The following is a 56,293-nucleotide window of genomic DNA, read 5'->3' as shown; positions in this document are numbered from 1 at the left end:
TCAGAAGTAAGTCGGCGCGAGATATGGTCTCACCCCCGGCCCGAGACAGCACGAGTCCGGACCACAGGGCGTAAAGGCTGATCGCAAGCTGGCGTGTTGGAAGCTGATAGCTCAGCTCGAAGCGCGTTTTCAGCGTTTCCAGAACCGAGGCTAGGGCGTCATAGCTAGCGTTGCGCGCGTGAGCGCACTGAGCGGCGAAATCGGCGTCACGCTGCGCCTGCAATTGCAGTTCGATCGCCAACAGGGACCATTGTGTTTGCTCCGCGATGGCCGTGAGGTGCTCTGAAAACCCTTCCAGAGCGTGATCAAGCGTATCGCTTGACACCGATTTCACCAGAGACTGCAGCAGGGCCGCTTCGCGTTCGATATGACGTTCGAGAACCGAAAGCAAAAGGTCCTGTTTGCTCGCGAAGTTGGAATAGAAAGCCCCCTGGGAGAACCCGGCCCGCTCGCATACGTTTCGAAGCGAGGACGCATTGACCCCGCCTTCGGCGAACAGCATTTCAGCCGCATCCAGAAGGCACTCGCGTGTGCGCTGTTGCTGTTCCTGTCGCGACAGTCGACGGGGGGCATCTGTCATGGCGAGAGTCTTCTGGCTGTGGCTCTGGGATCAGCGGTCATTCGCTCGAGAAGCCTTTGCGGACGTTGCTGATCCAGCTCCCCAGGGCCTTCAGCGCGGCACCGCCTTTGGCGGCCAGAGTATCGACTTCGGCCTCGAAGGCTTCATCACGCTGGGTCTCGGGTTCAGGCAAGGGAGGCAGGATATGCGCATAATACGTCCGATCCAGCAACCGGTGCAGCAACCTCTCGCCCAGGAACGGCTTGCCGCTATTCAGGGCGCGCGCGCCCCTGAGTAGATTGCGGATGTCATACTGGGTTGGGCTGATGTCGGGCGCCTGCTTGGGAATGTTCAGCAATTTGTAGACGCCGATCCGGGCGGTGCGGATAGAGGCCTCCATTGTGAATATTATGTCGTTGCGGGTTTCGACGAATTGCCCGATCAGGCCCAGATTCGTGCATCCTTCCGGCACGACCCGGGGCCGGTCGCCGGCGGCGCGTTTCATGAATTGCGCCGTGATATAGGGCATCAGCGCGGTACGCACCTTGGTGTTGGCGACCACATCATCGATCTGGTCTTCAATCCCCAGATGATAGCAGAGTTCGCTGAGAATCTCGCGTCCTGTGCACTCCGGCAAGGCCTTGCCGACATGATTGCCCGGCTGGTCCATCAAGAGGCCATAGACCCACAAGACAAGCGTGTCTTCAGGTTGATCGGGAAAATGGGGCTGACGGTTGCACGTCACGTTCAGCAGCCAGTTTGAGTCCGTGAAGGTAATGATACCGCCTGTCACTGTGCGTCCCGAATACGGGTCATTGACCGAAAGCGTCTTGAGCTTGTCGACAAGCGGCGAGGGTTTGCAGGTCAGGGTGGCGGACTCCCAGATCGACTGGTCGGTGTCGCCATAGAATTTTTCGGGATGGCCGAACACATCAGATTTTTCCGCCAGGTTCCGCCAGAGCGTCCAGCCGCTGTCCTGGCCGGGCTCGTGGCGTCCGACCGTCAGTTGGGGCACAGTATCCAGATCGCCATAGGCCGTGTTCTCCGTCATCGAGCCTGTCAGCGCAAAGACAAGATCGGGTTCCCCAACCTCCAGTCGTTGCGGCTGACCTGCGACAGTGCAGACAATGCCTGTCACGGTCTTTTGGGCGCCGGTCTCGCTCAGCTCCAGATCCTGCACGCGCGTGCCGAACTGAAAGCGCACGCCTTTTTCGCGCAGCATGCCCGCCAGCGGTTTGATGAAGGTATCATATTGATTGTACTTGGGAAAAACGAGGGCTGACAAATCCCCGAAACCGTCAACGGAATCTAGGAAGCGGTGCATGTACAGCTTGGTTTCCAGAAGGCTGTGACAGTTCTTGAACGCGAACATGGAGCGGAACAGCGCCCAGAAATTGCTGCTCAGAAAACCTTCGGAGAAGTATTCCTCAATGGTTATATCATCGAGGTCTTCTTTTCTCTTAAGCATCAGACGGATCATTTCCCATTGCTGGGAGTGGGTCAGCCCCATATCAGTGAAATCAACGATTTCACCCTGATTGCGCATCAGACGCGCCTTGGAATAATTGGGGTCGTTGTCATTCAGCAGGCGGTATTCATCCAATACCGAATAGCCTTCAGGGAGCTCTACGGCTGGGACATCCTGGAACATGTCCCACAGCGTGTCATAGTTCCAGTTCATCTCCCTGCCGCCCCGGATAAGGTAGCCGTCTTCGGGGTTGCCGGCGCCGTCCATTGAGCCGCCTTCGATATCCATCTCTTCAAGAACGGTGATATGGGCGGGCGGCATATGGCCGTCCCGGATTAGGTAAAATGCTGCGGCGAGCCCGCCAATTCCGCCACCGATTATCCAGGCTCTCCGGTCTTCCACGCCCGGCGTGGGGAGCGGGCGGTGCCGGGCATAGGGGCCAATGAAGTCGGGGGGCGGCAAGGTGTTTTTGGCCCGATGGCTCCAGTAGCCGGCTGTAGCGTCAGGTTCGTGCTCGAAACCATCCGGAGCGGTGGAAGGGCCGTAAAGGCCGGAGTGTGCGCCATGGGTCATGTGAGGCTCCGCTATCTGTATCTGGCCGTGTCAAACGTGACGACCTTGAAGACAATAGATAGTGTTCGATATTCAAATATCAAGTGATACGTGAAATGGTCGGATTTGGGTGACGGGCCAATCAGATGCGCTTGAGGTTGGCGACGAGATGGTGCGGGCGCTTGAGCTCCTCGTCCAAGCGGCCCGGGCTGCCGTCGGCGGCGATGCTGATGCTCATGGGACAAACCTCTCTTAAGCGGTGATGGCTGGCTGTGATCTCGGGGTTGGAGACTGATGCGACGCTGGCGGCAGCCGCCAAGACGCGCAGCGGGAGCCTGACCGTTCCGGACGTCGCGAATGCCGGACGATGCTTGCGGCCATTATCGCGATGGCTGCGGGTTGCACGGTATCCCGCCCTTCCCTCCATTGAAGATCTCGGCGATGTCGCCCGCGTCGAGCGTGCCTGCCGTCTCGAGAGCGTCTGCAAGCTTCAGAAGTCGGTTACGAGGAGCCTCAACGAAGCATTGCGCCATCTGCGTGGCCGCCTGGAGCCGCGCATCGACAAGGTCGAGGAGATCGCCGTCCCGCAGCGGCGGATGCCCCGCGAGATCGATGTTGCGGTGGACCAGCGGATGGTCGGCACCGAGGCCGAGATTGGTTTCCATGGAAAGCGCGATGCGGGTGGCTTGGGCGAGGTCCCTGCAGGCCGGCTCGCCGCTTGCCGCGATGATGGGATCGAAGACCGCCGCCTCCGCCGCATGGCCGCGGGGGCAGACTGCGATACGCTTCATTAGCCACGCCTCGGTCTGCACCTCAAGCGGCTCCTCGGTCAGGGGCATTCTCACCCGCAGCGAACAGTTGGCTCCCGGCCTTAGTATCAATCAACCCAGACCCGGCGGAGCAAGTCAGGCTGAATGTCCGCTCAGATCGTGAAAACGCGCGGTGCTCGCACCCGCGGCGAAGGTCGGCTCCCCGCCCTCCCCGACAAACAGGCGATGTCCGCCACCCTATCGCGCAACCAGCCTTTCACCATCCTCCTCTCGCAGCATCGCTTCCATTTCGTCCAAGCCATCGACTGCAGAGCGCATCTGCGCCTCATCAGCTACGCTCGCAGCTTCAGAATCCACGACGCCGCTGCCAAAATCCATCTCCATCTGGCGCTGTTCCTCGGCGATGACGGCTTGAACGACAGGCGCGGTCTTCTTTGGAGCGGCGTCGGCTTGACCTGACGGTTGACCATCGCCAGCCTGGCTCGCCCTCTCCACATCGGCTTCTGTTCCCCCTGGCCCATCCGACGGCGGCGTCATCGGCATGGCGCGCACACTCAGCGGCAGCGTGCCTTGCGATCCCCCTCCCCCCGGCTCTGGAAACGGCAATTCACCCGTCTGCGCCGCGTGGATCGCCTTGAACAGCCGGTCGTCAAAATACTGAATCCGCTTTGCACGGACCGGCATCTGCGCATCGATCACCATGACGATCTCATCGAGCGGCAGGCGGCGCGCCTCGTCTTCAGGGAGCAAGGAGCTTTCTTCGGTCCGGGTCGACTGGCTGCGCCCTTCAAAGGGGTTCTTGCCGATAGACTGGGAGCGCGTGATGACGGTCTTCGTGGTCTTGCCGACCGCCTTGCTCAGCTCCTCGACGGTTTTTTCATCGGAGGGCGTCAGGTAGAGCTTCACGCCCGCATTCCCCTGCAAGGCGCGGCGGGTGTTTTCGCCGTAGATTTCATCGAGGGCGGGGATGGTTTGGGTGACAACGGCGAGGTGACCACGATAGGTGCGCAGCGTCTCGATGCTTTCGACCACGATGGGCATTTTGCCGAGACGATTGAACTCGTCGAGCATGATCATCACCGGCCAGGGCTCATCCGGCCCGGGGTCCTTTTCCTGCATGGCCGAGAGAAGGTCAGAGAAGAAGAGCCTGATCAGCGGCGCGAGCGGCTTCACCATCAGCGGCTGGACGACGAGGTAGACGGAGAAGGGCTTCTTGCGGATCGTGCGGAAATCAAAGTCCGACACCGCCGTCGCCTCATCGATGGCCGGATTCTGCCATTGATCGAGCCCCGAGGTCATCAGAAGCGAGACGTAGGAGGTCAGCGTATCGTTGTTGGTCGAAGCGAGCCGCGTGAAGATCAATTTGGCGGCCCTGTTGTCGACCTCGTGACCCCGCGCGAAGTATTCCTTCTGCTTGTTCCCGCCCGAGGCGGCGATGCGGTAGATTTCGCCTAGGGTCGGGCGCTTACGCTGGAAGGCCAAAAGCCCTGCGGCGACGAAGAGATCGATCCCGCCCTTCAGGAGACCCTGAACCCGGTCATTGTCGCTTTGCAGGAAGAGCGTCGCCAGGAGCTGCAATTCCATCTGCTGGCGCGCGGGATCCTTCAATTGATAGATGCGCAGGAGCGGATTGTAGCGATGCGTGCGCTTGCCCTCCCAATCGGTGGGGGCAAAGCGATAGACCTTGTCGCCTTGGGCCGCACGGTGGCGGGCCGTGGCCTCGAAACACTCCCCCTTCACATCGAGCGTCACGGCGGAGCCTTGCCAGGTCAGCAGGTTCGGAATGACGAACCCGGAGGTCTTGCCCCGGCCCGTCGGCGCCACGATCAGCGCATGCGGGAAGACCTTGGAGCAGATGTACTTGGCGCGGGACTTCGGGGAACCGAGCTTGCCGAGGATGAAGCCGGTGCCGGGCGCGCCGAAAAACCCGTTGGCCTTCATCTCGCGCGCACTCTGCCAATGGGTCTGGCCAAAGCGTGTCAGGGCGGACCCCGAGAGGGCGAGGCTCAGCATGAGGCCGGCGGCAGCGAAGCTGCCGATGATCAGGTGAATAAGTTGCGCGTCCTCCGGGCGGCGATCGAGGATCGCAAGATAGTTCTGCGCGATATAGGCAAAGTCGATCTCGGCGCCGAAGCCGAGATCCTGGTAAGTCAGCACCGCCGAGGCGATGGTATAGCCCATGGCCCCGGTCACCAGCGTCACAAGCAGGACGCCCGTGGCGATCCGCGCTTTTCCCATGGCGGCGCTCAATGGACCTGACCCCGCTCGGTCTCGCCATCCACGTCTGTCGCGCGGTGTTTTTCGTATTCGGTGTCGGCAAGATCATCGACCACCTGGCGCAAGGCCTCCGTGTTGGCCGTTGCTGCATCCGATTGCAGGTAGACCTTGGCGACATAAAGCCGGTCGAGGCGGTCCTCGAGAACCTTGTCCAGCGCATCGGCATCGCCGGATGTGAGCCGCTCAAGTTGGCGGTCATCCAGCACCCGCGCGATCTCCTCGCGGAAGGCGTCCCGCTCCGCCTCGGTCTCGAAGGGTGCGGACAGCTCCCCGGCCCGCTCATGGTCCAAAACACGCGCAATCTCGCTTGAGAGGCGGTCGGCACGGTCAGACTGCGGCGCAGTTTCTTCGGGGGTTGCGAGGACGTCGTCGCGCGTTCCAAACCCGAGTTCGTCGCGCATATCGGTTTCGCGGCGGACCTGATTGATGGCCTCTGTGTCGCGTATCTCGACGACGGCGGCATAGGTCGCGCCAAGCCCGCGGGCGAGGTGGGACGGCATGTCCGGATAGCGCGCGCGCAAGTCATCCGTGACAGCATCTGCAACGGGCACGCGGAGGTCGCGCCCCTCCATGATCCGGTCGACATCGCGGGCGATTTCGCCGGCGCGGGCCGCATCGGTGATGGTCTCCCTGTAGGGCTCAGACCGGTCGATCACATCGCCGGGACGTGCGAGCAAGTCCGGGTGTGCCTCGAGATATGCGCGCTGCTCGGTCTCGATCCGGCGCTCCGCCCTTGAGACAACCTCCCAGTCCCGGTCCTCGATCTGCTGCGCTGTCAGGCCCTCTGCGCGCATCTCCTGACGGATTGTCCCTTCCATCGCCCGGACCGCGCCCTCATGATAATGGAACCGCTCGCTGACCGATTCCGCTTCCATGACGCCATCCCGGCGCAGCACGTTCTCGCGCTCCAGAAGCGTGCCGAGCGCGACATGCACATCGTTGAGACTGTCGCGCGCCTGTTCCAGATCGGCGCGGCGCTCAAGGTTGAGATCGCGCGCCTCGGCCACCTTGGAAAGATCATCTGCGATCCATTGATGCTCGAGCGCTGCATTTGAGGCGCCCGTCTCGATCCGGGCCACCACTTCCGATGTGCTGATCCCGGTGCCGTGTAGTGCCGCGTCAATCCGCGATCTCAAGTCGGGCGTAGCCAGACGCGCGAGCTGGCTGGCGTCAATATTGGCCTCGGAATAGATCCCGCCCTCCGAGGGGGTCTCTGACAGCGTGGATGATCGCAAACCGAGAGGCTGCATGTGCTGGACCTGCGTCTGGATCTCGATGAGACGTTTTTCCAGCACGGGACGTTCCGCGTCAGACTTCTCGGCGATCATGCCCTGCACCCGCGCCAGCTTCTCCGCATAGAGGCTTCTCAGATCCTCGAAACTTTGATCCTCGGCCATATACACATCTCCTGTTCGGTCCACCTGCCCGCCATGCGCCAGCACCTCGCCTGCGCGGAAGAGGGCCGCGGCAATATCCTCGCGGGCCTCGCGGGAGGCTTCCGCGGCAAGCGAATGGTAGACAGTTCTGGTGTTGGCGATCTGGGCCAGCGTTCGCGTCAAGTCGGCCCCTACACGTTCCCGCTCGCGGGGCGCGCGACCCTCTTCTTTCGCCGCATAAACCTCGCGGGTAGGGGCCGGGTAATGCACAACCCCGCGCTCCACCCGCCGTGTGGCCTCTAGGCGCACACCATACTTCTCCGCCTCTTCGACCATGGCGAGGCGGAAGTCGTCATAGTTGAAGCGATGGTTGCGCCCCAGAAAGAAGAACTCGCCTTCCTGCGAGCGGCGGTTCAGCACCAGATGCGCATGCGGGTGATCGCGATCCTCATGCACCGCGATGATGTAATCGAAATGACCTTCGTCGGTTTGGAAGACCCGCTCGGCCACATCCGTCGCGATGTCACGCACATCCTCGCCGCGCGTGCCGATAGGGAAGGACATGAGCATATGGGTGGTCTGGCCCAGCTTGGGTTTGAAGCCCGCATCCCACCGCTTGGCGAAGCGCTCAGTCAGATCCTTGATGTCACCCGCCTCGAGCTTCGCCTTGCCATCCAGGAACCCGCTACTGTCCACGATATGCGTGGACTTGGTGGTGAGGTAATCGAGCTGGTTCATCAGCTGCGATTTGGTATGCGTGCCGCCGCCCCGGATCGCCTTGAAGACGGCTGGCCGATGCCCTGCCGCCGCGCGCACAAGCTGGCTCTGCTTGGCGACATGCAGCCCCTGCATCGAGCCCCGGATCCGGCTCCAGCCATCCCGGAAGACCTCGCCCGTGACGGCATGGACGGCATCATTCAGCCGCATGGGCAAACTCCCTCAGCACGGCCGTGGCCTCGAGCTGCATCGCGTCTCGACGGCGGCGCAGAAGCAGATCGATCTCGTCCGCGGAATCGAGAATGAACCGCGCCAGCCCGCGCATCTGCGCAAGGCGCAATTCGGTGAACTCGGCACTCGTGCCCCCCACGGCCCCCTGCCCCATCCGGTTGGCCCGCGTCATCTGCTTGGCGATCTGCCCGACCCCATTGCCGACCTCGTGTAGAGAGGCGCGGTAGCGCGCCATCTCTGCTGCCATCTGCGCGTCTGGAACGAACACCCCGCCCGCCGCCTGAATGAGCCGCCTGAGCCCCTCGGCACGGCTCTCGATCCCCGCCTTCGCCAACACCTCGTCGAGCGCCGCCAGCTCCGCGGCCGTCACTTTCACACTGACCGCTGAGACCGGAATTGCGGCATCCGTCTGGCGCTCGGCATCGGCTTTGAGCGTGTACTGGATCGCCCGCACCGAAACGCCAAACCGTTCCGCCAGCACTGAAGTGGAAACGCCTTCCGCAGCTTCGCGAACGATCTCCATGCGGTCCGCATCTGTGAGACGTTTTGAGCGCGACATGCGAAGAAAGACCCCCTATTTCCTGCCACCTTCCACCAAGGCTGCCCCTACCTTACGATATTATACCAAGCTGTCAATTATATACTTACGTCGCATCCAGGCTCAGGCAGCCTTGGTGTCCGCTTCACGCCGCGGCCCGCAGGGACGCGGCTCTGCCGCCCTCACCACCGGGCGACCCACCTGTCCTAGGGGTCCCGTCCGCCAGCCCCGCCCGAGGCTCTGGCCGAACACGCATGTGTTCGGACGGAAGCGCGGGCGGGCGCAAACCTCACCGACAGGGCGGACAGGCAGGGTCAAGGAGGGCCAGATTTGGCTTGCCAAATCTCTGCCGCAAAAACCGGGAGGCCCTGGCCGATAGGTTTTTGTGGATGGCCCCCTTGAGGCTGACTGGCCGGTCTGTCGCGGCCTGATCATTCCGGGCGGAGTGCGTCCGTTGAACGCGTAGGGACCGGCATCCCTGGAACAGGGATCGGGCCGCCCCAAGATCGTCCTGGGGCGGCCCATCCTCGTCAGAGGATTCAGTCCTGGGGATCCTTCGCGCTCGGCGGGAACATCACCAGCTCCGAGACCGCGACCGGGAAGTCGAGCTTGAGGCTGAAGAACTCCGATCCATCCCCGTTGCGGGTGTTGCGGAACATCGCACCCACGCGCTGAAAACGGGTGCGCTCCTGGCCATCGGTGTCGGTGAACTTGACTGGGACGGTGGCGACGTAGTGGTTGGTCATTTGGGTTACTCCTTGTTGCGATGGGGATCACCCGGCACGGGGGCAAGAGGCCCGGTCGCAAGCGCAAATGCGGAGGGTCCGCGGCCAGCCGTGGAAGCCGTATTTGTGCTTGCCGAAGCGTATGCTGAGGGCACGATTGGGCCGACCCCGTGCGATCCACATCTATAAGCAAAAAGGAGAGACCCGGTTGACCCTTGCCATCACGCAGCCGCCACCATCCGCGTCCGCGTCCCGCCGATCCTGGCCGGGGTGCTGACGGAGCCCGCCCGCGTGGATGCGATGTTCCGAAACACCACCCGAGGGACGCGCAAGTCTTTAGCCTCAAGTGCGACGTTTCGAGCCTTCGTGTCTTGCGATGCTGACGATGTGCGTGAGGTGCGCACCATCCCGAGCCCATACCGATGCGGATGGGCCGCACTCTGACGGACTTGGTAGAGGGATAACGGTGCTGGCTGCCGCAGACTGCCGATCACGCGTGACCGATCGCACGCGCCATGAGACATGACGAAAGGGCCGCGCCAAGCGCGACCCCCTCTCTTCAATCCTGCGCAGTCTTCTTCGCCGGGTCCGCAACCCGCATGACCGTCAGGCCTTTCGCTTCCGCCTTCTGCCCGAGGTTCAGCGCGACCCCGTTGCGGTAATCACACTCCCAACCCGTCGAGGATTAGTTTCGTCTCAGGCATCCGCTTCAGCGAGTTGCCGATGTGCTCGCGCCAGCGTGGGCCAACCTCCAGCGCAGTGGCATAGGCGCGGGCCAGATCATCGGGCCGGTCCTCGACCATCGCCGCGATCAGGAAAGCCGCCTGCTCGCGGTCCTTGGCAGACTTGAGGCTCCCCGCCCCGTCCCGCCGCCGATCCGCGATGATCAGTTTATGGATCGCGTATCTCTCCGGGCGCGGCACTTGCACCAGAACGCCGGAACGATAGATCGCCGCCGCGTGGATCGGTTCGGCAATCAGGAAGTTGAGATAGTTCAATCCTTGGGCATTCACGCCCAATGCTGGCAGATCACGAATGGTCTCATCCCCGAACGCCGGTGTGAGGAACTCGACCAACTGGCCACTGCCACCCTGGGCCCATCGCCAGGTCCGGCCTTGGTCAAGGGCCGGTAGGGGATCAAATTTGAGCGCCGAGAAGGTCTCCGCCAGACCCGGGTCAACCTGATCTTGCAGCGCCACGCTCAGCTTTTCGAACTGGGCGATGTCGATGTCGCCGGTGTTGGCCATACCGCCAATGGGCAGACGGATACCAAGCTCGCCTTCATAGAGGCGAAACGCATTGGTTCCAACGATGGTGCCACCCAAACGGAAAGTCCCGGCTGCCGCCATCGCCGACAGGATGGACCCGGTTGCCCGGTCGGTGGGGGTCATGCCTTCGGCGCGCAAGAGGCGGACAAGCCGAGACCGTTCCGCCTGCCGATCCTTGGCGGTCGAGCGCAGCTCCTCAATCCGGTTGATACGTGCACGCGTCTCGTCACTGTCCTCGCCGATATAGATGAACCGCATCTCGGTTCCGACGCGCCGCGCGGCATACCAATAGGCCTTGTCGCCGCGCTCTTTGAGCGTCGGCTTGCCTTCAACACCGGACAAGGCGTCGTCCTTCAAAAGACGTACCAGATCGGTGTAGGCGCTCATCGCGATGCTGCTGAGTGGGGTCATGCCAATCATTTCCAAGTTTTGCTTGGCACGCATATACCTATCAAAACAGGAAATTGCTAGGCAAAAGGTTCTTGGAGAATTGCCACGCCCATGAGAAACGACGAAAGGGCCGCGCCAAGCGCGACCCCCTCTCTTCAATCCTGCGCAGTCTTCTTCGCAGGGTCCGCAACCCGCATGACCGTCAGGCCTTTTGCTTCCGCCTTCTGCCCGAGGTTCAGCGCGACCCCATTGCCGCCGAAGAGTACAACCCCCGTCGCCGCGAACTTGTCGTCCAGCATCTCATCGTTGCACTTGAACGGTGCCGCCCGCCCATGCGCGGACCAGCGCGGATCGAAGCGCGCCTGTGCTATCCCGCGTGCCCGGGCCCACCGAGCCGCAATCATCTCTGCCCCGTGCTTGCCACCCTTGTGGCAGAGGAAGATCTCCTGGTTGCGGTTCTGCTTGATCCGTTCGCGAACCTTGTCGAGCGTGTTGAAGATCACATCGACATCGGTCCAGTCGGTGGCGCCTGAGACGATCAGGGGCACCCCCTCGACTTTCGACTTCTCGGCAGTCTCACGGTCGTGCTGTTCAAGGAGCTGCCGTGCCTCGAAGACTGCCCCGGTCTCCTGCGCCCGGACGCTTGCGCGCGACCCGGCTGCCGGGATGAAAGCGTGGCCCGTCTCGATCTCGTAGCATTCCGCCGCCGCCTCGCTCATCACCTCGATGGCGCCGACAATCTCGCGCAACTGCAGGAAGCGCGCCTGCGCCTCTTCGAGCGCGGTCTCAGCGATCTCCGATCCGTCGTGGGATTTTGCCAGCGCGCCGATCTTGTCGGCGGTGCGGTCGACCTCCTTGCCAAGCGCCACCTTGCGCCGCTGCAGGATCGTGGCGAGCCCATGGGCCAGCGGTTCGATCTCTGCTTCAAGCCCAGTCCCGCGCAGCTGCCCGAGCAAAGCCTCGAAGCTCTCGCGGATGATGTGGTCGGTCAGGATGTGATCCTCGGGGATCGGGAGTTGTGCATCCTTCTCGGTCAGCCCGAAAAGCTCGATGGTCTCGTAGGTGTTCGCAGTGTCGTAAGCCATGTCTGGTCTCCAGTGTTCGGTTTCTAGGCCACCACGTGAGTGCGGGGGCATGGCCGAATGCTTGGTTTCCGAATCTGCCCGGGTCAGGGACGGCGCAGCCGCCGGCTTGCCGGGCGCAAAAGTTTTCCGTGCACAACACCCGACACATGCGCGGCCTCACGCACAGGACCGCCCCGCACCACTGGCCCCGCCCTCGCCGAAAAGTTTTGCGATCCTTGACGCGGGCTGATTTGGGGGCCATCCGGAGGATATGCTTCCGCACTCATGTGTGTGTGTTTTGACGGTAGGTTTGACCGACCCGAGCAGGCAAACGGCCCGACCGGACGCGGGAGACGGATGGAGTGGCGGGATCGTTTTGCTCTCAAGCAAAACAGACCAAAGCGCAATCCGGCGGAGCGGCCGGGGAGGAACGTGCTCGCGAGGCGGGCAAACCGGGATGCCGGGTACGACGCCGCGGTGAGGCCGCATGGCCGAATGCGCGACGGACCGAAGGGCCGTTCTCCCCTGCGACACGCGAAGCCGAGCAGGGGAGGCCGCAAGGCTCTGGCCACGGTTGATGTGCAGGGACTACGCTGCCGACTATAGGGATTGCTTGTCCAGGCATTCGACGTGATGGGCGGGGAGTAGACGTTCGCTGCGTTCTGAACGAACGGCAGCAATGCGGACTTTGCCGCCGTTTGCTTCGCAGCGAGTGCTCGCGCAGCATTCCCATGCGAACGCAGCACAGGACTTTCAGCGGTGCAGCAATTTGCACCAAACCTGCCATTGGATCGTGTAACGCCGGATGGAATCCAAAACGACATTTCGCTGCGGCTTGCCCCAACAATCAAGGCGGTGGGACTTTGCTCCCGTTGGCTACGGCTGCATGAATGGCTGCTTTAAAGGAAAAGAGGCATGGGATGCCTCTTGTGGCGTCCGGTGAAGATTGGAACCTAGGGAAAAGTTAAGTGATTGATATAGAATCAATTTGTTCAGGTTGTCCTAAATGAATTGGAGCCTATTTCGGGCAAGACTGGAACCCGCCATTTTGTAGTCAAATTCCATCTAAGATTTTATGCCGTTGACCAAGGTCCATATGAATAGCCCCTAGTTTTCTAGACACCTTCTTGGTTCACATTGCGCTGTCTGTTTTCGAAGTCGCACCATCTGCGCTTCTGTAAGCCAATAAAGATTGCTCATCTGTCCCCCAAATCATTGGGGTTCGTGAATCATGACACCAACCCAGCATCAAGTCGATTAATAGGTCCTGAACCTAGGTTCAGGACTCGTTCTTGATCATAACCAGAAGATGACGGTCGCGGCGAGCAGGATTGCAGAGAAGAAGGTCTCGGGGCAACGGTCGTATCGGGTGGCGACGCGTCTCCAATCCTTGAGTCGGCCGAACATGATTTCGATGCGGTTGCGGCTTTTGTAGCGCCGCTTGTCGTATTTGACCGCCTTCTTGCGCGACTTGCGACCCGGGATACAAACCTTTATCCCCTTGTTTTTCAGGGCCTCGCGGAACCAGTCGGCGTCATAACCCCTGTCCGCAAGCATCCAGTCGGCCTTTGGCAGGCTGCTCAGCAGGGCCGCCGCGCCAGTATAGTCACTCACTTGCCCAGCCGACATGAAGAACTGGATCGGGCGTCCTTTCGCGTCGGTGACGGCGTGCAGTTTCGTGTTCATGCCACCTTTCGTTCGCCCGATCTGGCGCCCGCGCCCCCTTTTTTGACCCGCAGGCTCGACGCCGTGCGATGGGCTTTCAGATAGGTCGCATCCATCATGATTGTCTTGTGCTCGGTGCTTTCGGCGGCCAGGCCCATCAGGATCCGGGCAAAGACACCGTTGTCGCTCCAGCGCTTCCAGCGGTTGTAGAGCGTCTTGGCGGGGCCGTAGTCCTTCGGCGCGTCGCACCATCGCAAGCCATTACGATTGATGAAAATTATGCCGCTCAGGACACGTCGGTCATCAACACGGGGCTTGCCATGGCTCTTGGGAAAGAAGGGTTTGAGGCGCGCCATCTGCGCTTCTGTCAGCCAGAAAAGATTGCTCATTCAAAAGGTCTCCTTGCGGAGCCTGAATCACGTCAAACGCCCGAGATCAATGGGTCTGGAGCCTAGAAATCCCTCTTCGGAGGAGCTCGACGGCGCGCATCGCCACTTGCCTGCGTTCGGTCGTTGGGCCAGAGTGAACCGCTCCGCCAATCATACGCAACAGCAACACGATATCAGAGGGGGCAATGTCGGGGTCGACGCTCTTGTCTTGCTTTGCAATGGCCAGCGGTGTCTCAAATATCCCGACCAACTTTTTGTGACGGATCGCCAATTGGTCGCTGTCGATATCTGCCGCATCCCAAATGGCGTGGCTCACTTCATTTTCCACCACTTTGACGGCAGCCTCTGCCAGAAGGTCCCAAAAGTCATCAGAATGAAGGTCGAGTTCATCAAGAGCCTCATCGACAAGGGCTAGAAACAACGCTTGTCGATTTGGGAAGTTTCGATAAAGCGTGGCGCGGCCGACATTCGCGCGTTCGCGGACAAGTTCCAACGGAGCCGTGACACCAAATTCAGAAAATACAAGCTTAGCGGCGGCCAATAGGCGTTCGCGGTTTTTTTGCGCATCAGGGCGTTGTTTCATTGGGCGCGGGTGCTCCTATAATTCTAACGCAGATACGGACAAAAGTGTCCATTTGTCAATTGACAAATGGACACTGTTGTCCGTATTGGGCTGAGAGGAATGAGTACAACGTGATTTCCGTGAAAAAGCACAATGCCCAAGAGCGATGAGCGTTTAGAAAGCCTGAGACATGTCAAATGAGACCTCCCCACCCCCGTCAAACCCCAGCAAACCAGTAGCGCAGGATATGCCCACTGACACTGGGCCAGAAATTGCAGAACCCGAAAGCAAGAAACCGATTTTTCTAGTGCTGGCCATAGTCTTGGTTCTCTTGTCGGGGATCGTGACGTGGACTGTTGCCTCGGATCATTATGCACCGGGCAGTTCGCGGGGGATCGTTTCAGCCAGCGTTGTGCAAGTAGCACCACGCGTTTCCGGGCGGATTATTGCGATTGAAGTACATGACAATGCCATTCTGGACACGGGGGATGCGATGTTTCGCATTGATCCCAGACCGTTTGAATTGGCGGTAGAACGGGCGCAGGCGTCTTTGGCACAGGTGGTGCAGGGGGTTGATGCGTCAAGCGCGCAAATCGAGGCGGCCCAGGCCCAGATTGCCCAAGCGCGCGCCAATGCAGACACGGCCCGAACCAGCGCAGAACGCTCTGCCGCCCTTTTTGAACGGGGCATCGTTTCGGGTGCGGCGCGTGATCAGGCGCAGGCAAACCTTGCCGCCGCTGAGGCAGCACTGCATGCCGCTCAGGCCACTGCCGAAAGCGCGCGGTTACAGCTTGGAGCCGCCGGCGAGGGTAATCCACAAATTCGCGCCGCCGAACTCGCTTTGGAAGTGGCGGAATATGACTTGCTAGGTCATGTTGACAAATGGCGGATCCAGAGACGGATCGACGTGATGTCAATGAAGCCGAGGAAGCTTTCCGCCGTCTTGTCGTAGCGGGTCGCGACACGCCTGGCGTTCTTGAGCTTGTTGAAGCAGCGTTCGACCAGATTACGCAGGCGATACAGCGAGCGATCGACACCAATCCGCTTCTTGCGGGACTTTCGCATCGGGATCACGGGCAGGACGTTGCGCGCTTCCATGCCGTCTCTGATCTTGTCTGCATCGTAGCCGCGATCCGCGAGCAGCACGCTCGGGCGGGGCAGATTATCCGCCATCACCAGATCGAAGCCGAGATAGTCCGACGTCTGGCCTGGCGTGATCTCTGTCCTCATGGGAAGCCCGTGTGCATTGACGAGGAGGTGGATCTTGGTCGTAAAGCCACCTCGAGAACGGCCGAAACCCTGTCGTGGAGTCCCCCTTTAGCGCCCGCTGCCTGATGGTGGGCGCGGATTACGGTGCTGTCGATCATCTGCAGGGCGCTTGGCACAGCTCCGCTCTGGTTCAGTGCCTCCATGATGTCCTCCCAGAGCCCGGCCAACGTCCAGCGCCGGAATTGCCGATAGACGCTCGACCACTTGCCGAACTCCCCGGGAAGATCGCGCCAAGGCGCCCCGGTTCGGGCAATCCAGAAAATCCCATCAAGAACGAGGCGGTGGTTGGTGGGTTTACGCCCGTTCGGGGCGCGGACGGCGAGGATGAAGCGCTCAAAGAACGTCCATTCCTCGTCCGACATAAGGTCTCGTGCCAAGCTGGTCTCCATCGCAGATGCCAGCTTGAATCATGCTCAAAGCCTGATGTGAATCCCTTTTGTCAACACGACCTAAGCACAGTGGCGCGCGCGCCCGGCCCCGGCGTTGTGACCAATGTGCACTTGGGGCTGGGGCAGTTTGTTGGTACAGGGTCGCCGACCATGACTTTTATCGACGGCGAAGCAGTCTGGATCACGGCGGACTTGCGTGAAAACCAGCTTGTTAATGTGCAGCCAAATGATCGAGTTACGTTGGTGTTTGATGCGATACCAGGGCAGATTTTTGAAGGCCATGTTGAAAGCCTTGGCTGGGGGATAAATCCCGGTCGCTCTGAGGTTGGCGGCCTGCCGGTCAACACCCCAATCAGCCAGTGGTTTGAGCCAGCGCGCAAAATGCCGGTTCGGATTGTGCTTGAAGGAACCACTCATACTTGGCCGCGGCAAGCCCGTTTGGGGGGGAAGGTAAATGTTCTCATTCACCCTGACGGTGGCACCCATTTTGTCACCCGCACAGCCGCATTTTTCCAGCGCATCGGCAGCTGGACCACCGCATTATACTAAGGCCCCGAGATGTATATAGCTCCCCGCCCTCGCTCTGCTGACGATCCTAATTTTCCTATTCGGCTCGGGCTGACGGTTGTTGCAGGGTTTTTGGCAATGGCTTGGCTACAGCCAACTTTGGCGCCGATCTGTGTCGCCTTGCCGATCGGGCTGATTGCGGGGCTGCGCAAGGCCTTTGATCCGGCGCGCGCGATTGGCGGGGCGGTGGCTTTTGCGGTGGTGGTCTGGCTGATGGCGGGGATCGTTGCCATCACACGCCATGTGCCCGCTGCGATGTTGTTGGTGATGTTCATGTTCTATTTTGTCGGCTTTTATTTCACCCGCAGAACTGGCAGCGCTTTTGGGATGCTCTTGCTGATTGCGGCCTCCCTGATGTCGATTGTCGGGATGAAAAATCCGGTGATGTTGAATATTTTTCGCGACGGTTTTCTTCTAGGTCATGTTGACAAATGGCGGATCCAGAGACGGATCGACGTGATGTCAATGAAGCCGAGGAAGCTTTCCGCCGTCTTGTCGTAGCGGGTCGCGACACGCCTGGCGTTCTTGAGCTTGTTGAAGCAGCGTTCGACCAGATTACGCAGGCGATACAGCGAGCGATCGACACCAATCCGCTTCTTGCGGGACTTTCGCATCGGGATCACGGGCAGGACGTTGCGCGCTTCCATGCCGTCTCTGATCTTGTCTGCATCGTAGCCGCGATCCGCGAGCAGCACGCTCGGGCGGGGCAGATTATCCGCCATCACCAGATCGAAGCCGAGATAGTCCGACGTCTGGCCTGGCGTGATCTCTGTCCTCATGGGAAGCCCGTGTGCATTGACGAGGAGGTGGATCTTGGTCGTAAAGCCACCTCGAGAACGGCCGAAACCCTGTCGTGGAGTCCCCCTTTAGCGCCCGCTGCCTGATGGTGGGCGCGGATTACGGTGCTGTCGATCATCTGCAGGGCGCTTGGCACAGCTCCGCTCTGGTTCAGTGCCTCCATGATGTCCTCCCAGAGCCCGGCCAACGTCCAGCGCCGGAATTGCCGATAGACGCTCGACCACTTGCCGAACTCCCCGGGAAGATCGCGCCAAGGCGCCCCGGTTCGGGCAATCCAGAAAATCCCATCAAGAACGAGGCGGTGGTTGGTGGGTTTACGCCCGTTCGGGGCGCGGACGGCGAGGATGAAGCGCTCAAAGAACGTCCATTCCTCGTCCGACATAAGGTCTCGTGCCAAGCTGGTCTCCATCGCAGATGCCAGCTTGAATCATGCTCAAAGCCTGATGTGAATCCCTTTTGTCAACACGACCTAGGCTGTGGTGTTGCGGCGGTCACAATTCCCACGCTTTACCTGCTGGTGCCTGCGAAAACGAAAGAAAAACACGTCGACGCCCCGCGGGCCGCGGCGGGGCATCATGGTGGTGGTGCCTTGATCCGTGCTGTGGTTTTAACCGGGCTGTGTTTCTGGCTATACGCAGTTTTGCCAGTCTCGGATATGATCCTAGCGATTGCGGCTGTCTTTCCACTAATTTTCCCGACTCAAGATGAGGCCTTTGCAGAAGCCGCCGAGCGGAGTTGGGCTACTTTGATAGGCGGGATTGTCGCGCTGGTTGTATTGGCACTATACGGGTTTTCGGCGCATTTCGAGGTTTTGCTGGTGTTGATGTTTACAGTCGGCTGGGGTTTTGGTGTTGCGATGATGCGCGGGCGGATGTCGGCGTCGGTCTACCAGTTTGGCCTGTCCGTTGCTGCGGTTTTGGTGGCAACGTCCCTGACAACAAGCAACCCTGAGGTCGCAATGGTCCAACGAGTGTTTTTGACCTTGATCGGAACGCTCGGCGCTTCAATCGCGGTTGCAGTGTTGGATTGGCTACTCTTGGCACCAGCATCCCATGAAGATGGCTATAGCCCCCACCCCGCGATCCAACGCAAGAAGTTCAATCGTGAATATGACATTTAGTCTGATTGGGGATGTTACTACTCAATTTTCGTGGGTTTCCGCTATGTTTGTATCTCGTGCTCTTCAATGTTGGGCAACTCTCTTAAGACCGCTGTATGGTGCAGCGTGAAATCAGGCACACGGCAATACCGCTACACAGAGTTTCAAGATCGGGAAGAAGGATTCTGGATCGATATTTAATCCACAAAGAAATTTGCCCTTAACCGGCCATTTGCACGTACTGCAGCAGATGGCAGCTTCCCGCCCACATCGCATTAAAGCCCCTCATGAGATGCGCACCTCGAGCGCAGTGGTTCAAGTGGTTTACCTCATGCGTGGCCGCCCCCATCCATTGCCCGGTCGTTGATTGCGCAGCAATCAATGAGAGGGGCCCAGCATGCTTTTTTTGAGCAAACGGAGCTCGAGTGTTTGCTCTGCAACGACTTCCTTCAGGTCTCGGGCTTCACGACGCAGGTCTTTGACCTCGTCTGTGTTCGCAGCACGTGCCGTATCCCCAGCCAAACGTCGTTTCCCAGCTTCCATGAAGTATTTGTAATAGATGCCCTGCGAGATCCCTTCACGGCGGCACAGCTCTGCAATGCTGTCCTCACCGCGCAGCCCGTCCAGCACGATCCGGATCTTTTCTTCAGATGAATAATGCTTGCGCGTCGCCCGTTTGATATCTTTGACGATCTTCTCGCCAGGGCTTTTACGTGGTCCAGTTGTTTGTCTCATCTTCCACTCCTCAGTGGTGACGATGAGCCAAGAACACTCTCTTATCAAATACCGCTATTTGGACCCATAGGCGCTGACGTCAGACAGTGTCACCAGTAAATACAATTTTGCTAGACCGCGTTCCTAAAGCAGTCATTGGTACAGCTGCGGCGAAATGGTGCTTCGTCCGCAGTCTGGGAATTCGACCTCTGATCCTTGTTGCACTCTGCACGAATGGCTGGTTTTCCCGCCGCGCGGCAGCACCAAATTTTACGCTGACGCCGCATTTTCCACGCTGCGAGCGCATGCAGCGAGAAAAGTGAATTCACACAATGGGGACAAATGGGCTCGGAGCCGACCTTCGCTGCGAGATAGGCCAACGACTGCTCAGGTGAAGGATTTTCGACGCGGGCCGTGGCGCAACATTTCCTGGCGGTGCTTCGTCGGCCCGCGTTGGAAATCCTCCCAAGGTGGAAGCCGCGGTGGCCAGGTGCTGTCTATGGGGAAAGTGCGCTGAGGTTTCCAGCGCCGGTGCAGCGTGGTGTGCGGTTCGAAGGCTGTAGACCGTTCCCAATGGCGCCCTGATCCGCCCAGATGATGCTGTTCGGTCTCGGATGGCGCATTCCGTCGGCGGCTCGTCGGTGCGGCGCCGCGTAGTGCAAAGCTGAGCCGGGCCGGGCCGACTGCAAGATCCGGAGTGGTGTTCGTGACAGTGACGGGCGTTTCGTCATGCGGCCTGCTCCCGAGGTGGGGCGCGCGACATCGGTTTCTGGCCGCGGCGGAAAATTTCGATGATGCGCATCGGGCCGCCGCAGCAAGGGCACGGCTCGCGCAGGGTGAGCGGCGCTGCCTCGGCGGCGGGCAGAGCATCCCGGACCGGCATGGTCTGGCCAAGCAGGGTTCGGATCCGGTCGATGTTGACCTTCCGGCTCGCGCTGGCCAGCAGGCCGTAGTGCCGGATGCGGTGGAAGCCGTCGGGGAGGACATGCATCAGGAACCGGCGGATGAACTCCGATGTCGAGAGGCGCATGACCTTCTGCCTGTTACCGGACTTGATGCGGTAGTCCTTCCATCGAAACGCCACCGTCTCGGCGTCTGCGCTGATCAGGCGATGGTTCGAGATCGCGACGCGGTGGGTGTAGCGGCTCAGGTAGGCCAGCACCGCCTCGGGGCCGCCGAAGGGCGGTTTGGCGTAGACGATCCATTCGGATCTGCGGAACGGTTTGAGCCAAGCGGCAAAGGCATCTGCTTGCGCCAATCCTTCGAGACCGCCGTAGAAAGCCAGCTCTCCGGCCCGATGCAGGGCCAGCAGGCCGTCGAGGAAAAGCCGCCGGAACAGGCGGGACAGCACGCGAACATGCAGGAAGAACCCCCGCTTGCAGGCGACCCATCGGGTGCCATCCAGCGACAGGCCTCCGCCCGGCACGATCATGTGGATGTGGGGGTGATGCGTCAGGGCCGATCCCCATGTGTGCAGCACGCTGGTCATGCCGATCCGGGCGCCGAGGCGCTTGGGATCGGCGGCGATGGTCATGACCGTTTCCGCGGACGCGCGGAACAGCAGGCCGTAGACGGCCTTCTTGTTCCAGAAGGCGATCTGCGCGATCTCGGCTGGCAGGGTGAAGACGACGTGGAAATACTCCACAGGCAGAAGGTCCTCGGCGCGGGCTTCCATCCAGTCGCGTGCCGCCGGTCCCTGGCACTTCGGGCAGTGGCGGTTCTTGCAGGAGTTGTAGGCGATGTGGTGGTGGCCACACTTGGCACAGCCCGCGACATGCCCGCCGAGCGCTTCGGTCCGGCAGGCTTCAATCGCCGACATCACCTTCAGCTGGGTCAGGCTGACATGCCCCGCATTGGCCTGCCGCCACGCGGGACCATGAGCGCGAAAGATGTCAGCGATCTCCAGCGTTGGCCGGGGCACCCCGGCGCCCCGTCACTCCAGACTTCGCTTCACCGTCTGATCCTGCAGCTTGGCCAGCATCTCGTAGGGGCTGACCGTGTCACGGATCGTCTTGGTCGCGACATGGGTGTATTGCGCCGTCGTGGTGAGCTTGGCATGGCCGAGGAGGACCTGGATCACCCGCACATCCGTGTTGGCCTCGAGCAGGTGCGTCGCAAAGCTGTGCCTGAGCGTGTGCAGTGTCGCCGGCTTGCTGATCCCGGCCATGTGCTTGGCCGAGGTGAAAGCCCGGTTCAGCTGCCGAGGCGAGATCGGATTGATCTTCGGCTTGCCCGGGAACAGCCAGCCCTCGGGACGCGCTTCGCGCCAGCAGTCACGAAGCAGGTTCAGCAGGCCCGGAGAGAGCATGACCTTGCGGTCCTTCCGTCCTTTACCTTGCTCGACATGGATCAGCATGCGGTCGCTGTCGATGTCGCCGATCTTGAGATTGCAGACCTCGGCGGCGCGCAGCCCCGCACCATAGGAGATGCTGAGCGCGGCCCGATACTTCAGGCCCGGCCCGGGTGCCGCCATCAGGATGTCCGAAACCTCCTCGACGCTGAACACCACAGGCAACTTCCGCGGCTGGGTGCGGAACTGCATGTAGCGCTTCATGTCCTCGCGCCCGCAGGTCATGCCGAAGAAGAACCGCAGCGCCACGATCCTCACGTTGAACGTGCTGGCCGTGACCCCGGTGTCGGTCATGTGCAGCTGGTAGGCGCGCAACTCCTCCGGGGTGGCGGTATCAGGTGAATGCCCAAGGAATTGGGCGAAATCCTTGATTGCCCTGATGTGGGACTTCTGTGCCTTCTCGCCCATCCCCCGGATGCGCATGTCTTCGATCATCCGCGCCCGTAGCGGCGAAATCCTCTCCTCGGTCATGGGAACCTCCTGTCTGTCGATTGAGAGGCCTCAATCGTCAGGCAGGTGCCCGCATTCCCAAATGCACAGGGTGGCGATCAGCCCCGAGCGCCCGTCACGGGCGCCATTGCCGCGCGAGCGGCTTCGTCCTTGGGCCGACAACGTAGGGTGTACTGCTTCAGTCCAAATCGACACCGCCGAGGCGCGGCACATGGACATGCGTCCGGACAAGGGATGCAGCGACAGCGCCCGCGATGGCGCCGAAGAGATGCGCCTCCCACGAGACGCCGGGTTGGCCCGGAAGAACGCCCCAGAGAATGGAGCTATAGAGGACACCGACCAGTAGTGCCGCGCCCAGCGTGATCGGGGAGCGATCCACGAAGCCGCGCGCGACGAGGAAGCCAAACCAGCCGAAGACCAACCCTGACGCACCGATATGGATGGCGGAGCTTCCGAACAGCCAGACGAGTCCGCCGCCGAGGCCGATCACCACTGCGTTCACCGGCAGCAAGGCTCGCGTGGTCGTGGCAACCAGCAGCCCACCCATCACCAGGAGAGGCGGCGTATTGGCCATCAGGTGCGAGAAGCTCCCATGCAGGAGGGGCATAGCGATGACACCATCCAACCCGCTGCCGTGCCTGGGGATCAGGCCGAAGGCCGGGTTCAGGCCGTAGCCGGTGATCCAATTGACGACTTGGATCGCCCAGAGCAGCGCGACAAAAGCGGCAAGCGCCGCGGTGCGCCGGAAGAAGACGCGCATGTGATCCCGGTTCATCATGTTGGCGACAGTAGTCGTCCCCACAGCGCCTTCAACGGCTTTCGCGCGCTGCACAGGGTGCCACCTCCGGGAAAGGGGGTTCGCGGCGGCCAACCTCGGTAGGGCTCAAGCCAAGAGAATGGCCCCGATCTTACACGGTGTTCCCAGGCCGCAGCGGCATGATTTCACGCTCGGGGCGCTTCAGGGCTTCGGCGTATTTGCGGGCATTGTCATCGATCGTGCTGTGCCACAGCTTCGAGACAAACGCCCGAGCGTCTTGGACCGTCATATCGTTCAGCGATGAGGACAACGCCATGAAGAGCTCATCCTCGCTGATCGCGGCGGCGCTATGCATGGCGTCCGCGTAAAATGAAGGGTCGTTCAGGACCTGTTGGCTTAGCGGCATCAGCGCGAGGTTCTCTTCCGGGATCGCCATGAAGATCGTGTCCTGCAGGTCGGTCAGATACGCACGCCGCGAGGTGGACACCGACTTTCCCACCGGCTTGGCCTCCTGATATGCCTGCCTTGTCCTGTCGAGCTTCGCCCTTGCATGGGTCATGATGACTTCACGCTTTCGGGCGGGTAGCGAAAATCCAGTGCAGCGCTCGATATGAGCAAGGAGTTCTGCAACCTCTGCCTCAACATCAAAGCTCTCGAACCATGGAACCGTCCCTGATCTAGCCGCCACGCGCTCGCCCTCGATATTGCGTTAATATATTATTGTATCGCATTTACACCAGATCGCAAGCGGGTGACGTCCTTTACGCAAACGGACATGGAAAAAGGGGAACCGTGATCCCACGGCTCCCCTTTCGATTCAGATCGTCTCCCCTCGCGCGCCGATTAGGCGACCAAGGAGAGCCCCGCGCCCGCGTCCTGCGGCTGCTCACCGCTGTCGATGAACGGGATGATCGAGAAGGTCTGCCCGCCGCGCTGTTCTTCGTTCTGCACGGCGTTGACGCGCAAGTCGCCATCAGGCGTGTTGATCAGCAGCGACAGGTAGTCATTGCCCGTGCGGCTGCTTTTGGCCATCCACGCCGAGCCGACGCGGATTGGTTTACCCCGGGGCGAGCTGACCTCGATCCGGTAATCTGGGTGGGTCTCCTCGGATTTGTAGCTGTTCTCGATCAGCATGAACTCCAGATCGAACATCATGTTGGCGATGTAGCCCGTGAAGGCGTTGTCAGCGTCCATGGCGGTGAGCTCGCCCGAGATCGAGCCGGATTTCATCAGGCCGTTCGAGACCAGCGGGATGATCTCGAATTCGCCACTCTGGGCCGCGCGCGCTTCTTTCGTCTGGACCGCGTTGACCCGGAACGGACCCAAGCCGACATCGATCTGCATCGAGATGTAGGGGTTGCCGCTGGTATTGCCGGTCTCGTTCCAGGCCGTGCCGATGCGCACCTTGCGGCCTGTTTTGTTGACTGCCGTCACGTCAAAATCCGGGCTGCGTTCGGACATCTTGGCCCGCGCCTCCAACTGGATGGCGATGTCAAAGCGCGTCGAGTGGATCATGCCGGTGTACTCGGCGGCTGCGGTCTCGACATTGCGGGTGAGGGTTCCTGCGAACATGGGATGGTTCCTTTTGGATTGGCCGGTGCCTGACGTTCTTGCCAACGCATCCGGGATTGCTTTCTCGACCCCTTGAGGGATCACAAATCAGAAAGCCTGCTTTCCTTTCAGCCCCACCCACGGGTCAGATCTGCCGTCCGAGTGGGAATGCACCCACACCTCCGGGTGCTACGCCCCTCCCCTGCCCGTCTGGTCTTGTTTGGCTGCCCGGATTTTCCGCGCCGTCCCCCGATCGCGCGATGAAGAACTCCGCCTCTTTGCCGTTCAACCAGTGCCCTTCCCGGTCGGTCAGGCCGATGGTGCTGCCGTTCGGCACATAGGTGATGAGGTACTGACCGAGCCGGTACTTGTGGACAACGTAGCCGGTATTGGCCCAGTGCACGGTCTGGCCGGCATCGACGGCGGCCTTGATTTCATCGAGTGTCATGGGGTCCTCCTCAAGAAGAATGGTGGGGAAACGACGCAAGAAGCCCGATCGTCCGACCGGGCTTCTATGCAGCATTTGTTTGGCAAACGGCCGAGAGCTGTCAGGCACCTTGCGTGGCTTGCGTCGCGCGCGCCGCCATCCAATCCTTCAGGCCAAGAACCGTTCTTCCGGCGGCGACCTCGGAGGCCCAAGCGAACCTTGGGTCGCCGCAGGGCTCGGAGCCGGAATACCGGTCGATGTGGCCATTGGCCATCCATGGCTCGGGCTGGATCCGTCGCAGCCAGTCCGCCATGCTCGGGATCCGGCCCTGACAGTCTTCGCGGACATGCTGCTCGCCGATCCAGCGCACGGGAATGTCCCGACCTGCACTGTTGGTCAGGGTCAAGCCGAAGACACGTTCGGCCTCGAACAGGCCTTGGGCATGATGGCGCATAGCTCGGTGCGTGAAGAGCGCGAGGTGCTCTTTCGAGGCGTCAAACCAATCGTGCACAGCCTGATAGTCAGACGGCACCCCGCCGAATTTCCGGGCCGAGCTTTCGGCATGGTGAAGCGGATGCGCCATCTCACAGCCCCTCGTCATAGCTATGCGAATATTCGACTTGAGCGTCCGCGTGATCCAAGGTGATACTGTCGTTGCGCAAGTCCCAGGTCAGCGTGCCGTAGCCACCCTCGTTGTTCTCGAACCCCGGGTGATGGTGATAGGCGAGCAACCAGGCGAAGTCGCCAACCTCTGTGGCAAGCGCCTCCGGCAGTTGGACCTCTGCAGGCTGCACCGTCACGTCCTCGACATTGCCGGAGTCGCCATAGCCTTCGTATTGGGCAGTGACCTCGCTGATGCCAAGCGCACGTAGTTGCGCGAGCAGCTCCACTCTGGATGCCTTCAAGGTGGTTTCGCGCTCTGCACGCCACTGAGCCGCCATTGCGGCATAGTCGATTTGGGGATTGGTCATGGGTCTGTCCTCTTATCTGAATTTGGGGGGGGCCGGGCCTGACATTGGTCAGCGCGCGCCCGGAAAGCGCAGATCGGCCAAGTCCCGATCCACGCCGCCCGACCGGAAGCTCGCTTTGACTTTTCAGGCGGCTTGTTCTGCCGCTCTAGCGGCTCGCTGGCCCACGATCCGGGCCAGAATGCTTCCCGTGTCGATCCCGTCCCCATGCGGCAGGAACACACGCAACTGGAAGGCGATGATCTCGGTGAAGCAGCCGAGCGCCTTGAGGCCATCGATCATGCCCCGATCCGCACCGCCCAACTCAAGGCGCATCTCGCCTGCGACCCGGCGACGGGTCAGGGTCAGACCCCGGCCCAGATCGACAGGTGCGGTGGTGCCGAGGGCGGCGGTCAACATCTCCTGTGGCGTTTGCGGATTGGAGACGAGGAAGCGGGCGCGCAGCGAGGCCGCCCCTTCCTCACTCAGCGTCCGCCCGATCATGGCCGTCGCCCCGTCTGGCGTGACACGGTAGATCCGCTCATTGGTGGTCGGAATGTCCTTCCAGATCGGCAGCAGCAGCCCGGTCAGCAGGTAGAGCTTGGTCGTGGTGGTTTTTGGCAGGGACGCAGCCTCGGCCTCCCAAATCTGCGCAAATTCGGGCCTGTCGATCTCTTCCCAAGCCGAGGACTCAAACCGTGCCTCTTCGAGATAGCTCGACCCGTTTGGCCGCACCGCCTTGCGCATCAGCGTGACAATGTCCTCGTCATACATCTGCATGGGCCGCGCCGAGATGAGCGCCGCGCGACCGGAGGCGCGATTCACCATCGGCAGCTTGTCGGGATTGCGCGATATGGCCTCTTCGGCGACCAGGACATACACTGGGTCCGTCACCTCAAGTCCGATAATCCGCGTCACGGCGCCGGATTTCGGGCAGGTCCAGAGATCCTCGGTGGAGACCTGCTCGATCTTTTCGCCACGTAGGGTTTCCACGCCGAGATCGAGCGTGCCCGCCGCGCGCGCCCGCTCAGACTGATCGGCAATCCGGCGCATGAACTCGGCAAAGAGCGCGTTCTGCATGTGGATGGGAAGGGCAAGCACCCGGTTGAGAAACCGCTGGATCGGGGGAAGCTCTTCGAGCAGCACCCCGTCCTTGTCGATCAGCCGCAGGGCCGTCCAGTCGGTGAAGCTCTCGTAGCTCATCGCCTCGGCGCGCCCGGCGGCAAGATCGGCGAAATACCCACGCAGCGCCGCTCGCGCGATCGGGCTTTCGAGATTGTCCTCCTCGCGGAACATGCCTTGCGAGCCGGTCTCGCGCTGGCCCTTGGTCAGGGCCCCCAGCTGGTCGAGGCGTTTGGCGATCGTCGAGGTGAAACGTTTCTCGCCATGCACATCGGAGGTGCAGACCCGAAAGAACGGTGCGCTGACCTGGGCCGAGCGATGCGTGCGGCCGAGCCCCTGGATGGCTGCATCCGCGCGCCAGCCGGGCTCCAGCAGGTAGTGCCGCCGCCGTTTCTGGTTCTTCGCCGTTTGTGCCGCATGATAGGAACGGCCAGTGCCGCCTGCATCGGAGAAGATCAGGATATCCTTTTCGCCGTCCATGAAGGCTTGAGTCTCGGATGAATTGCTGCTGGCGCTACGCTTCTCGATGAAGAGATGACCATCCTCGGCCTTGAGGGGCCGGATGGACCGACCCGTGACTTCAGCGACGGCCTCGTCGCCAAAGGCCCAGAGGATCTGATCGAGCGCCGAGGGGATCGGCGCCAGCGTCATCAACTCCATCATGGCCGCGTCACGTAAAGCGAGCGCTTCGCGCGAGACGACCAGCGCGCCGGCCTCATCCCGCAAGGGTTCCGCGACCATGTTGCCGTCAATCTCCACGAGCTTTTGCGCGTGGATCGGGAAGGCCTGTTCGAGGTATCCCAGAACATAATCGCGCGGCGTCAAGGCACCTTCGACGAGTTCATCCTCCGGGTCCATCGCCTCAAGCCGACGCTTCAGCAGGCTCTCGCCTGTCGAGACAACCTGGATGACGCAAGCATTGCCTGCCGCCAAATCTTCCTTGATGGCGTGGATGATACTTGGAGCCTTCATGCCCATCAGGAGATGGTTGAAGAAGCGCTGTTTCGTGCTCTCGAAGCGAGATTTGGCAGAGGCGCGTGCGGCCGAGGCATTGGTCTCGCCCGAGGCATTGCTGACACCGGTCGCCGTCAGAGCCGCCTCGAGATTATGGTGGATGGTGCGTAATCGCGAGGACGCGATAATGCGAAGGAATGCGGCACCATCGCTATCATTCAGGGAGTTCAGGGCTACGTCCTTCACATTATTTCTCCGTGGTTCGGGGTCAGAGGGTGTCGAGCCAGTCGAGCAGGTCCGCGTCACGTTTCCATCGCGCGGGTCGATTTCCTGCTGCTGGAACGCCAACCTGTTCGAGCGCCTTTCGCTTGGTTTCGAGGTTGGCCTGGGCATAGTGGTTGGTGGTGTCCAAGCTGACATGCCCCAGCCAGCTTCGGATGACGGTGATGTCGACGCCCGCCGCGACGAGGTGGACGGCCGTCGCGTGCCGGAAACTGTGCGGCGTCACATGCTTCGAGCGAAGCGTGGGTGTCGCATTCGCCGCCGCTGCGACGTAACTCGCCAGCTTGTACCGCACGCCCGATGCCCCCAGGGGTTCGCCGTAACGATTGACGAAGATGCGCTCATCCGGTGCGCGCGGCTGCCGCTCCAGCAGCTTTTTCAGCAACGCCACCGTTTCCGGCCAAAGCGGGCAGATGCGTTCTTTTCGACCTTTTCCGTAAAGACGCACGCAATACGGTGCTTCGAACCGGATCGCCTTGGGACAGAGATCGAGCGCCTCCTGGATACGCGCACCGCTATTATAGAGCAGTGACAGCAGCACATGGTCTCGCATCCCTTCGATGGTCGACCGGTCGGGTTGCGCGAGAATGGCCTCGACCTCCGCTGGCTCAAGATAGCAGGGTGCGGCGGTGGGTTTGCGCTTGAGCGGGATCGCGAGGACCTCTGCACATTGGGCGACATATTCGGGATCCTTGTCCGCCACGAAGCTGAAGAAGCTGCGGATGGCGGCAAGCCGGCAGTTGCGCGTGCCGATCGTGCCCTTGCGACCATGTTCAGCATGATTGAGGAACGCGCGGACCTCGCCGGCGGAGACGTCGGCCAGGGTGATCCTTGCGACACCACGGTCGTTTCGCTCCGCGACGAACCGAAGCAACAGCCGCCAGGTGTCCCGATAGGACTTGATGGTGTGGATCGAGGCGCTGCGCTGTTCCGCCAGCCATTCCTGGAAGAAGGCCCGCAATAGTTCGGGGAAGGGATTTGCGGCTTTCATCACAGCGCCTCCCCGTTGAGGCAGGGGGCACCGACGACGCGGAACCGCTCGCTGGCTTCCTGCAGCAGATCCTGCGTGACGGTGATGTAGACCAGCGTCGAGTTGATGTCCCGGTGACCCAGATAGGTCGAGAGGAAGTGCAGCCGGTCCTGCGGGTTGATGCCGGCTTGGTACCATTGGAGGATCCGGTTTACGACCATCGAGTGCCGCAGGTCATGCACACGCGGCCCTGTCCGTCCGGAAAGCGGTTTGAACCCGCCGCGGCGCATGACGTTGGTGATCATCGTTGTGACCACCACCGGGGCGTAACGATCCTTGAAGTGATCCTGCCAGAACAGCCCCGACTGCGGGTCCTGTGGGGCACCAGCGCGCCGCCGCGCATCGAGATAGGCGCGCAGTTCAACCATGACGCTGCCCGATAACGGCAAGATCCTGGTCTTGTAGAACTTCGTTTCCCGGATCGTGATCGTGCCGGATCGAAGGTCGGCGTCGCCCAGATCGAGCCACGCAATCTCACTACGTCGCAGCCCGGCGCAATAGGCCAGCAAGATCATCGTGTAGAGGGTTAGCGGCCGCAGCGGGGCATGCGGCGACGGATAGCATCGGGCAACTTCGAGCATGAGCCGGATGTCAGCCGGGCTGAAGATATGCGGACGCCGGTGCTCCCGCGCCACCTCCCGCTCCGGTCGCGGGTTGAAGCGTTTCGGCGGGATGTTCGGATCGAGCCGTTGCCGCGCCTTGGTCAGGATGCGCCCCAGCTTCTGGCATTCTGCCGCGTGATTGCGGGTCGGCTTTGCTGCCGCCCAATGCGTCAACATCGTCTCAAGCGGCTCTCCGGCCAGTTCCGGATGAGCCTGCAGGAACCGGTCGAACCGCAGCAACCAATGAGCTTGCGTTTCGTACTGGTAGCCCCGGTTTCGCATCAGCGCGACATGGTCACGCATGAAGTCGCCCAGAACGCTGCCGTAGGGCGCAGGCCGATACAGTCCCGCGAGGGCCTCGTCGGGATTGGACGATGCAAGGGCACGCCAGATCGGCTTGTTCTGCTTGATGTTGTGCTGCCTGCGAAGCTCGGCAACGGGATTGCTGGCGATCAACTCGTTCTGGACCAGATAGTCGAGGAAACGGTCAACGATGCAGACCTGGTTCAATAGCGTCGACAATTTCCAGCGCGGTGCCATTTCGCCCAACCAGTCTTCGATCATCTGGCGATCCACTGCAGGGTGCCGGAGCGCAACATCTTCGAAGCTGCGAAGGAACCAGCGATACGTGGGTCTGCTTCCCGGCCGGAACTGCGACTTCTCCAGAAAGGCGTCGATGATGGTGCGATCGGGATCGTGCCAGGCGCTCATGACAGCACCTCCGATCCGGGCACGTCGAGCGCTACCGCCCGCAAATCTTCGGTGGCAAGTTTGAGATAGGTGTTGGTGGACTCGGTTGATCGGTGCCCGAGCACGTCGCCGATGATCTTTTGCGGAACCGACGCCCGCAGCAGTTCAACCGCACGCGCGTGGCGGAAGATATGCGGTCCACGTTTTCCCACCGGGGTGACGCCCGCTGCCGCCAGACGTCTTTTGACCATGCCGTGCAAGTTCGTCATCCGGGTATAGGGTGCAAGAGAGCGGATGAAGATTTCCCGGCATTCGACCTGCGGGCGCCCGGCACGCAGATAGTCAAGCAGCGCATCGCCGACCGGCGTCAGAAGCGGCATGGTGGAACAGGCATTGGTTTTGGTGTGCCGGATCCGCAGCGAATCCGCGCGCCAGTCGATGTCGTCGAGCCGGAGATTGCAGATCTCGCCTTGCCGCAACCCGTAGGTGGCAAGCATCAGCAAAATGGCATGGTCGCGCAGGCCCCTCGGCGACCTGTCTCTGCCGGTGGCCTCCAGAACCAGATCGATCTGGCTGCGGCTCAGGATCGAGGGAACATCCTCGTAGGCATAGAGCATGGGGCCGATGACCTGTGGGCTCAGATCGGTCGGAACCCGCCCCGACTGATGGAGATAGCGTAGCAGCGAACGGAGCCATGCGGCAGAACCCGAGAGCGATATCCGGCGCAGACCGATGGCGCGCATGTCCATGTAGTGATCGATATCGCGCACGGCCATTGCCGAGAGATCGTCGGCGCCGCTGCGGCAGAAGTACCAATCCAGAAAGCGCCGCGCCTCCCGTGAGCGCGCGTCGATCGTCGCATCTGACAGACCGCGTTCGTCACGCATCCAGTTCCCGTAATCATGGCAAATGGCGTGCCGGAGCATCGCACCCGATTCGATTTCTGTTTCAGGCGGCCACGTGCCTTGGGCGAGGCGGAGCAACCTGCCGATCGCTGTTTGCGGCAGCCTGTGCCAGCGTGAGCTGGGCGGACGACCGTAGCGATCCTGAAAGCAAAGGACTGCGTGGCGGAAATACTGATCGACCTGCGCTGGCGTCACCATCGTCACCGGCATGCCACGCTCAGCCAGGTAGTCCAGGAACCGGCGGGCGTAGAGCCGATGGTTGGTCACGACCACCGGATTGTAGTTCTGCTCCATGAGCGATTTCGCAAGCTCTTCGATCAGCTCGTCGTGCAATTTCAACATGAATGTCTCCTCAGACGGTTGGAAAGCCGCCGAGGTTTGCAATCAAAATAATGCGCAGCAAAGCCCGCGCTGATATCCAGAAGCCAAGGAAAACAAAAATGAATCCCGGACACCTTCGCATTATCGCGTCCTCGCGATTACGGACCTTATGCGCAGCTGCGCATAACGTCCGAAACGCTCCAGCGTAGGCGTCATAGACCTCGATCTGGGCCGGGGTCAGCGCGTGTTCCAGCACATCGTATTCAACACCGTCGAAGCTGAGGGCACGCGCTGTGTAAAGTCCGAGCGTCTTGAGATCGCGCGCAACCACCTCCATGGCGGCAACGCCGCCGGCTTCCATCGCCGACACAAAGCTCTCGCGGCTCGGGAAGGGATATTCGGGGCCCTGCCCCCAGAGCCCCAGCCGCGCGGCATAGGCGAGGTTGTGCACGCTCGTGGCACCCGTGGCCGAGATGTAGAAGACGCGAGCGCGGGGTGCTGCCAGTTGCAGCCGCAGGCCAGCAAGGCCCTGCTGGGAGGGTTTGACCCCCCTGCCCTGCTCCGACCCGGCCGCGTTCTGCATGGCATGGGCTTCATCAAAGGCCAGTACGCCTTCGAAGTCTTCACCCATCCAGTCGAGAACCTGGCTCAGTCGCGTGGTACCGCATTTGCCCGCGGACCGCAGCGTGGCGTAGGTGACGAAGAGGATACCGTCGCCCATCGGGACGGGCTGGTCCGGTTTCCACTTGGAGAGCGGCTGGATGTCGGCGGGCGAGCCGCCAAGATCGGTCCAGTCGCGGATGGCGTCCTCGATAAGCGTGGCGGATTTGGAGACCCAGATCGCTTTTCTGCGCCCGGCCAGCCAGTTGACAAGGATGAGGCCCGCGCATTCGCGCCCCTTGCCGCAACCGGTGCCGTCGCCGAGGAAATAGCCAAGGCGATAGGCACGTGCATCCGGGTCATCATCGGCGCGCGTCAGCTTGGTCTGGTCGTCATCGATGGTAAACCGACCGGGCAGGTCGCGCCCATGGGCATCATGCGCCATGATGATGGTTTCCAGCTGCGCCTCGGAGAGATGTCCCTCCTCGATCAACCGGGCGGGCAGGCCCAAGTCATCACTGCCCGTGTTTGAGGGCATGGGCGGGGCAACCGAGGCCATGGCGATGCTCTCGACGAGCGGCGTGGGATGTTCTTGCGCACCCGCGATCTCGATCCGCTGCGGACGGTAGCGCGCATAAATGTCCGAGATGGGCGTGTTGTCGCGAGGGGTCTCAAAGCTTGTAAAGCTGAGCGGACGGACGGCATTGGCCCGGCGTTTGGAGGCGGCAACAGGCGAAGCAGCGGTCTTGCGCGGGGCAGATGCTGGAACGGTCGGCCGAGCATGAGGGGTCGCTTCAGCCCGTTGGGCGGGGCGCATCTCGGGCCGGGTTGCGGCCACGGCATCGACATATGCCAAGGCTTCATCCAGATCCCGCACAGGGACGCGGATCATCTCGCCGTCCTCCTGCACCTTGTCGAAGACCATAAGCTGGGTTTCGACAGAGGTGCCGAGTTTGCGGTAGACCTGCCCCGGCATCGTCAACGCCAAGCGCGGCGTCAGTAGACCGCAGGCGCGTGACCAATGCGCGGCATCGCGTTCGGGCGTGAATCCCGGCGGCATGATCGCCACCAGCCGCCCGCCGGGTGCCAGACGCTTTGCAGCCGCGATGAGATGTTTGGCGGCGATGTGTTTGTCCCGGGACCGATCGACCGAGGAGGCGAAGGGCGGGTTCATCACCACGACGTCGGGTAGAACCGGCGACTGCAGCAGATCGTCGATATGCTCGCCGTCATGGCCCGTCACCTCGCCGCCGAAAACCGCGCGCAGGAGGCGCTGGCGAAAGGGGTCGATCTCGTTGAGCAAAAGCGTGGCACCAGCCCGGGCGGCGAAAGCGGCCAGTGCACCGGTGCCCGCCGAGGGCTCCAGAACGGTCTCGCCCTTGCGGATCGCCGCGGCCCGCAAGACCAGCGCCGCAAATGGCAGCGGCGTGGAAAACTGCTGCAGCCGGATCTGCTGCTCGGAGCGGCGGGTTTCCGTCAGGAGCCGCGAGGCAAGCAGCCTTGCAGCGGCGACGTCACCTGAAGCACCTTCCCCACGCAGCAGCACCTGCACAGCCGCGGCCTGCGTCAGGTCATATGCCATGCGCCAGTCCCAGGCACCGCCGGCATCGTTGCCATGGAACGTCTCGCGCATGATACGCGCGATCGCTGAACTGCGCAGGGGCTGGTTGTCGACCTCCGCGCCGATCTGCGCGAGGGCAGAGGCGAGATCAGGGTGGGAGATCGAGAGAGCCGGGTTTGCCGGTTTGGGCTTGGTCATGGGGATTTTCCTTTGGATCAGGGTCTGAGTTCCAAAGGACAAAAAGCCCACTTTTGCTTTTCAGGGTGACGGGATCAGACCGCGCTGACCTCCAAGGCTTGGTCAGGACTTGGGTTCGACCTGCCGCTTCGCATCAATCAATGCCTGTGCGGCCTGCATTACCTGAACCTGTGAAGTTTCGGCGCGTGCATCCTCAAGCGCGGCCTTTACCTTCATGCGAAACCACGTGTCATACGAATTCGCTTCAGCGGCCACGGAAATGCTCCTCGAGCCCGATATCCAGCAGCTTGCCGAGGTCATCGGGCATGTCTGCAACGCGCACAGCAATTGGGAAACGGTGCCCCGTGAGGTCAGGCGCGCATTGCTCCTCTAGCCCGAGGTGCTGCCTATCCTTTTCCGTCTCATTCATTGTGCTTTCTCCGACCGTATTATCAGCCGATGCTACATCTTCCAGCGTGGCGTCGTAAACGATAATGCCAAAGGGTCACAGCAAGCTGGCCCACTTACCGATCGGGCACCGCTTCAAGGGATTTCTCGAACCGCTTGTCCGCCGCTGCAGCTTCTTTCAAGAGCGCGTCGAAATTGTCAGGTGGATTGCCATCTTCCAACATCCCTTTGAACGTCGCATATGCATCCGTCTTGCTGCCGTAGGCGCGCAGGGTCTTGTCGTCATTCACCCATGCCACCACGATGACCTTCGCATCGCTGTTGAAGCGGTAAAACAACCGATACTGCTGGAAGAATTTCGCCCGGAACCAGTGCTTGCGGTGGTCGCCGAGTGTGCCGCCTTGCCGGAAGGCTGCGGCACCCGGATCTGCCGGTATGGCCTCGGTCACCAGCTTGAAGATGGCGGCCAGCCGTTTCGTGGAATTTTTCTTGCGCCAGGTCTTGGGATCGCGCGCCTTACGCGCCTCGACCTCCAGGGTCAGCCCTTCGAGCTGGTCCAGAAAGAGCGGATGCGCATATATCGACCATCCGTTTACGACAAGGGGCGCTTGGGCGGGCACGCTATCGCCGCTCATTCATCCTCGAGCGATAGCGGCGCATCGAGATCGACGTCAACGTCTCCGACCAGTGCTGCAAGACGGTCATGCAAAGCCCCATCGAATGCCCGAATGCGGTCCGGATGCGCCTTGATATCGGCCTCGACAAAATCGAGAAAGGCTCCGAGCACGGGATCTTCCTCGTCGCTGCGGACGGGCTCGATATAGACCCTGCCACTCGGCTCGGTGCAGTAGCGAATCTGGTCGCCCTTGCCCAGCTTGAGCTGCTTGCGCACACCCGCCGGCACGGTCGTCTGATACCGATCCGTGAGTTTCGAGACATCTTGTGCGAGGGCTGTCATGGCAGTCTCCTGAAGAAAAGGTTCTTTGCTGCCCGCGATAGGTAATGCATTTGCATTGCCTTGTCAAGACAAGCCGCAGCATCTGCTGTCGCCGGGCAGGTCGATGAACCGTCCGGCGCAGGACCTAATTTCGCCCCGCCAGGAACTCCGCCAGCACCGGGCTAGCCGCACCTTTCGCGGAGCTGAGCAACTCCGAGCCCGCAAGCGAGGCCTTCGACAGGCGTACGAGCCCACCAGTTTCCTCGATGCGGTAGCAGCGGCGCTTTTGCCGCCCGCGCCTGTAGTGGGTCGCGGTGACAATCTGGCAGGTACTGCCATCAGTGAGCGTCACAGGTGCTGCGAGCTTGATCTTGTCGCCTTCCTCGTAGTCCGGGATCGCAGCCCAGTCCTGGCAGCGCTGGCGCCAGGCATGAGCATAGCTGTCTGGGTCTTTCAGATCGGAGAGGAGCTCGATCAGCCCAAGGGGAGCACGCGACTCGTTCGGGCCAGCGCTTTCCTCCATGTCCTTGTAGCCCCAGCAGCCGTCATCATATCGGGTAAGGAATACGGCGGCGAAAGTGATGGAGCCATCCGCATCGGTGACATAGGTCGTGTCTTCGACAGGGGTGCCGTCGATATTTGTGACCTTTGCCGCCGCGTACCAAGTCGAACCCACCTTGCAGGCTTTGACCAGTTCCGTCTTGCGCCTTTCGCCCTCGAAGGTGCACAGCCGAGCAATCTCCGCTTTCTCATCTGCGTAGGTCTGGACGCGGCCGTCGGTGTAGAAGAGCCAACCCATCACGCCGCCCTCCGGTCATCGATTTCCATCAGCGCATCGAGCGGCACGCGGTAGGGCTGCATGGCGTCGAAATCCTCGCAATTGCCGCAGTTCTGCACGATCGCGAAGGTGTCGCAGGCATCCTTGAGAATGACCCGGAAGGTGCCGCCGAGGCCCGAGGGCACCTCGTAGGTTCCGCCGATGAGATAGTCCGAGGCCCGGCGCACGAAGACGCGGATGCTGTGGCCATCGGTGGCGAGCCGGATCGCACCCCGCCCCCGGTCGATGAGAACCTGCACGTCATCCAGGATGTCGGTGTAAAACTGGCCGGTCAGATCACGAAACGCCATGCGGCGCTGCGCCATCCAGTCGGTATCCCGAAACGGGTTCATGCCGTCGGCGAAGGCGAAGGACGGATCGGCCTGTTCGGTGGTGACGATGCGGGTGGTCTTGCCGTCGATCCCGTTTGAGCGCAGATGCACACCATTGCCGACGATGAGGATCAGGGCCGGCCTGTCCACGGGCCCGTTCCAGTTCGGCAGGAAGGTTTTGCAGGCGCGCGCATGCGCGATTTGCGCCGCAACTGCGGAGGCAGAGAACTTGAGAATAGCCATGGGGATGTCTTTCCGTTGGGTGTGGGAGGGTCGACCCGCGCGGGTGGCATGGTCCACGCGCGGGTCACTTGATGGCTCAGGCCGCTTGCGCGACCTCGCTGTCAGGCTCCGGGGCTTCCGCAGTGGGCTCCGCCTCATCAAAGGCGATACCGGCGGTCTGCATCATCGGCGGGCACCAGGCAGCCACGGCAGCGCGCTGCGCGTCCGTGAGTGTGGCGAAGGGCTCTGAAAAGAGCTTGTCGCAGAAGGCGACGATCTCTTTTTTGCTCGACGAGGCCAGCGTCACAGCCTCCTGGGCGAGACCCAGATCCTCGCCGAGGATCTTCAGGAGCCAGGCCTTCTTGAAGCGGTTGAAGAGGGCCGCATTCGGTGTCCAGTGGGCGCGAATGTCGGGCATGATCTCGATCTCAAATGCATGCATCAGGCTGTCGCGCTGGCGGTCCCGCGCGAAGCAGGATTGCGTGGTGCTGGCGGTGGCATAGGCGACGAGCTTGGCCTTTTCACCTGCCTCCAGCGCGCGAAACGCCGCGAACTGATCGGCGGGCGCGCGGGCGTCATCGAGCCAGGACAGATCAAGCGCATCATGCGCCGCCGCCACCTGCTCGAGCGAGGTCTCGTCGATCTCGTCCATCTTGGCATGGCTGCGGTATTCCTTGCGGGCATCGATCTTGATTGCCTGCGTGACACTCATTCCGCTGGCCAGAACATCACTGACCAGCTTGAAGAGCGTGAGATCGAGCGTGGCCTCCGGATGCAGCGCCATCGCGGCGCCGAGGGCCATGGCCCGCTCGGTCTTGAGGTCCTCGGCCAGCGAGGCCGGGTAGCTGATTTCACCGTCGTCCGGGGCCTCCTGCCCGGTCGGGTTAGCTGAGGAGCCGCGCGCGCCCTCGTCTTTCACGGTGTCCTCCGGGCGGACGAGACCCACATGGAGTGTGACCTTACCGGCCGACCAGGACGCGATCACCCCAGACCGCGCGAGGTCCTCGGCGCTGTAGGCCTCCTGCAGGTCGCGGGCTTCCTCTTCCAAGGCGTCCACGCGCTCGTAAAGGGCATTGTAGGCACCGTCCTCGAGCCCCTCATCCTCCATCTCGAGCTGCAATTTCTCAAGCTCGGCGGTGATTTCATCCACGCACCTTTGCGCAGCCTCATCAGGCTCGATCGGGCCGGGATAGACGCGGCCGTAGTCGGCCATGGTCGCGTAGTCATACCGCACCATCGCATCGGCCCAGGCAAAGCCCAGCTTTATACGGGCCTCTTCGGCGGCGGCACCGAGCTTCTCAAGCAGGATGGTCTCGACCAGCGCCGCATCCTCGAGCACAGAATGCTCTTCCAGAAGGTCAGCCGCAACGGCGCCGCCGCGGGCCTCATAGTCCTCGCGCACGAAGGCCCCGATATCGTCGCTGACCTGGACGCCGCGGGACTTGAGCGCCTGGCGGACTGTATAGGCCTGCAGGTAGCTATCTTCCTTGGTGAGCGCCTCGAAGACCTCGCGCTGCACCTCCTGGCTCGGATGCTCCGCAAAGGCCTTCATCGTGTCGAGCGTGATGGTCTTAGCCCGGGCCGCAGCGCGGATCTCGGGGTGGATCAGACCGTAGCGCAACCGGCCTTTCACGGCCGCCACCGTGGTGCCGAAGGTCTTGGCGATCGTCTCGGGCGTCTGGCCGTCGACTTCCATCATCCGGGCGAAAGCCTCGAACTCGTCGATGGCGTTCATCGGCGCCTGGGTGATGTTCTCGGCGAGCGACAGGGCAGTGGTGACGTCGCAGTCGTCAGGGACAAGCCGACAGTCGACCTTGGTTTTCGCAGTGAACCCCTTGCTGGCATTTTCGGCGATCAGCTCCTTCAGGGCTGCATGGCGCCGGCCACCGGCCAGCACGGCGTATTTGCCGTCGAACTTCTGGACGAGGAGCGGCTGCAGGAGGCCCAGCACAGCGATGCTGGCCTTCAGATGCGCGATGTTCTCGGGGTCATAGGTTTCCGGCGCGTTGCTGCGCACATTGGCGGCATGCGGGACGAGATCGCCGATAGCGACGGTGAGGGGGGCAAAACTTGTGGTCATGGGATATCCTTCCAGATGGGTTAGGTGTGGCCCGCGCCTCTACGCGCGGGACCAATCCCCGGCTTCGGGGATCACCACGAAAAAAGGCCCGCTTTGCCTTTTTTGGGGGCAGCGGGCCTTAGTCGTCTGAGATGTCACGGGGAGGCGTCCCCTGCCCTTCTACCAGTCGCGCGCCAGCATGACGGTCAGTACGCGCATTGTGGTCACGGGATTGCCCGGGGTCTCGGCCCCGTAGCGGAAATCCGAATCCGCTTCATAGAGATCGATTTTCCAGAACACGGTCTCGCCCCGGATCTCGACCGCCCCGAAATCATGCCATCCCTCGGGATCATTGTCCTGCTCAAAGGTGGTAAACTCACCGGTGGCTTTCACCGCCTCGGCCATAAAGCCGTCACCGGCCTCCATGAGCGAGCGGGTGACATGCATCCGGCCTTGGATGGGCTGCGCGGGCGGCACTCCAAGGCACGCGAGCTTGCGGAACGCGTCGTTCTGCGCGGCGATCACACTCGGATCCGGGCATTCTGTCTGGGGCTGTGCAGTGATGGTCATAGGGCTCTCCTTTGAGAAGTTGAAACACCCTTCCCAAAGCCTGCTTTTTCTTTTCTGCTTGGCGGAAGGGCCGAAGCAGAAGGTGCCCTACCCGAACAGCCCCTTGGGTCTGTAATTCGGGTTAGGGATGGTTTCGACCCAGCCACCCTGTTCCTTGATGGTTCCGAGCGCTGCCGAGAGAGGATACGCGCCCTCGGACGTGCTCCACCAATAGGCACCGCGTTTGAAGGTGATGATCTTGCGGCGGCCGTCTTCGAAGCAGACCACCCGCAGCGTCTTGGGTTCCTTGCGTGACATGGGACTCTCCGTTCTCCGTGTGGTCAGGCCGCCTTGGCGCTGCGCCCTGCCCTGCCCGCCTCCGATCTGGCGATCAAGTAGTCGCAAGCGCGCTGCGCGTCCGCGGCGTGCTTGAAGATCGCACCCTTGTCCGAGCGCAGGACGCGCAACCAGTTGTGGAGATAGGCGGCATTCATCTCGAGCGTATGCGCCGTGAAGCCGAGCGTCTGACCCAGGAACACCGAGGTCAATTCCGCGACGATCTCCTCGCGCGCATAGGACGTGTTGCCAAACTTCGAGAACCCGAAATCGCGGTTCAGTCGATGGGGAGCTTTCGTGGCATGGGCCAGCTCATGGGCCCAGACCCCGTAGAAATTGCGCGGGTCCTGGAACCGCGTGATGGATGGCATGTAAACCTTGTCCACGGGGGGCAAATAGTACGCCTCCGTGCCCGTGAAGACGGTTGTGATGTCGATGGCATCGAAAAACGCCTGCATGTGCGGGATGGGCTCGGACGGCGGATGCTCGGGTACGGGCTCCGGGTCAGGGTAGAAACTGTCGGGCAGGCCATCGATCTGGCAGGCATTGAACACGCGATAGGATTTCTGGAAGCGGAAGATACGGGCTTCCTCGGAGTGATCATCCCCGTCGCTATGATCATGCTCATCGCCGGCGTCTTTCCGGCTTTGACCGTAGTAAACAACGACAGAGGACTTCTCGCCCTTACGGACCTTTGCATCCAACGCATTGGCTTGCGGCAACGTCATCCAGAAGGGAGAGCTGTGGCCCGCCATCACAGTCCGCATGGTCAGCAGGAAGTTGTTCACCCCTTGGTAGGGTTCTCCGCCCACGCGCAGGGGACGAGACCTGCCACCTGCGGTCCATGGCTCGCGCCACGGCAGGACGCCGCGCTCGATGATGCGGATGATTTCGTTTGTGATGACCTCGGAGGCATCGAATTTGGGCGTGCGGGATCGGGCCATGGCTGGCGTCCTTTCGAGTTTTGGTGAGAGGGAGTGGTGACTAGGTTGACCGACAGAGCCGCGGATCGTTGGTGATGCTCGCGCCGAGCTGTTCGGCCATGTCGATGTAGGTGGTCAGCGACACGGACTTACCGGGACCCGAAGAGTCAGGGTCGACCGATCCGTCCCGCGCCACCCGCGGCAGGTTCGCGAAGGTGATGACATCGGTGACGGGTCGGATATCGATGAACGGCGTGCCACGTGCGACCGCAAGAGCGGCCAAGGGAAAGCGCTCGATCGGCGCGAAGGTCGACACGGTGGTCCAACCGAGATGGAGGAAAGTCCCACCCTCTCCGCAGATCACATGCGCGTTTGGCAATATCGCCGCCTGCTTCAGATAGCCGAGATCACGCAGGACGGTCTCGCGCTCGAGCCGCTGTGCCTGCCCCGTCTGGCCGGATCGGCGTAGTTCCTTGTGTCGCCACCACGAGGCAGCGGTCGCGCGCAACACGCGCAAGACACCTGTTTGCATGGGAATGCCCTTCATCAGGAACAGCAGACCGGAATCCGGCCCGGACCCATCTGAGGGACCCCAAAGGCCCTCATCCGTCAGTCACAAAACCCGAAGAACACTTTCACTCTTTAGGGATCTGATGCCGAGGAGCGTTAAATGCAAAGCTCATGAGAACGTAGGATCCTCCACTTTCCGGCATCAGACCCCAATGAGGAACAGGATCAGGCCCGGACACCCTCTTTCGGGCATCCTCAGGCCTGACCTCCCCCGGCCCTCCTCTTCCTCTCAAACCCCATGATTTCCGCAGGTGGCTTGATTTTGTTCCTGTTATGTTCTATGTTGAAAGCCACGCTAAGAAGGGAGATCCCCGATGGAAAGCACCACTTACGCCCTGCCCGCGACGCCAAAGCAGATCGCCTATGCGCGCGCACTGGCCCTTCGCAACCAGACGCTTCTGCCGTGTGAGGTTCAGCAAGATCGGCGCTCCTTGAGCGCCTGGATCGACGCACAGGCCAAGCTGAAGCCGGGCACGCAGGACAGCCGCCCGACATCAAAGCAGGTCGCCTTTGCCGAGCGCCTCGCCCGCATCAAGCGCCGCGCCGTGCCGGACGAATGCTTCCGCGACAAGGAGCTGATGTCGAAGTGGATCGATGGGAACAAGTGAAGCTGGGTAGACCCCGCGCTGATCGAGATTACTTCGGCCGATCGACAACGGATGCCCCGCCCGACTTGGCAAGCGCGATCAGGCTGGACTGGATTTTGGATGTGAAGACGGAACTGAACGTGCCGATGGGCGTGCGGTCCTCCCAGACAAAGGACCGCTCCAGAACATCGGTGTTGATCTCGTCCAGCATGACCCATTTGCGGACATGGGTTTATGACCCCACGCGCTGCGACTCGATCTGTGGCACCTCGATGATCAGCACGATGTTGACGAGCGTTGCCGCAACAAGCAGCCGGAGCGGGGTTCGGGTACACCCCATTAACTCCTAGCCTACGGCGACCCCGAACAGCGCACCGACCCCGGCTGTCGCCGCCATTGCAAGCGCTCCCCATAGCGTGACCCGCGTGGCCCCACGGACGACGCCTGCGCCGCCGGCCGAAGCGCCCAATCCGCCAAGAACCGCAAGGCCAAGGATCGTCGATCCCGCCACCAGGGGAGCGATCTGCGCCTCCGAGACCAGCAGCACGACGATCAGGGGCAGCACCGCCCCAACGGCGAAGGTCAGTGCGGACACCAGAGCCGCCTGGACAGGGCGGGCGGTAACGGTTTCCGAAATGCCGAGCTCGTCGCGCGCATGCGATCCGAGCGCGTCACGTTCAGTCAGTTGCACGGCAACCTTTTCCGCCAGGTCGCGGTCCAGCCCCCTTTCAACATAAATCCGGGTTAGTTCCTCGAGCTCGGCCTCGGGCGTTTCCTCGAGTTCACGGCTCTCTCGGGCGAGGTCCGCCTGTTCGGCGTCAGTTTGCGAGCTGACCGAGACATACTCCCCCGCCGCCATCGACATCGCGCCAGCCATAAGCCCGGCCAGCCCGGCGATCATGACCTCGGGCTTGCCGGACCCGGCTGCGGCGACGCCGACGACGAGGCTCGCGGTCGAGACAAGACCATCGTTGGCGCCGAGAACGGCGGCCCGCAGCCAGCCGATGCGATGCACCATATGGATTTCAGAATGTGATAGACGGCTCATGGCGTGGCTCCTTGAACGATGTCAGCTTGCTCTGAAATGATCGCCTGGGGTTTGCCCGTAGCTGGCTCCTGTGGCGCGATGCGCAGCGCGCGCAGGGCGTTCAGGATCACGGCAACGTCGATCACTTCTTGCAGGAGCGCGCCCTGAACCGGCGTGAGGTAGCCGAAAGCGGCCGCGATCATGCCCATGACAGACAGGCCGATCCCGGCGACAACGCTTTCGACCGCGATCCGGCGTGAAGCCCGCGCGATCTCGATGCCGGGCCCCAGCCGGTCGATCCGGTCGACGAGCAGCACCACGTCGGCGGCCTCGGCCGAGGCCGCGGCGCCCCGTGCCCCCATTGCCACGCCTACATCGGCTGCGGCCAGGGCGGGCGCGTCGTTGACACCATCACCCACCATCATCACCGGCCCGTGTTTACGCTCAGAGAGCACCAGCAACACCTTTTGATCCGGCGTCAGACCGGCCCGCAGCCCGTCGAGGCCCAGCCCTTCCGTCACACGCTCGGCCACGTCCGCGCGGTCGCCGGTGGCCAGCAGGATACGCGAGATCCCTTGGCGGCGCAGACCGTCCAGCATGGCACCCGCTCCCTCGCGCAGCGGGTCGGACATGACGAGGTGCCCGGCCATGTGACCGTCAACTGCCACTGCGACAAGGACCGATCCGGCGCCCTTGGCGGGGTGATCGCCCACCATCCGCCCGACCCGGGACGCCACGAAGCCGTCGCCCCCGACGATCACCTCGCGGTCCTCCACACGACCCAAGACCCCTTCGCCCGGGATCTCAGCCACTTCTGTCGGAACGGGCAGTGTGAAGCCCTGTGCCTTGGCGGCGGTGACGATCGCTTGCGCGACAGGGTGCTTGGAGGCCTGATCGAGCGCGGCCGCGAGGCGCAGGATGTCGTCCTCGTTCATGCCATCGTGGCTGTCGATCGAGATGATCTGCGGACGGCCATCTGTCAGCGTCCCCGTCTTGTCGAGGATCAGCGTACGGATGCGCGCCATTGTCTCGAGCGGCCCTGCGCCCTTGATCAAAACGCCAAAATGCGCCGCACGCGAGAGACCCGCGACCAGCGCAACCGGCACGGCAAGGATCAGCGGACAGGGCGTGGCGACCACCAGCACGGCGACCGCGCGGATCGGATCGCCTGTGAACCACCAGGCCGCGAAGGCGATACTGACGGTGACGACCAGAAAGCCCAGCGACCAGCGGTCGGCCAGCCGGGACATCGGCGCTTTGGACGCCTGCGCTTCCTCGACCAGGCGAACGATCCCGGCATAGGTGCTGTCCTTGGCCTCGCGCGTCGCCGTCAGGTCGAAGGCCTCGCCCGCGTTGGTCGATCCGCTCATGGCGTCGGCCCCGCGCGCCAGCCGGACTGGGAGGGATTCGCCGGTCAGCGCCGCGGTGTCGAGGAAGGCGGTGTCGGACGTAACCGAACCGTCCACGGGAACGACATCGCCCTGCCGGATCAGCAGGCGATCGCCCGGTGCGATCTCCTCGAGAGGCACATCCTCAAGACCGCCGTTCCGGTGCCGCGTCGCGGTCCGGGGTACGCGAGATAGAAGATCCTTCATCGAACGACGTGCACGGCCCTCAGCGAAGGCTTCGAGGAAAGTGCCTCCAGAATACATGACTGCGACGACAGCCGCAGCCAAGGTCTCGCCGAAGACAAGCGCCGCCGACATCGACAGCGCGGCAACGATATCGAGGCCCACCTCGCCGCGCCCAATGCTGCGGACGATTTCGACCACAAGCGCTGCCAGCGCGGGAACAACTCCTGCAATCCAGATCAGGTTCGCAACCTGTGGTTGGCCCGCAAGGTAGAATGCGAGTCCCACGATCAGCCCGGTTGCGGCCATCAGCAGGAGTGCGGTCTTGAAGCGATCGGTACGGGTCTGTTCCATGCGGCTCATCTTCCCCCGGCTGAGGCGATTGCCGCTGGTTCTTCGGAAAAAAGACGCCCGACTCCCACGCCCATTGCATTGCCTTCATCATCGCACAGAAGAAACAGGGCGTCGAGTCCACGTTGTCTCGCGAGGTCCGCACCCCTCTCCGCACCGAGCACCATGAGCGCCGTCGCCCAAGCATCGGCCTCGGCACAGGTGCGGGCCACCACGGTGACGGAGGCCGGCGAGGCGATCAGCGGCGCGCCACGTCTCGGATCCATGGTATGCGACAGGCGGCGCCCCTGAACCTCGACCCAATGGCGGTAGTCACCGGAGGTCGCCACGGCGGCGTCCTGCAGCGCCAGAACCGAATGCGGCGTCCGGCGATCAGGGTCCGGCGCTTCTACCGCGATGATCCATGCCTCGCCATCGGGGCGCAGGCCCATGGCACGCATCTCACCGTCGATGCCGACAAGGGCGTCGGCAATCCCATGATCGCGCAAGGTCTCGGCGAGCCGGTCGACGCCATAGCCCTTGGCGATGCCGTTCAAATCCAGCGCCATGGGCGCGGTCTTGCGCAACTGCATCCCCTCGATCTCCAGCACCTCCTGCGCCGGGCGGCGGGGGGCGTCCATCACGGCGCGGATACCCTCGGGCGCGGCGGCCCCGGGCCCGAAACCCCAGGCCGTCACCGCATCGCCCATGCCGATATCGAAGGCCCCGCCCGAGGCGCGCCCGATCTCGAGCCCGAGGCGCAGGACCGCCCGCAGTTGCTCCGGCACCACCACCCAATCGTCCACCGGCGCCGCATTGATCCGCATGAGCGCGCTCTCCGCGTTCCACGTCGACATCTGCTTGTCCACCTCGTCGACAGCCGCCTGAAGGGCGGCACGGATTGCATCCGTGTCGCGGCCCCGATCCGCGAAGAACAGCGCCGACCAGCGCGTGCCCATGGTGGGGCCGTTCAGGGCGATGCGCGCGCGCTCAGTAGACATCTTCGACATACCGCCCCTCTGCCTTTAGGACTGCGGGCGTAAGCCCGGCAGGTGCGAGGATCTCGGCCAACGCATCGCTCACGCCCGTGGCCATGTCGCGCCCGCCGCAGACCATCACACGCGCCCCGTCGCAGATAAGCCGGGCCACCTGCGCCGCGTCGGCGCGCAAGGCGTCCTGCACATAACTGCGCCGCGCGCCGCGCGAGACGGCGGTGACAAGCCGGGTCAACCGCCCCTCAGCCTGCCAGCCGGGCATCTCTTCGCCATAGAAGAAATCGCTGTCCGCATGCCGCATCCCGAAAAACAGGTGCACGGGCCTGTGCCGCGCATTGCCGCGGATGAAGCCCGCCAGCGGCACGATGCCGGTGCCCGCCCCGATCAGGATCAGCGGGGTGCGACCGCGGTCGGCGTGAAAGCCGGGATTGCGGCGCAGGAAGGCCGTGACCCTAGCGCCCGGCTCCAAGGCGGTCAGCTGGCCCGAGGCCAGCCCGCCCGGATGCTTGCGCACAACGATCTCCACGAAGCCGTCGCGGCGACCCGAGGCCAGCGAGTAGAGACGTGGCACGGCGCTGCCCTGCGGCAGGACACCGATCAGGTCGCCCGCCTGAAACCGTGCGAAACCCGCCCCGGTCAGCCGCTGCCACAGCGTCGCGCGCGGCAGGGCGAAGCGCAGGATCGCGGCCCCCGCCTGCATCTCGGCCCTGTAGTTGCGCCGCGAGACGAGGGTCAATGTTTCGGTGCGCGGCGAGACGGGCTGGTGAGAAAGCTCGAGAGAGATGCTAAGCGCCTCGCCAAGAGCGCGGCCCCAGCGCGCGAAATCCTGCGGGGACTGGCGGTCGATTGCGTCAAGCGGCAGAAGCTCCGGCCAGTCCTTCGCTTGCGCTGCTGCCGCAACGTCCTTGGCAAAGGCGCAATAGGCCGGAAAACTCCGATCTCCGAAACCAAGCACAGCCATGGGAATATCCGGCGCTCCGTCGAGGGCGTTCAACCGGTCGAGGAAGCCCTTCGCCGAGGCCGGCGCAGCCCCGTCGCCATAGGTCGCGGCGAGCACGATGATGCGCTCGGCTCGGGCGTAGCGCTCTGGCGCGAAGCCCGACATCGGGCCAACATGGACGCCCTGCCCCGCTGCCGTCAGCGCGGCATGCAGGGTCGCGGCGAAGCCCCAGGTGCTGCCACCCTCGCTGCCGACAAGAAGGATCGTCTCGGCACGGCCCGCGGGCTGGTTGCCGCGGATGCGCGGCCGCCCGCGCCGCCCGGCAAACCAGATCAGGACGCCGGTCACGCCCATCGCCGGCACTCCGAGCGCCATCATCCCGAGCACAAGGCCGAGCGTCGCGGCCCCCTGCCCCGTGTGCAGCATGTAAATGGTTTCCGAGACGCGCTCCCACCCGGTCAGGTCGGCCCATGCCATGAGCGCGCCGGTTCCCTGGTCAAGATAGCCGGTGCCCCGGTCGGTCTTCAGTGTGAACACGTCCGTCGCATCGCCGGGATAGGGAAAGCTCAGTTCGCGCAGCTCGGCGACGGGGGTCTGCAGCAGCGTGGCCATCTGATCGAGAGCGAACCCAATCTCTCCGCTCACTTCGGTGGGATCAGCCGGCAGGACGCCACCGTCCGGCAGAAGATCGAAGGTGGAAGCTGTCATCCAGAGGGCGGTGGTGGAGGACAGAACGAGGCCGATGACGGCGATCCGGGCGATCTCGACGTGCAGCCGGCCCGCGAGCGGTCCGCGCAGAGGCGCGAACCAGTGCCGCCATCCCCCCGCCCGCCGCGCGACCAGCACAGCACCCGAGAGCGAGAGGACCAGCATCGCTGCGGCCCCGGCGGCCATGGCGATGCGCCCGCCATCCCCGAGGAAGAGCGAGCGATGAAAGTTGGTGAGCCAGCGAAGGGCTTGGTTCGGGTCGGCCGAGGCAACGCCCGCGCCCGTCGCCGGGTCGATCACGGCAGCACCAGGCGCGCCCTGATCGAACCAATAGGCGGTGATCCGACCGGAGGGCGACCGCCGGATCTGCTCGACGCCCGGATAGACGACCTGGATGCGGTCCGCGAGGGTGGCGACTGTCAGGCCAGTCTCCACCTGCGGCGCGGTGATGCGCTCGACTGCCGGAAAGACCGAGAGCGCAGCGCCGCTCAGGCTCAGGATCGTGACGAGCGCGAGTGCCAGAAGACCCGGCCAGCGATGGAGTGTACGGATCATGGCCCTGCCCCTCACATGTCGTAGGAGAAGTTGGAGATGTAGCGCCGCCCGCTCACCGGCGTGCCCGCGCCCGCCGTCGTCAGCGGCACGGCCACCTCGTTCGGGCTATCGCGCATATCCTCGACCGCCGCGTCGATGTGCAGCGTGTAGCCCGTATCGAACAGCGCGTCGGCCAGATCGAGCGTGATCTCGAGACTGCGGCCCGCGCCGACGCTGGCGCCGGTGATACCGTTTACCTGCGCGGTATCGCCGCCCGTGGCACGGTACCAGTCGCTCAGATGCTCGTAGTACTTGGACTTGCCACCAGCCATCCAGAGACTGCCGACATAGGCGCCCGAGGCGTCGGTAACGTAAAGCGCGAGGTAAGCGCCGTCGCCACCATAGTTGTTAAGGGTGGTTGTGAGCGTCACGGGCCGTGCCATAGCGAGGCCGGGAAGCGTGAGTGCGGTGGTCAGCGCGAGCGTTGCGAGAAGTGATTTCATGGGAATGATCCTTGTTCAGGGTGCTTCGGAGCTGTTCAGTTCACCTGAACCTGCGGAGGGGCGCCGTTTCCGAAGAGGCCGTTCTGCGGAGGGGCGACCGTTCCAGCGGGCGCGGGATTGCGGGCGCCACCGCGGTCGTCGTCATCATCCTCGTAGTCCATCTCGACGATCTGCAGCGTCGCCGGATCGAGCTTCACCTCGATCTCGCGGCCATCCTGGTCTCGGCCTTCGAGTTCGTAGCAGCCGTCGTCGATCTCGAAGTCGCGCACCGTCCAACCGTTCTGTTCGGCCATCTGCATGGCGGCCTCGCGCGGCTGCCACTGGTCACGGGGCGCATTGCAATCATCGTCGTCGGCCAGCGCAGCGCTGGCGGGCAAAAGTGCGATCAGGGCAAGGGCGGTCAGGGTCTTTTTCATGGCAAGGGGTCCTTTCGTTTGATGAGACCAATCTGGCACCCCGACCTGAGGGCATCCTGACGCCCCAGCGATTCCTGCTTCAGCTTGCCGTCAGGAAAATGGCCCCGCCGATGAGGGCGGAGCCAAAAAAAGATGCGAGCGCAGGCTACAGGGCTGGCATGGCTATGCGCCCTGCCCCGCGTTCAGGTGAATTCGAACTGCTCGAAGCGGACACGGCGAGGCGTTTGGCCTTGTGCTTTCAAGCCCTTGAGAATCCCGTCCTTCAGACCGGTTGGGCCGCAGAACCACAGATCGGCTTGCCGGATCGCGAAAGGGACCGCGCCAATCAGGCGCTCGGCCGTGAGCCTGCCATCGCGCGTCGTAACGACCACCTCGAAACTGAACCTCGGGTTGCGGGCAGCCGCAGCGCGCAACGTCTCTACGCCAATCGCCTCCTCTTGTGTCGGAACGCAGTAGATGAGGTGAATGTCGCGACGCTCCGCCTCTGTCAGGCTTTCCGCCCAGGCGAGGAACGGCGTGATACCGATGCCGCCGGCAAGCCATATTTGGCGCGCACCGCCCTTGCGGAAATTGAACCGTCCATATGGCCCTTCGACCTGCACGCGCGTTCCGGTCCGCAAGATGGCGGGCAGGCTTCGTGTCCAGCCACCCAACCCCCTGATGCAGAACGTCAGGGTGCCGTCAGGGCGCGGGGCGCTGGCAATCGTGAAAGGGTGCGGCTCGGACAGTCCTGCCTCTGGCGCGCGGAAGAAGGCGAATTGCCCCGGCCGCCACCGCATGGCCCGCCCCTCGGGGCGGAGGGTTAGCGTGGTGGTGTCCTTGGTCTGGCTGATCTCTGTGACGGTGAATTCTCTACGCCGCAGGTACGGGGCGACCAGCTCGGTGAATATCCACGCGATCACTCCGGCGATGCCGAATGTGTTCAGAAGCACCGAGAGCGATGGATCTACCTCTGTCGGCAGGTCGACGAAGAACTGGTGAAAGACCACGATTGCAAAAAGGGCCCCCATGAAACGATGGCTGAACCGCCAGATTTGATAGGGGATTTCCAGTGGGGTGAAGGGCAATCTCCGGAACCAGCTGACAGCAACCAGGGCAAGAAGCGCGTTGAAGGCAAGTTCGCCCGCCTCTTCACCAAGTTCACCAAGGGAGGTTTCACGCACCAAACGCTCGAAATCCGGCTCGATCTGCTGGTGCAGGATCATCAGGACCATTGCGGAAATACCAAGCCACTTGTGGACCCGGTACATGCGATCGAGACCGCCGAACAACGGCTCCACCAGCGGCGGCCGTGCGGCGAGGATCAGGGTCTGTGCCATCGCGACAACTGCCGCGGCCCCGACGGCGATGCCGAGCGCGGCATCCGCACCATAAGTCGCATAGGTGTTGAAACCGAGCAAAGCCGCCAGCAGGCATGGCAACGCAACCAGCACCGGGCCCGTCAGGGCTAGAGGAGAGTTTAGGGAAAGCCGGGAGAGTGGCGGCAGGCTCGGCACCGGGACAATACCGTCGCGACGCGCTGCATCAGTCATCGTCGCGTCTCTCGTGATCCCGCTCGCGGCGATCATCCTCGTCGTCCTCGTATTCGAACTCGATTACCTCCAGCGTGGCCGGGTGGACAGTCACCTCGATCGCACGCCCCTCGGCATCCCTCCCGTCGATCTCGTAGCAGCCGTCATCGATCTTGATCCGGCGCACCGTCCAACCATTTTCCTCGGCCAGCATGGCAACAGCATCGCGCGGCTGCCAGTCGGCCATCGGCACGAAGCAATCGTCGTCAGCCAGCGCCGCGCCGGCCGTAAAGACCGCGAGAAAGCCGATAATTGTCAATGTCTTCTTCATGGGGCACACTCCTAGTGGCTCGCCTCTTGATGCCATTCATGCGCCGCGAAGCTGACGGCAGCCTGAAGGGGCTCGACCCACAAGCTTCAGCTTCGTGTCAGCCAGACGGATCATGGAGGGACATCAGGAAAGGACGGGTACGACCATGCGCATATTGCTGATCGAGGACGACACGACTCTTGGCGCTGCCGTGCGCGACCAGATCGCAGCTGATGGCCAGTCAGTAGACTGGGTCACGCGGCTAGACGCGGCGGCAGACGCGATGAGCGCAACCTCTTAAGACCTGCTCCTGCTCGACCTCATGCTGCCAGACGGACGTGGTATCGGGTTCCTCAAGGGCCTCAGGACGCGTGGAGACGTGACGCCGGTCATCATCCTGACGGCGCTCGACCAGGTGTCCGATAGGATCGAAGGCCTCAATGCGGGCGCTGACGACTATCTTGTGAAGCCCTTCGACCTGTCGGAACTGTCGGCACGGATCGGATCGGTCGCGCGGCGCTACAGCGGCAACCCCAACCCGATCCTGACCCACGGACCGCTCGACATCGACCTTGCCGCGCGCAGCGTCCATCGGGATGGCAGACATGTGCCGCTGACGGCGCGGGAATGGGCGCTCTTCGAGGCCTTCCTGGCGCGTCCCGGGCAGCTCCTGTCCAAGGCGCAGTTGGAGGAGAAGCTCTACGCTTTCGACGCCGAAGTCGAGAGCAACACCATCGAGGTGCACGTGAGCCGCCTGCGCAAGAAACTGGGGAGCGCCATCATCGAGACCGAGCGCGGCATGGGTTACCGGCTGGGCAAGCCATGATGTGGCCATCCAGCCTTCAGGTACGGCTCGGCTTGTCACTCGGCCTTGTGCTGACGATCCTCTGGCTCGCCGCCGCCACGGTTACCGCGGTGATCGTTCGGGGCGAGATGGATGAGGTCTTCGACAGCGCCCTACGCGAAACCGCCGAGCGCATCCTGCCGCTGGCCGTGACCGACATCGTCGGGCAAGAAGATCAGGGTGTGACGCAGCGCCTCGCGCCGATCCGGGAGCATGACGAGTTCTTCACCTACATCGTACGCGATGCCGAGGGACGCATTTTGCTGCAATCCCATGCGGCGGACCCTGCCGTGTTTCCTCCATACGGCGGTCCGGGATTTGGGCAGAACGCCACACATCGCCTCTACAGCGACGCGGCGCTCCAGGGGACGATCAGCATCACCGTGGCCGAACCGTTGGCGCATCGCGCTTCGGTTGCTCGGGAAATCCAGATGAGCCTCGGCCTGCCGCTGCTGGTTGTGCTGCCGTTGGCGCTCGCGTCGATTATTCTCGCTGTGCGCTTTAGCCTCGCCCCTCTCCATCGGTTCCGTACGCGGCTTGAAGCGCGCGGCGTGCGCGACCTGTCAGAAGTACCCGCGGCCGACCTGCCGACAGAAATCGGACCGCTGGCTGCAACCTTGAACAGCCTTTTGGCTCGGTTGCGCGACGCGTTCGAGGCTGAGCGAAGTTTTGCAGCCAATGCGGCTCATGAACTAAGGACACCATTGGCGGGCGCTATCGCCCAGGCGCAGCGACTGCGGTCAGAGACCAAAGATCCGACCATCGACGCGCGCGCCGCCGAGATCGAGGCGACGCTCAAGCGTCTCGCTCGGCTGTCCGAACGTCTCCTGCAGCTTGCGCGGGCGGAAGGCGGTAGACTTCGGATGGACCAGAGCGCTGATGTCAGAACCATCACTCGGGTCGTGGTGGAAGATATTGCGCGCAGCACAGAGAACGGGCGCCTTATGTTGAACTTGCCGGACACGCCTGTCTTGTCTGATATCGACCCCGACGCATTGGGAATTCTGTGCCGGAATCTGGTGGAAAACGCCCTACGCCACGGGGCGCAGAATGCCCCAGTCGAGGTTACACTCACGAGCGACGGGCAGTTGATCGTGGCGAACGAGGGCCCCGCGGTAGCAACCCAAACACTCGAACGCCTGACAGGGCGCTTCGAGAGGGCAGATGCAAAAACTGATGGTAGCGGGCTTGGCCTCGCTATCGTCTCAGCCATCGCAGAACGGATCGAAACCTCTCTCTTGCTCCAGTCACCACGTCCCGGTGAAACTTCTGGATTTCAGGCATCCGTCAGATTGCCAACGGATGCTCCAAATGCCCATGTGAAAGATCGGGAGCATTGGCCTTGAAGTCTCACGTCGCAGCGCCCCGAGGGGTGCGGTGTCGATGATGGTTGTTGTAGACATGATTCTTCATTCTGAATGCGAGTAATCGCGCTCATCCCATTGATATTATTACACTATAGGGTGATTGGGGGCGGAATCTCCGCCCCCCGCTGGATCACGTTATTCCGAGGCCAGCATCGACGCGCCTTCAGCAGGCAGGTCATCCGTCAGAAATGCAGGAAGGTCAGCTTCACTGACGCTGTCAGCCGCTTCGGCATCCGCCCCCTGCCCTTCGGCATGGTCCTCATCGTCAAGCGCCACGAGATCGTTCCGGCGCATGACGCTCGTCGACCAGCTTTGCCACCACGCTGTCCTTCAGATCGCTCGCCTGCGCCGGCATGTAGATGTGACGCACTGAGGCTTCGAGACAGCTTCCCGAAGCAGAGGAAGTGCGGAAGGTGTCCGTCACAATCTTCAGCAGCAGCAGAATCAACGCCACGTCGGGCGAGCGCCCGATCGCTTCACGCAGCGCCAGCGTCCGGTGTGCCGTCAACTCGATTACGAGCCGCTCGGGCAGTGGCTTCAGCGCTCCGTCATCCTCATCCTCCGGCAGATCGCCGCCAATCGGCTGGCCTCCCGACATGATGACGGTTCCGGCATGAGCGGCACTGTCATAGCCATCGGTGAGATCACGATCATCCCCCTGCCCCGCCACCGCAGGATCAGCACCATCCTGGACCGCTGTCACGTCAACCGGCTCATCCTCTGGACGCACATAGCCGCGATAGACGGCCAGCGCGCCGTAGCGGTCGAGCGTGACGAACGCCCCTGCCCGCCCGATCTCCTCCGCGTCGAAGATCAACGGCCGGGTCTCGATCTTTTCCATCTCCGTTTCCAACACGCCAAGCCGCGTGTCGATCCCGTCGGGGATTTCATCCTGACCCGCGTATTCCTCTTCCAGCGCCCGGTATTCGGCGAGCAGCTTGGCATGGGCCGCGCCTTCGTCATCCGTCATCGGTGCCGGATCACCTGACAGGGACCGCAGGCCGTGGCTGTAGCCGTAGGGCAGGTCAAGCGCGACCTCGATCCACTTCCAGCCCTCAACGGCAACCGTCTCAGCCTTGGCCTGGAGTTTTTCCGTCACCAGCCGATCGAGCAGGGCAGGGTCCTCGAGCCAGCCACCGTCATCGCCCTGAAAGAGGTCATGCAACATCGTGCCGCCCGCCGCTTCGTAGGCCTCAGCACCCACAAAGACCGCGCGCCGGTCAGACGCCCGGACCGAGGTCTCGGTCAGCATGCGCCGGATCTGGAATGGCTCCTTGTTCCAGGATGAATGGATCACATCCCAGACCTGAACCTGACGCGCATGATCGGGGTTCACGGTGAAGGCCATGAGCTGCTCCAGCGTCATGCCATCCTCGGCATAGACCTCAAGCAGGGCAGGGGCGACGGAAGCGAGTTTCAAGCGCTGCTTCACGATCTGCGGCGTCACGAAGAAGGCGGCGGCAATCTCTGCATCGCTCTGGCCCTTGTCCCTCAGCGCCACAAACGCGCGGAATTGGTCGAGCGGGTGCAGGGCGACGCGATGCATGCTTTCTGCAAGGGAATCATCCTCGGCCAGGATGTCGGACGCAGCATCGCGCACGATGCAAGGAATGGGCGGGGTCTTTGCCAAACACTTCTGCTTCACCAGCAGGGACAATGCTTGGAACCGACGGCCACCGACCGGGATCTCGAACTTGCCGGTCTCGGTGCCGTCGTCAGCCAAGACGGGCCGCACGCTCAGGCTCTGCAACAGACCGCGGCGGGCGATGTCTTCGGCCAGTTCCTCGACAGACACGCCAGCCTTGATGCGCCGCACGTTGGACTGGCTCAGGACCAGCTTGTCAAAAGGGATATCCCGCGAAGGGGACAGGGTGATTTTCCGGACAGCTTTCGTCATCAGATCTTCTCCACGACGGGCGCCGGAAGCCACTCTCCCGATCTCATTTCCCGTCACCCTCAAACCAACACTCCTTTCCCTCTCGATGATCGTATGGTTGCCAAGAGGCGACTTAACAGCTGTTAAGTCATGCCAACTGAGCACCGCGGCGTTGAAACTTAACAGCTGTTAAGCCGCACTTCGCCGACCGATCAAAGCCATGACCATCGGACCGCAAGAGAATTCGCCCGCCGCGGCCTTGGACGTCAGCGCCCGCAAGTATCCACCCGGTGATCTGATGTCAGAGAATCGTTCCAGCATGGCCACGACGACGATCGAGGCTTGCTCTGGTCCCATGCAGCGTTGCGCTTCTTCCCACGCGGAAACACTGATCCCCATGGCCGGCCTTACATGACAAGCCGCGTCGAAAAGTTGGTGCCAGTGTCGAATGTCGCCCTGATAGAAAGTCTTGAGCGAGGGACAGCCGGCGATTACCAGGTGGAGTGGGATTTTCGGCACCCGCCTCGTGTCAGACTCTTCAAGGTCAGCCACGGGCTCACCCGTATCATCATCAGGCGCGCGTCCCGCCGCCCCGCCTTTTTCTAAGGCAGGTTCAAGATCTATAGATTCTTTATTTGAATTATGATGGTGACGCTCACATTGGGCATCATTGGTGTTCATTTCTTCTGTTTCAGGACCGTCAATCACATTACGCGCCTGGTCAAGAAGGGTCTCCAGTTCAGTCCGAAATGCCGACAGATCCTCAAGCGAGAGTTTGCGGCGAAGAGCGCGGGCGGTGAGGGCTGCCTTGTCGCGGAGCTGGTCCCATAGGCCAAGCCCGGGCTGGATCTCCTCGCCGAACTCCGCCAGAGCGGCCAAGTCGCGACGCATAAGGCTCACTACCTCCCTCAGTCGCCGCACACGGTCCTCGGCCTCACGCACAGCCTCTGCAGCCCGTGCAATTTCCTCGGCCCGGCAATAGAGCGGGGAGAGATCAAAGCCGAAGGCCACCCGATCTTCGCCACGCTTGCGCACATACCGCTTCCCATTGGGGCTATCGCGCCGCATGAGCAAGCGTGCCTCTACCAACCGGGCGAGGTGACGGCGCATCGTCGAGCAAGGCATGCCGTTCAGCCGCTCGCAGATCGCCTTGTTGGATGGGAAGACGACCATTTCGGTGTTCCCGCCAAGCGCATCGTCCGGAAAAAAGCTGAGAAGTCCCTGAAGAACGGTCAGATCGCGCTCGGAAACCCCGAAGGCGGCCTGTGCCTTGGACAGCTCACGGAGGAGCTCCCACTTGTTGACGGGCTTGCCGGGAACAGACGCCTCAGGACGCTCGACCACGCGCAGATGGGCGTGCGAGATCGGCCGCATAAACGGCGAAATCGGTGTGTAATCCATGATGTCATTCACGAAGGCAAAATTTCCCTGGCCCGCGAATCGCTTTGCGCTTGCGGGAAAGGGGCCAGATCGCTACATTCAGAGGTGCGAAAACTGAAGTTTTGTAG

Annotated in this window: 53 protein-coding genes and 3 pseudogenes (1 of these 56 cut by a window edge); 7 read left to right on the top strand and 49 right to left on the bottom strand. The window is 62.3% G+C overall.

All coding sequences use genetic code 11. From position 1 onward, the window contains the following. The 11 genes from PAF12_RS17245 to PAF12_RS17195 form a co-directional block, all read right to left on the bottom strand. A protein-coding gene (locus PAF12_RS17245) for a TetR/AcrR family transcriptional regulator (RefSeq protein WP_271109846.1) crosses the window boundary here: on the bottom strand, positions 1–580 show its 5' portion. Its footprint begins 47 nt before the window's first position; 580 of the gene's 627 nt are visible here — the first part of the coding sequence; the start codon lies at positions 578–580; the stop codon falls past the left edge of the window. Positions 581–617: 37 nt separating this feature from the next. After that, positions 618–2,600, bottom strand: a complete 1,983-nt coding sequence (locus PAF12_RS17240; protein ID WP_271109845.1) for an oleate hydratase — start codon at positions 2,598–2,600, stop codon at positions 618–620. A 359-nt stretch (positions 2,601–2,959) separates the two neighbouring features. Then, the gene (locus tag PAF12_RS17235; protein ID WP_215507918.1) at positions 2,960–3,418 is read right to left on the bottom strand and encodes a hypothetical protein; all 459 of its coding nucleotides are present in this window, start codon (positions 3,416–3,418) and stop codon (positions 2,960–2,962) included. A 168-nt stretch (positions 3,419–3,586) separates the two neighbouring features. Beyond that, on the bottom strand, positions 3,587–5,587 hold the full coding sequence (locus tag PAF12_RS17230) for a type IV secretory system conjugative DNA transfer family protein (RefSeq protein WP_271109853.1): 2,001 nt from the start codon (positions 5,585–5,587) through the stop codon (positions 3,587–3,589). A gap of 8 nt (positions 5,588–5,595) precedes the next feature. Next, positions 5,596–7,929: a relaxase/mobilization nuclease domain-containing protein gene (locus PAF12_RS17225; protein WP_271109844.1), complete on the bottom strand. Its 2,334-nt coding sequence runs from the start codon at positions 7,927–7,929 to the stop codon at positions 5,596–5,598. Further along, complete coding sequence (locus PAF12_RS17220; RefSeq protein ID WP_271109843.1) at positions 7,916–8,509, bottom strand: helix-turn-helix domain-containing protein; 594 nt, start codon at positions 8,507–8,509, stop codon at positions 7,916–7,918. Before PAF12_RS17220 ends, PAF12_RS17225 begins: the two co-directional genes overlap by 14 nt. A gap of 518 nt (positions 8,510–9,027) precedes the next feature. Beyond that, positions 9,028–9,234 carry a hypothetical protein gene (locus PAF12_RS17215; protein ID WP_007120662.1) on the bottom strand — a complete coding sequence of 69 codons (207 nt, stop codon included), beginning with the start codon at positions 9,232–9,234 and terminating at the stop codon, positions 9,028–9,030. Positions 9,235–9,875: 641 nt separating this feature from the next. After that, complete coding sequence (locus tag PAF12_RS17210) at positions 9,876–10,892, bottom strand: GSU2403 family nucleotidyltransferase fold protein (protein ID WP_271109842.1); 1,017 nt, start codon at positions 10,890–10,892, stop codon at positions 9,876–9,878. Positions 10,893–11,026: 134 nt separating this feature from the next. Then, complete coding sequence (locus PAF12_RS17205; protein ID WP_271109841.1) at positions 11,027–11,956, bottom strand: DUF2493 domain-containing protein; 930 nt, start codon at positions 11,954–11,956, stop codon at positions 11,027–11,029. 1,275 nt (positions 11,957–13,231) lie between these two features. After that, positions 13,232–13,989 (bottom strand): IS5 family transposase gene (locus PAF12_RS17200; protein WP_271109840.1). Its coding sequence is split into 2 segments (ribosomal slippage): positions 13,232–13,653 and positions 13,653–13,989, totalling 759 coding nucleotides; the frame shifts between segments, so codons are not numbered across the junction. Positions 13,990–14,035: 46 nt separating this feature from the next. Beyond that, positions 14,036–14,572 (bottom strand): TetR/AcrR family transcriptional regulator, encoded by a 537-nt coding sequence (locus tag PAF12_RS17195; RefSeq protein WP_271109839.1) that lies wholly within the window; start codon positions 14,570–14,572, stop codon positions 14,036–14,038. Between the two features lie 169 nt (positions 14,573–14,741). Here PAF12_RS17195 and PAF12_RS17190 point away from each other — a divergent pair, with 169 nt between their 5' ends. Continuing rightward, positions 14,742–15,503, top strand: a complete 762-nt coding sequence (locus tag PAF12_RS17190) for a biotin/lipoyl-binding protein (RefSeq protein ID WP_271109838.1) — start codon at positions 14,742–14,744, stop codon at positions 15,501–15,503. Here the strand turns inward: PAF12_RS17190 and PAF12_RS17185 are convergent. Beyond that, a protein-coding gene (locus tag PAF12_RS17185; protein ID WP_173485039.1) for an IS5 family transposase occupies positions 15,422–16,209 on the bottom strand; the annotation gives its coding sequence in 2 pieces (ribosomal slippage) (positions 15,422–15,870 and positions 15,870–16,209; 789 coding nt in all). The two genes, PAF12_RS17190 and PAF12_RS17185, sit on opposite strands and share 82 nt — an antisense overlap. Between PAF12_RS17185 and PAF12_RS17180 the strand changes: the two genes are divergently transcribed. Beyond that, positions 16,102–16,758 carry an HlyD family secretion protein gene (locus tag PAF12_RS17180; protein ID WP_271109837.1) on the top strand — a complete coding sequence of 219 codons (657 nt, stop codon included), beginning with the start codon at positions 16,102–16,104 and terminating at the stop codon, positions 16,756–16,758. The genes PAF12_RS17185 and PAF12_RS17180 overlap by 108 nt on opposite strands. A 9-nt stretch (positions 16,759–16,767) precedes the next feature. After that, positions 16,768–17,277, top strand: a complete 510-nt coding sequence (locus PAF12_RS17175; RefSeq protein ID WP_271109836.1) for a hypothetical protein — start codon at positions 16,768–16,770, stop codon at positions 17,275–17,277. On the opposite strand, the gene PAF12_RS17170 is transcribed toward PAF12_RS17175, so the two are convergent. Further along, a protein-coding gene (locus PAF12_RS17170) for an IS5 family transposase (RefSeq protein WP_173485039.1) occupies positions 17,196–17,983 on the bottom strand; the annotation gives its coding sequence in 2 pieces (ribosomal slippage) (positions 17,196–17,644 and positions 17,644–17,983; 789 coding nt in all). The two genes, PAF12_RS17175 and PAF12_RS17170, sit on opposite strands and share 82 nt — an antisense overlap. Before the next feature lie 108 nt (positions 17,984–18,091). Between PAF12_RS17170 and PAF12_RS17165 the strand changes: the two genes are divergently transcribed. Next, positions 18,092–18,694 (top strand): FUSC family protein, encoded by a 603-nt coding sequence (locus PAF12_RS17165; RefSeq protein WP_271109835.1) that lies wholly within the window; start codon positions 18,092–18,094, stop codon positions 18,692–18,694. A 381-nt stretch (positions 18,695–19,075) separates the two neighbouring features. Here the strand turns inward: PAF12_RS17165 and PAF12_RS17160 are convergent. From PAF12_RS17160 to PAF12_RS17040, 25 genes and pseudogenes are all read right to left on the bottom strand, one after another. Further along, positions 19,076–19,408, bottom strand: a pseudogene (locus PAF12_RS17160) (transposase); the annotation flags it as partial. Positions 19,409–20,114: 706 nt separating this feature from the next. Next, entirely contained in the window at positions 20,115–21,308 is a 1,194-nt protein-coding gene (locus PAF12_RS17155) for an IS91 family transposase (RefSeq protein WP_043870818.1), read from the bottom strand. Between the two features lie 12 nt (positions 21,309–21,320). Next, positions 21,321–22,208 (bottom strand): site-specific integrase, encoded by an 888-nt coding sequence (locus tag PAF12_RS17150; RefSeq protein WP_271109834.1) that lies wholly within the window; start codon positions 22,206–22,208, stop codon positions 21,321–21,323. A 157-nt stretch (positions 22,209–22,365) separates the two neighbouring features. Then, positions 22,366–22,965, bottom strand: coding sequence for a rhomboid family intramembrane serine protease (locus PAF12_RS17145; RefSeq protein WP_271109852.1), 600 nt, complete (start codon positions 22,963–22,965; stop codon positions 22,366–22,368). A gap of 130 nt (positions 22,966–23,095) precedes the next feature. Continuing rightward, complete coding sequence (locus tag PAF12_RS17140; protein WP_071675266.1) at positions 23,096–23,503, bottom strand: hypothetical protein; 408 nt, start codon at positions 23,501–23,503, stop codon at positions 23,096–23,098. A 284-nt stretch (positions 23,504–23,787) separates the two neighbouring features. Continuing rightward, complete coding sequence (locus PAF12_RS17135) at positions 23,788–24,516, bottom strand: DUF736 family protein (RefSeq protein ID WP_271109833.1); 729 nt, start codon at positions 24,514–24,516, stop codon at positions 23,788–23,790. Positions 24,517–24,640: 124 nt separating this feature from the next. After that, positions 24,641–24,943: a hypothetical protein gene (locus PAF12_RS17130; RefSeq protein ID WP_271109832.1), complete on the bottom strand. Its 303-nt coding sequence runs from the start codon at positions 24,941–24,943 to the stop codon at positions 24,641–24,643. Between the two features lie 100 nt (positions 24,944–25,043). Continuing rightward, positions 25,044–25,505, bottom strand: a complete 462-nt coding sequence (locus PAF12_RS17125) for a hypothetical protein (protein WP_271109831.1) — start codon at positions 25,503–25,505, stop codon at positions 25,044–25,046. A gap of 1 nt (position 25,506) precedes the next feature. Then, complete coding sequence (locus tag PAF12_RS17120) at positions 25,507–25,893, bottom strand: DUF6878 family protein (RefSeq protein WP_173508454.1); 387 nt, start codon at positions 25,891–25,893, stop codon at positions 25,507–25,509. Between the two features lie 123 nt (positions 25,894–26,016). After that, positions 26,017–28,191: a strawberry notch C-terminal domain-containing protein gene (locus PAF12_RS17115; protein ID WP_271109830.1), complete on the bottom strand. Its 2,175-nt coding sequence runs from the start codon at positions 28,189–28,191 to the stop codon at positions 26,017–26,019. Between the two features lie 22 nt (positions 28,192–28,213). Continuing rightward, on the bottom strand, positions 28,214–29,218 hold the full coding sequence (locus tag PAF12_RS17110) for a tyrosine-type recombinase/integrase (protein WP_088626524.1): 1,005 nt from the start codon (positions 29,216–29,218) through the stop codon (positions 28,214–28,216). Next, the gene (locus PAF12_RS17105; RefSeq protein WP_100931402.1) at positions 29,218–30,570 is read right to left on the bottom strand and encodes a tyrosine-type recombinase/integrase; all 1,353 of its coding nucleotides are present in this window, start codon (positions 30,568–30,570) and stop codon (positions 29,218–29,220) included. Before PAF12_RS17105 ends, PAF12_RS17110 begins: the two co-directional genes overlap by 1 nt. Beyond that, on the bottom strand, positions 30,567–31,796 hold the full coding sequence (locus PAF12_RS17100) for a site-specific integrase (RefSeq protein WP_088626526.1): 1,230 nt from the start codon (positions 31,794–31,796) through the stop codon (positions 30,567–30,569). The genes PAF12_RS17105 and PAF12_RS17100 overlap by 4 nt, the downstream gene beginning before the upstream one ends. 10 nt (positions 31,797–31,806) lie before the next feature. Beyond that, positions 31,807–34,134, bottom strand: coding sequence for a strawberry notch-like NTP hydrolase domain-containing protein (locus PAF12_RS17095; protein ID WP_271109829.1), 2,328 nt, complete (start codon positions 34,132–34,134; stop codon positions 31,807–31,809). A gap of 102 nt (positions 34,135–34,236) precedes the next feature. Then, positions 34,237–34,389: a StaA gene (locus tag PAF12_RS17090; RefSeq protein ID WP_099911232.1), complete on the bottom strand. Its 153-nt coding sequence runs from the start codon at positions 34,387–34,389 to the stop codon at positions 34,237–34,239. Continuing rightward, positions 34,379–34,543, bottom strand: a complete 165-nt coding sequence (locus PAF12_RS17085) for a hypothetical protein (protein WP_009819683.1) — start codon at positions 34,541–34,543, stop codon at positions 34,379–34,381. Before PAF12_RS17085 ends, PAF12_RS17090 begins: the two co-directional genes overlap by 11 nt. 94 nt (positions 34,544–34,637) lie before the next feature. After that, positions 34,638–35,156: a type II toxin-antitoxin system YhaV family toxin gene (locus PAF12_RS17080; protein WP_069301771.1), complete on the bottom strand. Its 519-nt coding sequence runs from the start codon at positions 35,154–35,156 to the stop codon at positions 34,638–34,640. Continuing rightward, positions 35,153–35,479: a type II toxin-antitoxin system PrlF family antitoxin gene (locus tag PAF12_RS17075; protein ID WP_005668772.1), complete on the bottom strand. Its 327-nt coding sequence runs from the start codon at positions 35,477–35,479 to the stop codon at positions 35,153–35,155. The genes PAF12_RS17080 and PAF12_RS17075 overlap by 4 nt, the downstream gene beginning before the upstream one ends. 124 nt (positions 35,480–35,603) lie before the next feature. Then, positions 35,604–36,257, bottom strand: a complete 654-nt coding sequence (locus PAF12_RS17070) for a hypothetical protein (RefSeq protein ID WP_271109828.1) — start codon at positions 36,255–36,257, stop codon at positions 35,604–35,606. Continuing rightward, a complete protein-coding gene (locus PAF12_RS17065; protein WP_271109827.1) occupies positions 36,257–36,850 on the bottom strand; it encodes a regulator in 594 nt (197 codons plus the stop codon). The genes PAF12_RS17070 and PAF12_RS17065 overlap by 1 nt, the downstream gene beginning before the upstream one ends. Positions 36,851–36,926: 76 nt before the next feature. Further along, the gene (locus tag PAF12_RS17060; protein ID WP_271109826.1) at positions 36,927–38,909 is read right to left on the bottom strand and encodes a ParB/RepB/Spo0J family partition protein; all 1,983 of its coding nucleotides are present in this window, start codon (positions 38,907–38,909) and stop codon (positions 36,927–36,929) included. A 159-nt stretch (positions 38,910–39,068) separates the two neighbouring features. Continuing rightward, positions 39,069–39,458 (bottom strand): DUF3768 domain-containing protein, encoded by a 390-nt coding sequence (locus PAF12_RS17055; RefSeq protein WP_028288612.1) that lies wholly within the window; start codon positions 39,456–39,458, stop codon positions 39,069–39,071. An 87-nt stretch (positions 39,459–39,545) separates the two neighbouring features. Continuing rightward, the gene (locus tag PAF12_RS17050) at positions 39,546–39,755 is read right to left on the bottom strand and encodes a DUF6330 family protein (RefSeq protein WP_271109825.1); all 210 of its coding nucleotides are present in this window, start codon (positions 39,753–39,755) and stop codon (positions 39,546–39,548) included. A 23-nt stretch (positions 39,756–39,778) separates the two neighbouring features. Continuing rightward, on the bottom strand, positions 39,779–40,717 hold the full coding sequence (locus PAF12_RS17045; RefSeq protein WP_271109824.1) for an ArdC family protein: 939 nt from the start codon (positions 40,715–40,717) through the stop codon (positions 39,779–39,781). A gap of 40 nt (positions 40,718–40,757) precedes the next feature. Beyond that, complete coding sequence (locus tag PAF12_RS17040) at positions 40,758–41,243, bottom strand: hypothetical protein (RefSeq protein WP_271109823.1); 486 nt, start codon at positions 41,241–41,243, stop codon at positions 40,758–40,760. A 337-nt stretch (positions 41,244–41,580) separates the two neighbouring features. Here PAF12_RS17040 and PAF12_RS17035 point away from each other — a divergent pair, with 337 nt between their 5' ends. Continuing rightward, positions 41,581–41,874, top strand: a complete 294-nt coding sequence (locus PAF12_RS17035; protein WP_028288615.1) for a hypothetical protein — start codon at positions 41,581–41,583, stop codon at positions 41,872–41,874. A 28-nt stretch (positions 41,875–41,902) separates the two neighbouring features. Here the strand turns inward: PAF12_RS17035 and PAF12_RS17030 are convergent, their stop codons facing one another. From PAF12_RS17030 to PAF12_RS16990, 9 genes are all read right to left on the bottom strand, one after another. Then, positions 41,903–42,064, bottom strand: coding sequence for a hypothetical protein (locus PAF12_RS17030; protein ID WP_224557872.1), 162 nt, complete (start codon positions 42,062–42,064; stop codon positions 41,903–41,905). A gap of 135 nt (positions 42,065–42,199) precedes the next feature. Next, on the bottom strand, positions 42,200–42,901 hold the full coding sequence (locus tag PAF12_RS17025) for a VIT family protein (protein WP_028288616.1): 702 nt from the start codon (positions 42,899–42,901) through the stop codon (positions 42,200–42,202). After that, positions 42,898–44,805 (bottom strand): heavy metal translocating P-type ATPase, encoded by a 1,908-nt coding sequence (locus PAF12_RS17020; RefSeq protein WP_271109822.1) that lies wholly within the window; start codon positions 44,803–44,805, stop codon positions 42,898–42,900. The genes PAF12_RS17025 and PAF12_RS17020 overlap by 4 nt, the downstream gene beginning before the upstream one ends. A gap of 5 nt (positions 44,806–44,810) precedes the next feature. Further along, the gene (locus PAF12_RS17015) at positions 44,811–45,791 is read right to left on the bottom strand and encodes an FAD:protein FMN transferase (RefSeq protein ID WP_271109821.1); all 981 of its coding nucleotides are present in this window, start codon (positions 45,789–45,791) and stop codon (positions 44,811–44,813) included. Then, entirely contained in the window at positions 45,772–47,979 is a 2,208-nt protein-coding gene (locus tag PAF12_RS17010) for a PepSY domain-containing protein (protein ID WP_271109820.1), read from the bottom strand. Before PAF12_RS17010 ends, PAF12_RS17015 begins: the two co-directional genes overlap by 20 nt. An 11-nt stretch (positions 47,980–47,990) precedes the next feature. Beyond that, a complete protein-coding gene (locus PAF12_RS17005; RefSeq protein WP_043872238.1) occupies positions 47,991–48,461 on the bottom strand; it encodes a DUF2271 domain-containing protein in 471 nt (156 codons plus the stop codon). Between the two features lie 35 nt (positions 48,462–48,496). Beyond that, positions 48,497–48,877, bottom strand: coding sequence for a PepSY domain-containing protein (locus PAF12_RS17000; protein ID WP_150297408.1), 381 nt, complete (start codon positions 48,875–48,877; stop codon positions 48,497–48,499). 182 nt (positions 48,878–49,059) lie between these two features. Then, on the bottom strand, positions 49,060–50,373 hold the full coding sequence (locus tag PAF12_RS16995; protein WP_271109819.1) for a ferredoxin reductase family protein: 1,314 nt from the start codon (positions 50,371–50,373) through the stop codon (positions 49,060–49,062). A gap of 28 nt (positions 50,374–50,401) precedes the next feature. Next, complete coding sequence (locus PAF12_RS16990; RefSeq protein ID WP_028288623.1) at positions 50,402–50,719, bottom strand: PepSY domain-containing protein; 318 nt, start codon at positions 50,717–50,719, stop codon at positions 50,402–50,404. 145 nt (positions 50,720–50,864) lie between these two features. On the opposite strand from PAF12_RS16990, the pseudogene PAF12_RS16985 reads away from it, so the two are divergent. Both PAF12_RS16985 and PAF12_RS16980 read left to right on the top strand, forming a co-directional pair. Next, positions 50,865–51,524 (top strand): annotated as a pseudogene (locus PAF12_RS16985) (response regulator transcription factor). Next, positions 51,521–52,888 (top strand): ATP-binding protein, encoded by a 1,368-nt coding sequence (locus PAF12_RS16980; RefSeq protein ID WP_271109818.1) that lies wholly within the window; start codon positions 51,521–51,523, stop codon positions 52,886–52,888. Before PAF12_RS16985 ends, PAF12_RS16980 begins: the two are co-directional and overlap by 4 nt. 156 nt (positions 52,889–53,044) lie before the next feature. Here PAF12_RS16980 and PAF12_RS16975 read toward each other — a convergent pair. After that, positions 53,045–54,806: pseudogene (locus tag PAF12_RS16975) on the bottom strand (ParB/RepB/Spo0J family partition protein). 168 nt (positions 54,807–54,974) lie between these two features. Then, positions 54,975–56,186, bottom strand: coding sequence for a plasmid replication protein RepC (gene repC / locus PAF12_RS16970; RefSeq protein ID WP_050525470.1), 1,212 nt, complete (start codon positions 56,184–56,186; stop codon positions 54,975–54,977). Positions 56,187–56,293: the final 107 nt, after the last annotated feature.

Source organism: Paracoccus sp. SCSIO 75233 (genome assembly GCF_027912675.1).
GTDB lineage: Bacteria > Pseudomonadota > Alphaproteobacteria > Rhodobacterales > Rhodobacteraceae > Paracoccus.
This window is presented reverse-complemented; position numbering and strand designations above follow the sequence as displayed.

What these genes read in the sequence shown, in the direction of transcription:
- PAF12_RS17240 (WP_271109845.1), bottom strand. Translation starts at nt 2,600, where the DNA reads ATGACCCATGGCGCACACTCCGGCCTTTACGGCCCTTCCACCGCTCCG.
- PAF12_RS17235 (WP_215507918.1), bottom strand. Translation starts at nt 3,418, where the DNA reads ATGCCCCTGACCGAGGAGCCGCTTGAGGTGCAGACCGAGGCGTGGCTA.
- PAF12_RS17230 (WP_271109853.1), bottom strand. Translation starts at nt 5,587, where the DNA reads ATGGGAAAAGCGCGGATCGCCACGGGCGTCCTGCTTGTGACGCTGGTG.
- PAF12_RS17225 (WP_271109844.1), bottom strand. Translation starts at nt 7,929, where the DNA reads ATGCGGCTGAATGATGCCGTCCATGCCGTCACGGGCGAGGTCTTCCGG.
- PAF12_RS17220 (WP_271109843.1), bottom strand. Translation starts at nt 8,509, where the DNA reads ATGTCGCGCTCAAAACGTCTCACAGATGCGGACCGCATGGAGATCGTT.
- PAF12_RS17215 (WP_007120662.1), bottom strand. Translation starts at nt 9,234, where the DNA reads ATGACCAACCACTACGTCGCCACCGTCCCAGTCAAGTTCACCGACACC.
- PAF12_RS17210 (WP_271109842.1), bottom strand. Translation starts at nt 10,892, where the DNA reads ATGACCCCACTCAGCAGCATCGCGATGAGCGCCTACACCGATCTGGTA.
- PAF12_RS17205 (WP_271109841.1), bottom strand. Translation starts at nt 11,956, where the DNA reads ATGGCTTACGACACTGCGAACACCTACGAGACCATCGAGCTTTTCGGG.
- PAF12_RS17195 (WP_271109839.1), bottom strand. Translation starts at nt 14,572, where the DNA reads ATGAAACAACGCCCTGATGCGCAAAAAAACCGCGAACGCCTATTGGCC.
- PAF12_RS17190 (WP_271109838.1), top strand. Translation starts at nt 14,742, where the DNA reads ATGTCAAATGAGACCTCCCCACCCCCGTCAAACCCCAGCAAACCAGTA.
- PAF12_RS17175 (WP_271109836.1), top strand. Translation starts at nt 16,768, where the DNA reads ATGTATATAGCTCCCCGCCCTCGCTCTGCTGACGATCCTAATTTTCCT.
- PAF12_RS17150 (WP_271109834.1), bottom strand. Translation starts at nt 22,208, where the DNA reads ATGACCGAGGAGAGGATTTCGCCGCTACGGGCGCGGATGATCGAAGAC.
- PAF12_RS17145 (WP_271109852.1), bottom strand. Translation starts at nt 22,965, where the DNA reads ATGATGAACCGGGATCACATGCGCGTCTTCTTCCGGCGCACCGCGGCG.
- PAF12_RS17140 (WP_071675266.1), bottom strand. Translation starts at nt 23,503, where the DNA reads ATGACCCATGCAAGGGCGAAGCTCGACAGGACAAGGCAGGCATATCAG.
- PAF12_RS17135 (WP_271109833.1), bottom strand. Translation starts at nt 24,516, where the DNA reads ATGTTCGCAGGAACCCTCACCCGCAATGTCGAGACCGCAGCCGCCGAG.
- PAF12_RS17130 (WP_271109832.1), bottom strand. Translation starts at nt 24,943, where the DNA reads ATGACACTCGATGAAATCAAGGCCGCCGTCGATGCCGGCCAGACCGTG.
- PAF12_RS17125 (WP_271109831.1), bottom strand. Translation starts at nt 25,505, where the DNA reads ATGGCGCATCCGCTTCACCATGCCGAAAGCTCGGCCCGGAAATTCGGC.
- PAF12_RS17120 (WP_173508454.1), bottom strand. Translation starts at nt 25,893, where the DNA reads ATGACCAATCCCCAAATCGACTATGCCGCAATGGCGGCTCAGTGGCGT.
- PAF12_RS17110 (WP_088626524.1), bottom strand. Translation starts at nt 29,218, where the DNA reads ATGAAAGCCGCAAATCCCTTCCCCGAACTATTGCGGGCCTTCTTCCAG.
- PAF12_RS17105 (WP_100931402.1), bottom strand. Translation starts at nt 30,570, where the DNA reads ATGAGCGCCTGGCACGATCCCGATCGCACCATCATCGACGCCTTTCTG.
- PAF12_RS17100 (WP_088626526.1), bottom strand. Translation starts at nt 31,796, where the DNA reads ATGTTGAAATTGCACGACGAGCTGATCGAAGAGCTTGCGAAATCGCTC.
- PAF12_RS17095 (WP_271109829.1), bottom strand. Translation starts at nt 34,134, where the DNA reads ATGACCAAGCCCAAACCGGCAAACCCGGCTCTCTCGATCTCCCACCCT.
- PAF12_RS17085 (WP_009819683.1), bottom strand. Translation starts at nt 34,543, where the DNA reads ATGAATGAGACGGAAAAGGATAGGCAGCACCTCGGGCTAGAGGAGCAA.
- PAF12_RS17080 (WP_069301771.1), bottom strand. Translation starts at nt 35,156, where the DNA reads ATGAGCGGCGATAGCGTGCCCGCCCAAGCGCCCCTTGTCGTAAACGGA.
- PAF12_RS17075 (WP_005668772.1), bottom strand. Translation starts at nt 35,479, where the DNA reads ATGACAGCCCTCGCACAAGATGTCTCGAAACTCACGGATCGGTATCAG.
- PAF12_RS17070 (WP_271109828.1), bottom strand. Translation starts at nt 36,257, where the DNA reads ATGGGTTGGCTCTTCTACACCGACGGCCGCGTCCAGACCTACGCAGAT.
- PAF12_RS17065 (WP_271109827.1), bottom strand. Translation starts at nt 36,850, where the DNA reads ATGGCTATTCTCAAGTTCTCTGCCTCCGCAGTTGCGGCGCAAATCGCG.
- PAF12_RS17060 (WP_271109826.1), bottom strand. Translation starts at nt 38,909, where the DNA reads ATGACCACAAGTTTTGCCCCCCTCACCGTCGCTATCGGCGATCTCGTC.
- PAF12_RS17055 (WP_028288612.1), bottom strand. Translation starts at nt 39,458, where the DNA reads ATGACCATCACTGCACAGCCCCAGACAGAATGCCCGGATCCGAGTGTG.
- PAF12_RS17050 (WP_271109825.1), bottom strand. Translation starts at nt 39,755, where the DNA reads ATGTCACGCAAGGAACCCAAGACGCTGCGGGTGGTCTGCTTCGAAGAC.
- PAF12_RS17045 (WP_271109824.1), bottom strand. Translation starts at nt 40,717, where the DNA reads ATGGCCCGATCCCGCACGCCCAAATTCGATGCCTCCGAGGTCATCACA.
- PAF12_RS17040 (WP_271109823.1), bottom strand. Translation starts at nt 41,243, where the DNA reads ATGAAGGGCATTCCCATGCAAACAGGTGTCTTGCGCGTGTTGCGCGCG.
- PAF12_RS17035 (WP_028288615.1), top strand. Translation starts at nt 41,581, where the DNA reads ATGGAAAGCACCACTTACGCCCTGCCCGCGACGCCAAAGCAGATCGCC.
- PAF12_RS17030 (WP_224557872.1), bottom strand. Translation starts at nt 42,064, where the DNA reads ATGCTGGACGAGATCAACACCGATGTTCTGGAGCGGTCCTTTGTCTGG.
- PAF12_RS17025 (WP_028288616.1), bottom strand. Translation starts at nt 42,901, where the DNA reads ATGAGCCGTCTATCACATTCTGAAATCCATATGGTGCATCGCATCGGC.
- PAF12_RS17020 (WP_271109822.1), bottom strand. Translation starts at nt 44,805, where the DNA reads ATGGAACAGACCCGTACCGATCGCTTCAAGACCGCACTCCTGCTGATG.
- PAF12_RS17015 (WP_271109821.1), bottom strand. Translation starts at nt 45,791, where the DNA reads ATGTCGAAGATGTCTACTGAGCGCGCGCGCATCGCCCTGAACGGCCCC.
- PAF12_RS17010 (WP_271109820.1), bottom strand. Translation starts at nt 47,979, where the DNA reads ATGATCCGTACACTCCATCGCTGGCCGGGTCTTCTGGCACTCGCGCTC.
- PAF12_RS17005 (WP_043872238.1), bottom strand. Translation starts at nt 48,461, where the DNA reads ATGAAATCACTTCTCGCAACGCTCGCGCTGACCACCGCACTCACGCTT.
- PAF12_RS17000 (WP_150297408.1), bottom strand. Translation starts at nt 48,877, where the DNA reads ATGAAAAAGACCCTGACCGCCCTTGCCCTGATCGCACTTTTGCCCGCC.
- PAF12_RS16990 (WP_028288623.1), bottom strand. Translation starts at nt 50,719, where the DNA reads ATGAAGAAGACATTGACAATTATCGGCTTTCTCGCGGTCTTTACGGCC.
- PAF12_RS16980 (WP_271109818.1), top strand. Translation starts at nt 51,521, where the DNA reads ATGATGTGGCCATCCAGCCTTCAGGTACGGCTCGGCTTGTCACTCGGC.
- repC (WP_050525470.1), bottom strand. Translation starts at nt 56,186, where the DNA reads ATGGATTACACACCGATTTCGCCGTTTATGCGGCCGATCTCGCACGCC.